We start from the raw sequence: 53,863 nt of genomic DNA, 5'->3' as shown, positions 1-53,863 counted from the left end.
CACAATAACTTCTGGTGCGTAAACACTTACAACTTCCCTTTTTTTCAACTGCAAATTGTGGATAAAACCATCCTTAAAGCCTAAAATGAAAAAGCTGCCTCATTTATTTATGAGACAGCTTCTTTTTTTATTACCTTCAATGCAAACAAGCACCACGATCATGGATATAGTCTTTTTCAGCGCGCAGCCATACGATATTCATTACTTCAACCAGGGTAACCACCAGGAGGAGCACCGTTTCCGTTTCCTGGAAGTGCAGTTAAATGAAGATAATGCCGCCCTGATAAAAGATGAACCCGTGATCTGCGTATTTGTGAATGATAAGGTGAATGCTGCTGTGATCAGCGTGCTTCAGCAAAAAGGCGTACGTCTTATTGCATTGCGCTGCGCCGGGTTTAATAATGTAGATCTCAAGGCTGCAGCAGCAGCCGGTATAAAGGTAGTGCGGGTGCCGGCCTACTCGCCCCATGCGGTGGCGGAGCATGCGGTGGCCTTACTCCTGGGGCTGAACCGGAAAATATATAAATCGTATAACCGTGTACGTGATGGCAACTTTACGCTGAACGGACTGGAAGGTTTTGATCTCTTTGGTAAAACAATCGGCGTGGTAGGGACAGGCAATATCGGTTCAGTGTTTTGCAAGATCATGCTGGGCTTCGGTTGTAAGGTGTATGCCCATGATATTTACGAGAATGAAGAACTGTTGGAATCAGGCGTAAAGTATGTGTCGCTGGATACTATTTTTGCACAGTCGGATGTGATATCGCTGCATTGCCCGCTGATGGAGCGTACACGGCATATGATCAATGCGAATGCTATTGCATCTATGAAGATGGGCGTAGTACTGATCAATACCAGCCGCGGCGGATTAATAGATACGGCTTCGGTAGTGGCAGCGCTTAAAGATGGCCATATCGGCGCACTTGGAATAGATGTGTATGAGCAGGAAGAACACTTGTTTTTTCAGAACTTCTCCGGAAGTATTATCCAGGACGATGTACTATCCAGATTAACTACCTTCCCTAATGTGCTGGTAACTGCCCACCAGGGCTTTTTTACAAAAGAAGCGCTCACACAAATAGCAGAGGTAACGCTGAACAATATACGTAGTTTTGAAAAAGAAGGCATATTGTTAAACGAGGTGAAGTAGCGTAGCGACAATTGTACGCAGACTCAGAATAATAATGAGGACACCTACCATAATCATCAGTGGTTTCCGTTTTATTTTCCGCACCAGGATGGCAGCAAAAGGGGAAGCGATCACACCACCGATTACAAGGCCTACAATTACCTGCCAGCTGGAGATGCCGGTGAAGATCAGGAAGGTGGCAGCGCTGGAAAGGGAAATAAAGAACTCTGCTGCATTTACGGAACCGATGGTATAATGTACGGTACGGCCTTTACTCAGCAAGGTGGAAGTAACAATGGGGCCCCAGCCTCCGCCGCCGATGGCGTCCATAAATCCCCCGGCAAACGCCAATGGTCCGAGTCTTTTTGTTTTGGTTTTTCTTTTATTTTTCTGGATGCCTTTCCGGATAACTATAATACCGAGTATCAGCAGGTATGCGCTGATGAAGGGCTTTATCACATCCCCGTCAATCTTGTCGGATAACAGGTAAGCGCCGGAAATGGCGCCGATCATTCCCGGGATCAACAGGCATAAAAACAGTTTCTTATTTACGTTGCCCAGTTTAAAATGTGCAAACCCTGAAGCGCCGGTGGTAAATACTTCTGCCACATGCACGCTGGCGCTGCTTACTGAAGGCGATACGCCCAGTCCCAGTAGTAAAGAAGAAGAGGTAGCGCCGTATGCCATACCCAATGCGCCGTCTACCAGTTGCGCGCATAATCCCACCACAATATAAAACAGCAGCTCTGTTGTAAAGAGGGAGTGAAAGAACCGGCGTACATTTCCCTGTACGGCATCCGGTACTTCGTAATAATAAAGGGCAATCAGCGCGGTGACTATCAACAACGATACAACCCCTATCTGCCACCATTTGAAGGAGGACTGCGGCTTTTCGGTAACGGTGCCTGCAACGGCTGTTGTACGTGTAGTCATACCAGTTATTTTTAGGTAGTTTTTTAAAAACAGGAATGCAGCGATATCGCTGCATCCCTGTATCTCAGCAACTATTATTTATTATTTCCGCTGGAACACATTGTCGTATGTTAACGCCAGGTAGTATAATCCGCCAATAGTGGGACCTCCCACATACTGGAAGTACTTGGAGTTCAGGATATTGGAAGCGCCCAGTTTAAAGGATGTTTTGATCTTTGGTACACGGTAGGTGATCTGCGCATCTACAGTGTTGTAGGAAGGCACGTCGCCATTACCAAAAAGGTTCTGCCAGTAGAAAGTATTCTGCCAGTGCCATACTACGTTGAAGCCAATATTTTTGTACACATTGCGGTTACCTAGGCTTACGTTGGTGAACCAGTCTGGTGTGTTAAAACCGGGAATCAACGCATCATCTTTGGTTTTATCCTGCGCCAGTTTGTTGTAGTTGGCGTTACCGCTGATGGTGTAGCTTTTATACAGGTCATAAGTAACTGCTACAGCGAAACCGTAGTTGTTTACGGTGGATTTACTGTTGGTCCATACGCGGTAGCGATCCTGTAAAGACTTATCCAGCATCTGGTTCAGCACTGTTTGATCGGGATTGTTAACGTTACCTGTTTTAGGCACTACTGCTTCAATCTGGCCGATGAAATGTTTGTAGGAGCTGTAGTATCCATCTATGTCTACAAAGAGTTTGTTATCGAGCAATACCGCTTTATAACCGGCTTCGAAAGAGGTGATCTGTTCCGGAACGATAGGATCCAGGTTGGCCACTTTCAATACGCCTGCATTTTTTGCGGCGGCAGCATCTTTGGAGATGTGTTCCGCGTTGATGGTTTTATTTACCGCTACACCAAACGCATCTACGGAGCTGGTGAGGAAGGAGTTTTTGAAGTAACCCAGTCCTTCTTCAATGAATGCGAGTCCGCCTACACGTCTTACCTGGCCGTTGTTTACGAAGGAGTACGCTTCAAACAGTGAAGGGAAGCGGAATCCGTTTTGCCAGGAAAGGCGGAAGTTATGTTTGTCTTTGATGCTGTAAACTGCTGCGATGCGTGGGTTTACTTTACCTTCGAACTGTTCGTTTTTATCGTAGCGCAGGGAGCCGGTGAGCTTTAATGCGTCGTTGAAGAATGTTTTGCTGATTTGTGCAAAGCCGCCGTATTTACCGTACCAGATGTGTTTACCGCCTGGTTGGTTGCGTTTGTCGGCGGGGCGGGAGAAATCCACGAAGTTGTTACCGTCCGGGATGATTTCATAGGTGCGGTAATCGGCGCCTACCAGTACATCCGCGAAATGGATGTATTTACGCAGGTTCCAGGTACCTTCTGTGTGGTAGAACCGGCTCTTTTGCAGGAGAGCGGCGCCGCCACTGGTATTTTCAGGGTTCTTGGAAGTAGGGTAAATATCCCAGTCGTTGATACTTTTTATTTTGGCCACCTGTGCATCAAAAGCGGGAGTGCCGGGCGTCCATCTGCCGGCGTCTGCAAAGGCGCGGGCGGCGGCATGTGCGGCTACCAGGTCGGAGCCTGCAGTGAGCGCATTGTTCAGGCCGGAGGTATAATCGGCCAGCCATTTTTTATCTGGTTTGAATGATTTTTCGAGGTTGTCGGCCAGGGGATTCATGTTATAGGAATCGCCGGTATTTTCAATGGAGATGTACGACCTCACGGTGAAGTCGGGGTGTACGAGTTCCAGTTTGCCGTTTTGTACGGTTACGCCTCTGAGGCCGATACGGTTACCACGTTGAAAGAAGCCGTCCATTTCCCCGTAGCGGTAAGACGCGGACAGTTCCAGTTTGTGGGGTAAGCGGAAGTTAAAAGACACGTCGGCTTTTTTATTCTTAACGGTAAAGTCGCCCACGATATCTTTTTCCCAGTAGCCGGTGCGGTGTACATTGTAGGCACGTCCGTCTTTATCGATAACCTGGAGGTTGGAGTTATCGCCATATTTATTCCAGGCATCGTTGGCGATGTTGTTGGCGCCGCTGAGTTGTGGAAAGTCGGGGTTGGCTTTGGATTGCGGGGAAAAGTCGCTGTGGTTATCAGCGTACCAGTCGGTACCCTGCATGTAGCTCAGGTTAATTTTCCAGGCAAACCAGGAAGAGTATTGCTGTGCATAGCGTACAGCCGTTTCCGTGAGTAATTTTGCGCCACCGTCGTCGCCAACGTGGTTCACGGCTACTTTCTGGTATACACTTACGCCCTGGTATTGGAAGGGGTTTTTAGTGATGAGGTTGGACATTCCGTTGATGGCGTTCATGCCATACAGGGCGGAAGATGCGCCGGGTGTAACTTCCACGCTGGAAATATCAAGCTCCGTAGGTCCGATGGCGTTACCCAGTGGCACGCCGAGGGTGGCTGCCTGGTTGTCCACACCATCTACCAGCTGCATAAAGCGGAAGTTGTTGGGAACGTTGAAGCCGCGGGTGTTGAATACTTTGAAGGTAAGGCCGGCGGTGGTCATTTGCACGCCTTTCAGGTTACCGAGGGCGTCGTAGAACGTGGAAGAAGGGGTTTCTTTCAGCGCCCTGATGTCCAGTTTTTCGATGGCAACTGGTGAGCGGAGCAGTTTTTCCTGCTGACGGGAAGCGGACACCACTACTTCATTTACCAATAGTGATTGTGTATATAACTGGATGGCCAGTTTGCTGCTGCTGCTTTTTACTTCAAACTCCTGGGGTTGATAGCCTATGAGCCTGATGACCAGCTTCAGCGGGAATTTAGAATTGGTGGTTACTTCAAAGCGGCCGGTGGTATCTGTTTGAGCGCCGAAGGAAGTGCCTTTGATTTGTACGGAGGCGCCTGGAAGGGCTGCCCCATGATCGTCTGTAATTTTGCCCTGAATGACATAAGAGCCGTTAAGTTGAGCATGTACCAGTGCCGGACTGAATGCCAATATTAAGAACAGGTATTTTGCCAGCATTAAAAACTTTTGCATGTGCTGTAAACATTATTGATTCTGGAATGAGAAAATGATAAGGGGACCTTTTTACGATGTCATGCCGCAACATCGTACTGAAAATGAATGATTTGTAAAATTTATTATCATATAGTCTATAGAATTAGTAGACAAATATAATCCGGGTATTTTTCATTTCAAAGCAAATGGGGTGATTATTTGGAAAAAGGTGTGTCCGGAACTGCGGTGGGAACAGCAGTTGCGTTTGTAACCTCCTCAGCGTGAAAGGCTTGGAAGGCCACATTTTTTTATTGGATGCGTCGCTTTATAACTATGTTTAATATGCGGGGATACTTCTGTGATACTTCTTGGATACTTCTCTGATACTTCCCGGATACTTAGGACTCGTGTATGTGTTATAGTCCCTATATAGTTCCCATACACTCCCTATACACTCATGATACACTCATGATACACTCATGATACACTCCCCATACACTCTCTATACACTGTCACGTCCTGAAATAGGTTTACGCCCCCGGTGAAATAATCCTGATTTTGGTTTACAGGTATCTTAGTATAAATCCAATTTCGGGCATTTTGCGGAAATTTCAGAAGATTTTGGAAGATGAAAGACGGATATTTTGCCGGTCATCTTCCTATGCTTTAAAGTAATAGCATAAAAAAAGCGCTTACCACCGGTGAGCGCTTTCTATATAAATAAGTTGATAATTAAGCTACGGGATCTTTTGCTACAGCATCAGAGTGTTCAACGGCTTTAGGCTGCATGTGTTTTCCGAAGAAGCGTTTCTGGAACAGCAGGATCGTGATTACGCCGGTAGAAATAGCTGCATCGGCTACATTGAATACGGGGCGGAAAAACACGAAGTAGTCGCCGCCTTTAAACGGTACCCATTTAGGCAGGTAGCCTTCGTAGATAGGGAAGTATAACATATCTACCACGCGACCGTGCAGGAAGCTGCCATAACCGCCGCCGGCAGGCATAAACTTCGCTACTTCATACCCTACACTATCGTTAAAAATAAGGCCGTAGAACATACTGTCTATCAGGTTGCCGGCTGCTCCTGCCAGGATCAGGGATCCACAGATCAGCAGGCCGGTGCTGTATTTTTCTTTGATGAGCTTTTTCATGTACACAAAGCCCACCACTACAGCTACCAGGCGGAACATGGTGAGAAGGATCTTCCCGAAGTCGCCTCCGAATTTAAGACCATAGGCCATTCCTTCATTTTCAATAAAATGGATCCGGAACCAATTGGGGAAAATCACAAACTCCTGTTGCATAAACATATGCGTCTTGATCCAGAATTTCAGTGTCTGGTCAATAACCAGGATCAGGATAACGATAAATACTACGTGACGATATTTCAACTGATATTAGAATTTTATCAAAAATAATAGTTTATTTCAAAGTCGAAGCCTGCAATATCATTATTCCTGGAAATATACCCTTTTTACGCGCTGTGAAATTCCTGTTAATATTTCATAGGGAATGGTTCCAGCCCAGGTGGAGAGGTCCTGTACGGACAAATCCTGGCCAAAAACAATAACCTCGTCTCCCTCCGCTACGTCGGGGATATGTGTTACATCGAGCATGAGCATATCCATCGCCACTACACCGGCTACAGGCGCCAGTTTGCCACGAACCAGCATTTTACCAACGCCCATGCCCAGTCTGCGTGGGTAGCCATCGGCATAGCCAATACGCACGGTAGCAGTCACTGCCGGGCCTTTGGCTTCCCATTTGGCGCCATAACCCACGGTATCGCCGGCTTCCAGGCGTTTTAGTTGTGCTACGGTGGTTTTCAGGGTGCTTACATTGCGAAGCTGGTCCTGGATGCCGTTGCTGCTGTCGATGCCGTACATGCCGATACCCAGCCGCACCATATCCAGTTGCAGGTCGGGGTGGCGACTGATGGCGGCGCTGTTGGCAATATGGCGGATTACAGTATAGCCCAATGCTTTCTGCAGTTCATGGCTCATATCATAAAACAGGCGGCCTTGCTGCTGTGTGAAAGCATCCTTTGAAGGATCTTCACTGGCAGCCAGGTGGCTGAAAATGGATTGCACTTTCATTAGCGGGGTGGCGGTGAGTATTTGCGCCAGTTCGGCAATTTCGCTTTTCACGAATCCCAGGCGGTGCATACCGGTATCGAGCTTGATGTGAACGGGGAACTCCGTTTTGCCTGCTGTGGTGATTTCCTCCATAAACTGCAGGAGGATCTGCATGGAATAAATTTCCGGTTCCAGGTTCCAGTGGAGGATGGCGTCGAAACTGGCAGGTTCCGGGTTCATCACCATGATAGGCATGGTAATGCCGGCCCTTCTCAGCTCCACTCCTTCATCGGCGTAGGCTACCGCGAGGTAGTCGACTCCGTGGAACTGGAGGAGATTGGCTATTTCAAAGCTACCGCTGCCATAGGAGAACGCTTTTACCATGGCCATTAATTTGGTGTTTGGTTTTAATAGCGACTGGTACAGCTTTACATTATGGGAAATAGCGGTGAGATTAATTTCCAGGATGGTTTGATGCGCCTTTTGTTCCAGCAGTTTGCCGATGCGTTCAAACTGGAAGATGCGGGAGCCTTTTACCAGGATGGTTTCATTCTGGAAATCATCTGCGTTGAATTGTTGTATGTATTCATCGGTGGTGGTGAGGAACTGTGTTTTCAGGCCTTCTATCTGCTGGAAGCTTTTTTTCTCCCTGCCTATATTTTTACCGATAGCAATTAATTTATTGATGCCTTTCTTTTGCAGGAGGTCTGCAACTTCTTCATACAGGGTGGCGTCGCTTTTGCCACTTTGGAGGATATCGCTGAGGATAACCGTGCGGGTAGCGTGCTGCTGCTGTTGCTGGAGGAAGTCGAGCGCAATGGTTAAAGAGCCGAGGTCCAGGCTGTAGCTGTCGTTAATCACCGAGCAGTTATTGATTCCCTGTTTCAGTTCCAGGCGCATGGCGATATTGCTGAGCTGATCCATCCGTTGCTGGATAACGGCTTGTTCCTTGCCGAGGTACAGCATGAGCGCCAGGCAGTGAATGGCATTTTCGATGGAACCTTCATCTACAAAAGGAATCTGGAAATGCAGGGGTTCCTGTTTGTAAAGGGCATCGATGCGGGTATGGTTATCGTGTTTATCCACACTGGTTACCCGGAGGTCGGCATCGGTTTTCCGTGACCAGGAAAACAATTCCGGTCCGCCTTCCTGGTTTTCTTTTTTGCCTACCTGGTTGTGAAAGGCCAGCACACACTCATTGAGAGCGAGATAGTCTTTGCAGTAAATGAGGATATCGCTTTTAGCGAACAGTACCAGCTTTTCATTTATTTTCTGGCGGATATTTAAGAATCCTTCGCTGTGAGCTTCCCCGATATTGGTGAAGATGCCGATAGTGGGACGGATAATTTTTTCGAGGTTCACCATTTCACCGGGTTGTGAAATGCCGGCTTCAAAGATGGCCAGCTGGTGTTCCGGTTTCATTTGCCATACAGAAAGCGGTACTCCTATCTGGGAGTTATAGCTTTTAGGACTGCGAACAATATTGTAATCTTTTTCCAGCAGCTGGTACAGCCATTCCTTTACAATGGTTTTGCCATTGCTGCCAGTGATGCCAATAACAGGTATATGGAACTGGTGCCGGTGAAAGGCCACCAGTGCGTGCAGCGCCTGCAGGGTGTCTTTTACGAGAATGAAGTTGGCTTTAGGATACTTCTCCAGTGGCACTTGTTCACTCACCACAAAATTGCTCACCCCTTTGCGGTACAATTCTTCAATGTATTGATGCGCGTTGCGCCGCGGGCTAACCAATGGAATAAACAGAGATGTTTCGGGGAAGCTGAGCTTCCTGCTGTCCAATAAAAGATGGTCAATTTCAGAAAATCCGGTCTCTTGCAACAATTCCCCTTTCAAAGTTTTGTTGATGCTGGCTGCGTTATACACGTTTATCAGGTTTGAATAATCACTTAGCTGCTGCAAAATTAATGTCTGCGCTGCTTTTTACTTCACTTCTCCTTCCGGTAATTCTTTTTTCTGATGATAGAGAGAATAGAGGATGGAACCTCCCAGGCATAGCACTATCACTATCAATGATACGTATACCGGTATATGAATATTGTGCTTGTGCAAAAAATACTCTGCCAGCATTTTCAGTCCTATAAAAACCAGGACGATGGCAATACCCTGGGGCAGATAATCAAATTTATCTACCGCTCCCCTCAGTAAAAAGAACAGGGACCTGAGTCCCAAAACCGCAAATATATTAGAGGTATATACTACCATCGGATCCCGTGATATGGCAAATACAGCCGGTATAGAATCTACCGCAAATAAGATATCTGTTACTGCCAGCATCACCACAACCAGTGATAACGTAGTGAGATATGCCTTATTATGTTTACGGATCACAAATTTGCCTTTCGGCTCTTCTGTAGTTACCCGCATGTATTTATTCATAAAACGGTAAATCGCATTTTCTTCCGGTTTAAATTCGTCATCCTCTTTTGTGACAAACATTTTAATGCCGGTATAAATGAGAAAAGCACCGAAGATGTATAATATCCATTCAAATCTTTCTATGAGCTCAATTCCCAGCCAGATAAATAAAGCCCTGAAAATAATGGCCATTAGTATACCTATCAGCAATACCCTGGAATAGTACTCTTCTTTTATTTTAAAAAAACTAAAGATGAGTATAAATACAAAGATATTATCTATCGACAGGGATTTCTCCATCAGGTATGCGCTCAAAAAGCTGATGGCGGGTTCTGCGCCGTCTTCCAGCCACATGAACCCAAAAAAGAGCATAGATAAAACTACCCAGAAAATGCTTTGCCACAGGGCAGTCTTCAGGCTTGTTTTCGTATTTTTCTTACTAAAAAAACCAAGGTCAAATACTACTGCCAGGATGATCACAATAAAAAATACCAGATATGTTACTTCTGTTTTTCCCACGTGATTTGCATTTTATGAGCAGCAAAGATAGGAAAACGGCAGCTAGGTTTCCGGTTTAAGGTTGCCATTTCCAGGAAGCGGCCACTGTTGTATGCCCTGAAAGCCAGTGTCTTACAGCACTTCAGCCTATTCAGCAAATTTACGTTGCCGTATAAACTGGAATACCATGGCAAATAGCAAAACCAGCCCAACGGGTACGAGGAAACAGATGACCTGCCATTTGGTTTTTTCCTGCCGGATTTTTTCTCCATCCAGCAAACGCAGTGTCAGCTCCTTGTTCCGGGCTTCCATGATACCGCTGTTGCCGCTGAGATACTCCAGGCAGTTGAGAAAAAACTCTTTATTGGCAAAGGCAAAGCCCGGGTTAAATTCGTTGATGCCCATTTGCAGCGGGCCTTCCTTGCGGGATACGGCATTGGAAATTACATCGCCATCACTTACCACAATCATTTTGTTGATAGTATCGGATGATTCCCTGAAAGGTTGCCCGGATGCGTGAAACAGCTGGTTTACCGCATCAGGATTTTCGCGGTTGCGGAACAGGGAAGTAAATTTCCCTTCCAGCAAAACGGCTGTGGGCAGGTATTTCTGGCGGTATTCGCGCGGATTGGGCTGTGTTTTTACGATGTCCCAGCTTACCTGTGCCGGCAGGCGCGTGGTACGGCTGTTCCTGGAAGTGGTGAGCAGTATGGTTTTGCGGATGGCGTCGTTTTTTATAGTGTCGATAGAACTTACGAAGCGGCTCAGCACCATATCCAGATTTTTTACGATAGGATGCGCTTTGGTAGGCATCAGCATGGGGAAGTATGGGAACGGCATCGGCTGTATCTGCGGCCGGTTGCCCACATTGCCTACTACCAGCGGCACTACATCGCTTTGCAGGTCCAGTACCAGGTCCTGGTTAATGCGCACGCCGTAGCGGAACAGGAGGTCTTCCAGGTTCAGCCCGCGATCCATGGCAAAAAATTCCGGGTGTTCGTGTAAACTGTCCATGGTGGCGCTGGATTCATCCAGGAACCACAGCACTTTGCCGCCGTTCATTACATACTGGTCTATTTTAAATTTATCTGCATCAGAGAAAGCGCCTGCCGGTTTGGCAAAGAGGATTACATTAAAATCGCGGGGTATGTAGGAAGCGGCCTGCAGGGTGAGGGTATCCAGGCCGTAGCTGTTTTGAAGGGTACTCAGGGCGTCGTATACTTCGGCGCCAAGTGATTCTCCATGCCCAAGCATGTACCCGATGAGTGGTTTTTCCTTTTCCTGCAATTTATGGATGGCATAGGCAAACTGGTATTCCAGCAACGCTTCCGAGCTGTTCATGGTTTGCATGGGATCCTGCCCGCCCTGGTTTTTCAGGAGATTCACCCCTACCGTTTTGCCTTTGTAATGCACCAGTGCACCGGGGAAGATCAGCTTTTCAGCGAAGCCGTCGTTGGCTTCCTGCTGCACTTTCATATTAAACGGCATGATGCCCTGTGCGGTGAGTTCACCGAGGAATTTCATGCGTGCGGAGTCCGTCAGCCCCTGTCCGGGATTGATAAATGTAAACCGGAGGTTTTGTTTACCGTATTCGCGGAACTCTTCCAGCAGTTCGGAAGTGGATTGTGCCAGCTGACGGAAGCTGGCGGGGTAATCGCCTTTGAGGAATACCTCAATTTCCACCGGGCTGTCCAGTTTGCGGAGCATTTGCCGGGTGCTGGCGGTGAGCGTGTATCTTTTTTCTGCTGTCAGGTCCCATCTGCCATGAAAATAAGCTGCTGCTATATTAATGCCCGTGAGTACCAGTATAACTGCTATTGCACGTTGTATGTATTTCTTTCGTGTAGCCATGTTGTTTAGTAAGGACGGTCATTAACCGTTTTGCCAGAGTTTTCTTTGCAGGGATAATTTAGTGAGATAGAGCATCAGGCCTATGATGCTGATAAAATAAACGATATCGCGGCTATCTATTACACCACGACTGATGGAGGCGTAATGGAATTTAATCCCAGCCATTTGCAGGTAGTAGTCGGCTCCGCCGCTGAACGCCGGTATTTTGCTGACGGCATCGAATCCGTTATAAAGTATAAAGCAGGTAAACAGTGCAATGAGAAAGGCGATCATGGCATTGTTGGTTAAAGAAGAAGACCAGATACCGGTAGCGGTGAATGTTGCCCCCAGCAGTAAAAGTCCGATATAAGAGCCAATGATACCGCCGGTATCAAGCAGCTGGTTATCTACACTCAATTGTTTTATAGCAAAATAATAAACGATGGTAGGAAGCAGGGAGATGGCTACAATGAGCAGGCTGCCCCAGAATTTACCCATTACAATCTGCCAGCCGGTGAGTGGTTTGGTGCTCAGCAATTCCATGGTACCGGTTTTAAATTCATCTGCAAAGCAGCGCATGGTAATGGCCGGTATGAGCAAGAGGTAAATAAGCGGCGCCAGATTGAACAGCGGATCCAGGTTGGCATACCCGGTGTCCAGTAAACTGGTTTCCGGGAAAACGAACAACATTAATCCATTCGCCAGTAAAAACAGTATGATGGCTACATAGCCGGTAACACTGCTGAAAAACTGGTTAATCTCTTTCTTAAAGATGGCTAGCATGAACAGTTTGTAAGGATTAGGATATTAGTAAAGATACAAATATAGGGTAAACGCTATTACCTTTCCGGCTATTGTATGGGAGGTTTTTAAGGGGCTTTATACGGGGAGTATGTACGGAGTATCTACGGCGTTGACCCGGGGGAAAGGTGGACTTAGAGGTCCACGCCATCTTTATACATTTCCCATATGGGGCTGATGGTTCTTAGTTGGGCAACGGCGTCTGTAATGGTTTGGATGGTAAAATCTATTTGTTCATTGGTGGTAAACCTTCCCAGTCCAAAGCGGAGGGAGGCGTGTGCGAGGTCGTCGCTGAGGCCCATTGCTTTCAGCACGTAACTGGGTTCCAGGGAGGCGGAGGTACAGGCTGATCCGGAGGAAAGCGCGATTTTTTTATTGAAGCCCATCATGAGGGTTTCGCTTTCCACGTATTTAAATGACAGGTTGCAGGTATGTGGCAGGCGCTGACCGGGGGCGCCATTTAAATATGTTTGCTCTATTTCCAGCAAAGCCTTTTCCAGCCTGTTTCTCATGGGAAGGATGCGTTGTGTGTCGGCCGCCATTTCTTCCATACATAGTTCGCAGGCTTTTCCCAGTCCTACGATGCCGGGCACATTCAGGGTGCCGGAGCGCATACCTCTTTCGTGGCCGCCTCCGTCGATCTGTGCGGTGAGCTTTACGCGGGGGGAACGTCTGCGCACATATAAGGCGCCTGTTCCTTTAGGACCGTACATTTTATGGGCGCTGAGGGTAAGCAGGTCTATACCATCGTCGTTTACGTCTACCGGAATTTTCCCTGCTGCCTGGGTGGCATCTGTCATAAATAATACGCCATGCTTTCTGGCAATATCGCTGATGGCGCGTATGGGGTTGATGACACCGGTTTCATTATTGGCATACATCAGGCTGATCAGGATAGTTTGGGGCGTAATAGCCGCTTCCAGTTCGTTGAGGTCTATAAGTCCTTCGTGGTTTACCGGAAGCCAGGTTACCTGTGCGCCCTGTTTTTCGAGGTGTTTGCAGGTGTCAATGACGGCTTTATGTTCGGTGACGGCAGTAATAATATGATTGCCTTTGCCGGCGTATGTTTCATACACTCCTTTAATGGCAAGGTTAACGGCTTCTGTGGCGCCGGAAGTAAAGACAATTTCTTTAGGTGTTGCCCCAATCAGTTTGGCTACCTGTTCACGGGCATTGTCTACTGCTTCCTCGGCAGCCCATCCCAGGAGGTGGCTGCGGCTTGCTGCGTTGCCGAATATTTCGGTGAAATAGGGTAACATGGCCGCTACTACCCTGGGATCGCAGGGAGTGGTGGCATTGTTATCGAGGTAAACGGGCAGCTGCAGCATAATGTCTTTCTGTTTATATTAAAATCCGGGCCTAACAAATTTACAACATAAGTTCTATTTTTACCGGGTTAAGCATATTCCGGAAAGCGGTACGGATACCGGATTTGTACCACTATTAATATTTATAAACATGCTCAGGGTAGAACATATAGGCATTGCCGTTAATAAATTATCTGTGTCCATTCCGCTTTTTGAAAAGCTGCTGAACACGCCATGTTACAAGCAGGAGGAGGTGGACAGCGAGCAGGTGCAGACCGCCTTTTTCCGGCAGGGCGAAACCAAAATAGAATTGCTGGAAGCCACAGGGCCGGACAGCGCTATTGCAAAGTTCCTGGATAAGAAAGGAGAAGGCATGCATCACATCGCCTTTGAGGTACCGGATATTTATGCGGAAATGAAACGGTTACAGGAAGAAGGGTTTGTTTTATTACAGGAAACACCAAAAAAGGGGGCTGATAATAAGCTGATCTGTTTCCTGCATCCTAAGCACAGCAACGGGGTTTTGATAGAAATTTGCCAGGATATCAAGTAAGCATTTACTTATATATTTAAAATTTAAATAATAATATTTTTTTTAATTTTTTTTCCATTTTAGCAATCCAAAGGAATTTATCCTCCGTAAGTAATAGAGAGATACCCCGGAAAGAAGGGCCCAAAATGTTAAGACCAAAATTTTTTCACGAATTTTTGAACAAATACATTTTCCATTACGTTATCTCTTATATACAAAATAGAAAAAACATCAATACTCAAAATATTACAAGACTTAGGCTTTATAGATTCTAACAGTTTAAGTTTTAAAGATTACTCTAAAGTTGGCATAGGTTATGAACACCTGCGGGTTTTTTAGCTTGCAGGTCTTTTTTTTAAGCCACTTCTCACAAATAGAGGGATTAATTTCAAAAAATATTAACGCACTATTACTCCGATAAATTGTATCCCTGGCGGATTTTGTCTTGGCTCAGGATTACGCTGATTTTAAGGATTACCTGGATTTTTACTTTTGGATTTTATAAAGGATTAAGGGAGATAAAAGCGGATGTATTCGCTTTTATCTCCCTTAATTATTTTTAAGAAAATCTAAAAATCAAAAAAAAATCCAAAAGTAAAAATCCAGGTAATCCTTAAAATCAGCGTAATCCTGAGCCAAGACAAAATCCGCGTTAATTAAACATATACCTGATACCAAGCTGTCCCTGCCATCTGGAAATAGTGCCGGTATTGTCTCTGAATGAACTGGTGAGCGGAATCTGGTTCGCTGCATCCAGGTAAGGGAAGGAGTAGGCTGCGGTAGCAGTAGCGGTGCCGGAAGCGTCTTTGTATTGTCCTTCGTATTTCAGGAAAGAGGGCAGGTTCGGAATTTTGGAAATACCCCAGCGCTTATTCAGGAAGTTACCAAAGTTGATGATATCGAAACTGATACGCAGCGTGTGTTTGGTTTTCTCTTTGCCGCTGAATACGAAGATGTCCTGTGTAATATTCAGGTCCATGCGTTTGGCGAAAGGTAATACTACAGCGTTGCGTTCTGCATATTCTCCACGGTGACCGCTCAGGTAGTTATCCTGTTTGATAAAATTATCGAGCTGATTCCAGATGATATCTGCGGTGCGTTTATCTGCATTGGTAGCGGGGTTGTAGGTTTTGTCGCCATAACCAACCGGCACCAGTTTAATATCGTTCCTGGTTTTTGGAATGTAGATCAGGTCGTTGTTACCACCGGAAGCATCGTTGTTTACGTCGCCGTTGTAAGTATAGGAAGTGTTGCTGTAAAGTCCGTTTATACTTGGAGCGGCTTCATACACAACACCAACAGAAGTAGCGAAATGTTTCGCCCAGGTAAAGCGGTAGGTAGCGGCTGCGATGATACGGTGGGGCATGTAGTAATTGGAGTAGCCCAGAGCATTGGCATTAGGATCGCCGGCAACGGGGCGATCGCGCCAGTTGCTTTGTGCGATGCTGCCGCCATCATTTACACTGCGAGATTTACTGTAAGTATAGGCTGCACTCAGGTAAAGATTAGGCAGGTTTTTCTGCAGCTGGATGGTGGCAAAATACGAATAGCCCTTGTTGGTATTGCGCATCAGGATGGCATCGCTGATATTAGGATTACTCAGGCTGTTGCCTGCGTATATTTTGGAAGAATTATAGCGTGTGCGGTGATCGGGGGTGCTATCCAGTTGAAACCCTGCAGTAGGAAGGTTTACGTTCTGGAAATATACCGCATTGATATCTTTGGAATAGTTGAATTCCAGGGTACCGATTACGCCCCATGGTAACTGTCGGTCAACAGCCAGTGTTGCTTTTAATACCTGCGGATATTTAAAGTTTTTATCGGTAACGGCTATATTATATTGGGAAGATAACCGTCCTTCTGTACCAGCTTTGTAAGTATTCGGATCAGCACTGAACGGGTAAGGAATGGTGGGCGCAGTGGCACTTGTTTGCGCTACAAACGATCCAAACTGTACGCCGTTGTTACCTGCCTGGTTGCTCAGCCATACAGCTGGCGGCGGACCGGCAAATAAACCTGCTCCACCACGGAGCTGCGTTTTTCCGTCATGTGTAACGTCCCAGTTAAATCCAATTCTTGGCGACAGGAGCGGTGTTGTTTTTGGCGCCTGGCCTACATCTACCTTTACTCCATCCCTGAAAGTCAAAGCAGTGAGAGAATCATTTTTAGAGAATGTACTGCCTATAACTGGTACGTCTATACGTAATCCGTAGGTGAAGGTAAAGAAGTTGGTAACACTCCACTTATCCTGGATAAACGCGCCCAGTTCCAGCATGTTGATTTTTGCGTATGGAAAGGATCCGTCTTTGGTAGTTGCATAAGACACTGCATAACGGGAAGCCGTTGCCAGGTTGCTGTTGGCGCTGGCATAAAAATCCGTGAGTGTATTAAAGCGGTAGTTGCCATTGTAGTTTGGAGCGAAGCCATTGAGGAACGTTTTATAATAGTTTTGTGTTCCTATCGTGATTTCATGTTTTCCCTTGTACATGGTGAAGATATCAGACAGCTGGTATACATCGGTATTGAGCTTGTTATTATAGGTGAACGGCTCATATCCGAAGGCGGTATAGCTGGCGCCCTGGCCGTTCATGATATCCACGAGGGGAAAATTACTTTGTGACAAAGCATTTCTGAAATCGCGCATGGCGGAGTAGCCGATCTGCAGTTTATTGGAAGCGCGGTTGCCGATGCGGGTATTCAGTTCCGCAATAAAAATGTTGAAGTTATTGTTGATGGTATAGCCGCTTCCGCTGAAAGGAAGACCGGTAGCACTGGGCTGGCGGCCACTTCCAACAGCACCGCCGCCGGGAGCGCCACTGTTGCTGGCAGGAATATCTTTAAATGATTTCAGGTAACTGTATTTAAATGTAAAGGTGTTATGCTCATTCACGTTCCAGTCGACCTTCAGTGTTACTTTATCACTTTGCGTGCGGTAGGTATAATTCTGGTAATCGCCGGGATCATATCCGTATTTGCTGATCAGGAATTGTTTAAGTGCATCCAGTGTATCTGCTACTGCCTGTGATACGTTGCCACCGGCTACTCCGCCGGGTTTGTTGGCTACGAGGCTGGTAGCGGGTGCTTTAATCCTTTCCTGTTCTGCACTTACGAAGAAGAACAATTTGTTGGGGATGATGGCGCCGCCCACATTGAAGCCGCGCAGGTTATAGTTAAAGTCGGGTTTGGGAACAGTGGCGTTGCCTACTTTCAACCCCTGTAATCCGGGTGTTTGAATGTAGGTATACACGGCTCCTTTGAACGTGTTGGTACCGCTTTTGGTAACGCTGTTGATACCGGCGCCGGAAAAGCCGCCCTGTCTTACGTCATAGGGAGATACGTTTACCTGGATCTGTTCGAGCGCTTCCAGGCTGATAGGCTGGGATGCTGTTTGGGAGCCGAGTGTGGGCTGCAAACCAAATGAGTTGTTGAAGTTGGCGCCGTCGACGGTGATGTTATTCAGCTGATTGCTTCTGCCGCCGATATTCAGGCCGTTGGCAGAAGGTGTAAGTTTGGTGAAGTCCTGCATAGACCTGCTGATCGTTGGCAGGCGGTCCATCTGGGAGCGGGTAATTACTTCCTGGCTGCCGGTGCGGGCCCTGTTAATCACTTTGTTCTGGGTTACAGAAGTGACCACTATTTCTGTGAGGGTGCTGGTACTGGATTGCAGGTTGATGTCTGATTTGAAATCCTGTCCCAGCGACAGGAAAATGTTGTCGCGTTTCTCGTCTTTAAAGCCAATATAAGAAACAGATAAGGTATAAGGGCCACCAACGCGGAGGTTGGGTAAATTATAACGGCCGTCTTTCCGGGAAACGGTGTTATATTTTGTGCCGGTGGGCACATGGGTAGCAGTAATGCTTGCACCGGGAACAGGCCCTTCTTTACTTACAATAATACCGGCTATATCGGCGGTTGTTTCCTGGGCAAACAGGGCAGCAGGGATCAATAGTACGCAGCAAAGCATACTAATAAGGTAATGCCAGATTTTTTTGTGCATTGCGATTCAGATTTTGGTAAAGTTCAAATGACAGATTGAAGTATTAAAAATAATACAATTATGAAATCGTTAACAAATATTTTGAACGCTTTGGGTCTGCCTGCTGAATCGCCCCTGGTTATCAGGCCAGCACTTTCTCCATACCGGTGCTCCGGGAGCCTTTGATAAGTATATGTGTATCCTGGTACTGTTGCTGCTGTAGCCATTTTCCGGCTTCGGTGGCATTTTCGAGGAAGATGTACGGGTGGGTTACTTTTTTAAAGTCGCCGCCAACCAGTACCACTGCCTCCCAGTGTGTGCGTTCCAGTAAGTTTACCAGGTCCTGGTGTTCTTTAACGCTATCTGTTCCAAGTTCCATCATGGCGCCGAGCAGCAGCACTTTTTTATCAGCCTGGATGCCGGCAAAGTTTTCAATAGCGGCTCTCATGCTGGAGGGGTTGGCATTATAGGCATCCATGATAATGGTATTGCTGCCTTTTTTTATTACCTGTGAGCGGTTGTTGGAAGGGGTATAATGTGCAATGGCCGGTGCAATCGCTGATTCCGGCACGTTAAAGTGGCTGGCTACCGCTACTGCGGCCATTACATTGGGGAAATTATAAGCGCCTGTCAGTTGTGTTTGTATAAATCCTACCTGGCTGCTGCCCCGTACTTCCACGGCCAGGAAGGCGCTGTCGGCGATGGCTTCGCCTACGTAATCGGCTTCGCTGCTGCCATAGGTAATTATTTCCGGGATGCCGTGCGCCATTTCAAGCAGGTAACCATAATCGTTGCATACGAATACGGTGCCATTGTTGGCGCGTAAAAAATCATACAGTTCCCCTTTTGCTTTTTTAACGCCTTCTTCGCTGCCAAAGCCTTCCAGGTGTGCTTTCCCGATATTGGTAATGATGCCGTGGGTAGGCAACGCAATTTCGCAATAACCGGCTATTTCCCGTTGGTGGTTAGCGCCCATTTCCACTACGGCTATTTCTACGCCCGGGAGTATACTTAAAATAGTAAGAGGTACGCCGATGTGGTTATTGAGATTGCCAATGGTGGCATATGTTTTTAATCCGGCAGACAATGCTGCATTGATCAGTTCTTTCGTAGTGGTTTTACCGTTAGTACCGGTGATGGCCAGGAACGGGATATTTAATTGTTTGCGGTGATGTAAAGCCAGTTGCTGTAAAGCGGTGAGGGCATCGTCTACCAGCATCATTTTATCCGGTACGGTAAAATAAGCTGCTTCATCTACCACGGCAAAGGCGGCGCCCATTTCCAGCGCCCGGGCGGCAAATTCGTTACCATTGAAATTGCCTCCTTTCAGCGCAAAGAAAATATCATTGGCTTTCAGTTTACGGGTATCTGTTTGTACGGAGCGATGCTGCTCATAGATGCTGTATAGTTGTTCAATATTCACGGTCAGATCTTATTTGGTACAAAAATAAGTGGTTAATCATGTAATATAGCAGAATTTTATCTGCCTGTGAAGCAACCAATTCTCTCATCATCCCGTACTTACTATCTACAATCAAATTTGAAAGACCAATGACAAGGAACAAGCTTTTTTTAATGGCATGCCTGCTGCTGGCTGCCTGTAAAAATGAACAGGCCCCTGCGCCGGTAAGTGGCGGGGTAGACTGTGATGCAGCCCATATCACAACAGCCACCGTTTTTGCGATCATACAAGCTAACTGTACCAGCCGTGGCTGTCATCCGGGCGGCAACTCGCCCGCTCTGGCAGATTTTTCCACCGCTGCTAAATTGAAAACGTTTATTAATGCCAACCGTACTGTTTTTGAGGCCCGTGTAACCGGTCCGCAGGCAGATATGCCACAATCAATGTCTTTTCCCGCACTCAGCCAGGGTTTAAAAGACTCTATCGCCTGCTGGATCGCAAAAGGACTTCCGGATCAATAACCTAAAAAAGATAAACATGAAATACTTATTGCTTTTTGCAGTTGCCCTGCTACCGGTTGTTACTGCATCTGCACAGGATGTTTACTCCTGCAAAAATACCCGTTTATCATTTTTTTCGTCTTCTCCATTGGAGGATATAGAAGCTAAAACAGATAAAGGCGCTTCTGCACTCAACACAAAAACGAAGGAAGTTTTTTTTAAAGTACCTATCAGTTCTTTCCAGTTTAAAAAGAAGCTGATGCAGGAGCATTTTAACGAAAATTACCTCGAAAGTGATAAATACCCGTTTGCAGAATTCAAGGGAAAGATCAATGAATCACCGGAATTCAGCAAAGACGGCACTTACCCGGTAACGATTACGGGCACACTGAATATTCACGGGGTAGAAAAGAGCTACACCGCCAAAGGCACTATTACTGCACAGGGCACAACGCTTACCGCTGTATCCACCTTTAATGTTCGTGTAGCCGATCACGGTATCAAGATACCTTCCCTGGTAGTGCAAAATGTAGCAGAAGTAGTAGCCGTTACGGTTAATGCAGTTTATACACCTTACAGTAAATAACAACATCAATCCATGAAGTATATATCAACCATTTTATTATGCTGTGTGCTCTCTGTATGTGCGCATGCACAGAGCCTCGACAAGCTTTTTGATTCTACGGCCACCGGTCATACCAAAGTGCGGGATACCTATAAAAGTACCCGCATTGTACAGGGGCAGTCGACCGAAATGCTGCGCAGGCACGAACTGGATTTCCGTGTTACCCACCGTTTCGGCGATGCCGGTGGTGAGTTTGGCGGTACCAAAACGTTTTTCGGTACAGATAATTCAACCGATATCCGCATTGCTTTTGAATATGGGGTGAGCGACGACCTCATGGTGGGTATCAGCCGGACTAAGGGCAGCGGGGATTTGCAGCAGTTGTACGAAGGACTGGTGAAGTACCGTTTTTTACAGCAAACAACTGATAACCATATCCCGTTATCGCTGGCCGTATTTGGTAACGCCGTTATCAGCGGGATGCCTTCTGCCACGGATAAAACCTCGGCGGCTTATTTTGAAGACGGGGCCGACCGGCTTATGTATGTGGCCCAGGCTATTGTATCTAGGAAATTTGGCGACAAGTTATCACTTACCCTGTCGCCTACTTACGTGCACCGTAACCACGTGGCATACATGGACATGAATAATATGTTTGCCCTGGGAGCGGCCGGCAGGCTGAAGCTCAGCAAAAGGATGGGACTTCTGGCAGAATACTATTATCCGTTCCGTTCCCAGGAAAGCAAAGACTATTTCAAATCTGCGAAGGGCATCTCTTTTTACAACCCGCTGGCCGTCGGACTGGAAATAGAAACCGGGGGTCACGTATTCAGCATTACTTTCACCAACTCCACTGCCATACAGGAAAGTCAGTTTATTCCTGAAACCACTACTTCCTGGTTACAGGGCCAATTCCGTTGGGGTTTCAATATTTCCCGTAGATTTACGTTATTCGGGAAGAAAGATTGGAAAAAATAAAATGCCGCATACGTGAAAATTCATGGTTAGCCAAAACAGCCGCCCGCTTCATGCGGGTGCAGTCTGTAGCCATGGTCCTGGGCCGCACCATCCACTTGCATGGGGCGTCCCGGGAACGCTTTTTAGCGGATACAGCCTGGATGCGGCATGAAGCTTGTCATATCAAACAATACCAGCATCTGGGCTTTTTTGGATTTTTATGGAGATATTTGTCCGAATACCTGCGGAGGGGCTACTATAATAACGCTTTAGAGGTGGCCGCCAGGGCTTCAGAGGAAGATCCTGCTATACTGGATGATATTGAAATAGTCTAAAGAATCGTTAAAGTCAGAAAATTTCCAGCCACTGGTTTTATTTTTCTTATTTTTACGTTAAAGGTTGATTTTATGGTTAAGAAGGTAACAGAGGGCATCACCATCAGCGTGGAAACATTCTACCAGCCGGATTATTCAAATCCTATTGGAAGCGAATTCATGTTTGCTTACCGTATTACCATTGAGAACAACAACATTTTCCCTATCAAACTGCTTCGCCGTCACTGGTACATTATTGATTCCAATGGCACACACCGTGAAGTAGAAGGAGAAGGTGTTGTAGGTGTTCAACCACTGCTGGCGCCAGGTGAAACTTATCAGTACGTCTCGGGATCCAATTTACGGACTGAGATCGGCAAGATGTACGGTACTTATCAAATGGAAAACCAGCTGGACAAGAAAATACTGGAAGTGAAAATTCCTGAGTTCCAGATGGTCGTTCCCTTTAAACTGAATTAATACCCGTTTTCGTTTAGCCTGTAATCCTTTCTCAGGGCCTGTACTTCGAGGCTTTGAAGATCTCCGTCACTTCTTTTGACTCCATTAATTGCTGCAAGGTCACATCCTTGTGTTCACTCATATACTTTTTTATGATCTGCCAGCCCACAAAATTGGCAATTTTGCCTGGGGCGCCCTCGGGCATTCCCTGTGTAGACGGGCCATCGCCAATAAAATGATTGATCTGCTGCCAGTCGCTGGAATATACCAGGTTATTCTGCACAAAAAACTGCCAGATCATGCGCTCGTTTTCCCGGCACCAGTCCAGCTGGCTTTTCGTATATCCCAGCTTGATAGTATCCGGTGTTTCCGGTAATACTTTGTCCAGGAAATATTGTTGCTTACCGGCCTCCATCATCTGTTCCAGCAGGTTCCCGTTTTTACGCGCAGGGGGATACAACTGTTGCTGGATTACCTGCATACAGTTGGTGGTAATGTATTGAGGGGCAAACCGGTGCACCATATAATCCGGGTAATCGGGGATCTGTGCGTAGGGTGGAAAATCTTCTCCCATGTACATATCCAAACCAATGCCCAGGATAGAATCCACTGTGATAGCGCCATAGTTGGCGATACCCGAAATAAAAGTGACTACTCTGGGCGGACGGAAAGAAGGTATATAGTATTTGATATAGCGGAAACACTGTTCCAGTTCTGGTTTCAGTGTGGAATGACTGCCGTATTTGGCAGATACTGCTTTTTCCAGCTGGCGGAAATCGGGTGTGGTTAAAAACAGGTGCAGTTGTTGCTGTACCGCTGCGTTGCTGTCGGAATACGCGCCCAGGTTAAGGATATCCGTAATATACAGGGGCAGGAATACCGGGTATGCTTCATGCAGCTTTGCCAGTCCGGGTTGTATATTATTGGTATCAATAGTAAACAGGGCGGAGTCGAAACGCGATAAACTAACGTTCATGGCTATATGACTAACGTCCGGCGCTTTATTACCGGAATTACAGGCTGCGGTACCCAGCAGGGCTGCCACGCAACTTATCAGCAGGGTATATTTATTAATGTAACTTTGCATCATTCTTAAAACTCATCTAAGGTAAAATTATTATTTACCTTGTATTATAAAAAATTACGAATTAGCATCATCTATGAAGAAGATCATCTTTTTACTGGCGATAATGGGAGTGGCGAAAGCAGGTATGGCGCAATATGGCGGTAATTCTTTCAGGGAAAAAGTAAAGCTTGGATTTACCGTGAGCCCGATGGTTTCCATCCTGAAGCCACAGGAATCGGGCGTAAACAGGAACAGTGCCAAAGCAGGCCTGAACTTCGGACTGATGGCCGATTTTAAGCTGAACGAACAAGGTACTTATGCATTTTCGTCGGGGTTCCAGGTATTACTGGCCGGCAGCAAGCTGAAATATGATGCAGGTAAGGGTTTAGGCGATTATAAAGCCAATCCTGCTGAGTATAATATGAAGCTTTCCTATATAGAAATACCGCTGGCATTGAAGCTGAAAACCTTGCCGGATGAAGGTGGTATCGGTTTCTGGGGACAGTTTGGCACCTACCTGGATTTTCCTATCACCGGCCGCGCAGATGTAGTGTCGATGGGGCAAACCTATGATAAGGTGAATATCTTACCCCAAATGAACCGTATCAACATAGGCATGTTATTAGGAGCGGGCATAGAATATCCGCTGGGCGCCAATCTTACTGGTATGGCAGGCATTACCTACCAGAACGGTTTTGTGGACGTAACCCGTAACGGCAAATGGGACGACGGAAGGGTGAATATGAATAGCTTTGCTCTCCGGCTTGGTGTATTTTTCTAGTTTTCCCTCTTTTTTAATTGAATATTTTTACCATGAATATTATACTGGCACAGCAGAATTATCATATTGGCAATTTTGAAAAGAATACGGCAAAGATCATCGACGGCATCCATGCGGCAAAGGCGCAGGGCGCCGACCTGGTAGTGTTTTCCGAGTTATGTGTATGTGGTTATCCTCCGCGTGATTTTCTTGAATTTGAAGATTTTATTGCACAATGCTATCATGCGATAGATGTTATAAAAGCACATACCAAAGATATCGCCGTGCTGGTGGGCGGTCCGGCCCGCAACCCGCAACGGGAGGGCAAAGACCTGTTTAACGCCGCCTGGTTTTTATATGAAGGCGAAGTAAAACAGGTGGTGCATAAAACGCTGCTGCCTACCTATGATGTGTTTGATGAATACCGTTATTTTGAACCGTCTATTGAATGGAATATCATCCCGTTTAAAGGCAAAAAGCTGGCTGTTACCATTTGTGAAGATATCTGGAACCTGGGAGATAATCCCCTGTACCGTGTTTGCCCGATGGACCAGCTAATTGCACAGGAACCGGATGTGATGATTAACCTCTCCGCTTCTCCGTTTGATTATGATCATGATGAAGACCGCAAAGAAATTATTCTCGCCAATGTATTGAAATATAAGATCCCGATGTATTACTGCAATACCGTGGGTTCCCAAACGGAAATTGTATTTGACGGAGGCTCCCTTATTTATGATGCGCAGGGTAATGTAGTGAAAGAGCTGCCTTACTTTGAAGAAGCGATGGGCGGCATGGAGTTGGAAAAGCTGGTTGGCAGCCACTTGCCACCAGTGAAACCTGTTGATTTTACGCCGCTCACCGAGCTGGTGTTTGACCATAATATTGATCGCATCTATGATGCCCTGGTGTTGGGAATTAAAGATTATTTTGGTAAGATGGGCTTTACAAAGGCCATCCTCGGCTCTTCAGGCGGAATCGACAGTGCCGTTACACTGGCTATTGCCTGCGATGCGTTGGGTAAGGAAAATGTACGGGCTATTCTGATGCCTTCTCCCTACTCTACCAGTCACTCTGTAGATGATGCCGTAGCGCTATCCGAAAACCTGGATAACCCGCATGATGTTATCCGTATCAACAACATTTACGAAACGTTCTTAACCACGCTGGAGCCTTATTTCAAAGGATTGCCATTTAATGTGGCAGAAGAAAATATGCAGTCGCGCATACGGGGTAACCTGCTGATGGGCTTATCCAACAAGTTTGGTTATATCCTGCTGAATACATCCAATAAGAGTGAGCTGTCTACCGGTTATGGTACGTTATATGGAGATATGGCGGGCGGATTGAGCGTTTTGGGAGATGTGTATAAGATGCAGGTATATTCACTGGCAAGATATATTAACCGGGAGAAAGAGATCATACCGGCCAATATTATTGACAAAGCGCCTTCTGCGGAGCTACGGCCGGATCAGAAGGACAGCGACAGTTTACCGGACTACGCGATCCTCGACAGGATACTTTATCAGTACATAGAGCGCCGTCAGGGACCGCGCGAAATAGTTGCTCAGGGCTTCGATGCTGCATTGGTTTCGCGGGCCTTAAAGATGGTAAATACCAATGAATACAAGAGAAATCAATTCTGCCCTATTATACGGGTATCCTCCAAAGCCTTTGGTGTAGGCCGCAGAGTGCCCATTGTCGGGAAGTACCTGAGTTAAGCTATTTTAATATATTTGCTAAAATTTGATCATACAACATGTTACAAGTACCGTTTATACGTCAAAATAAAGAGTTGGTATTGGAGCGCCTGGCATTTAAGAATTTCAAGGAGCTGGAAGTAGTAGAAGAAGTGCTGGCGCTGGATGACAAGCGCAAGAAGTTAACCCTCGAATACGATGAAACACAGGCCCAGGTGAACAGTTTATCCAAAGAAATCGGTAAACTGATGGCCCAGGGGAAAAAGGAAGAAGGAGAAGCGCAGCGTGCTGCTGTAGCGGCTTTGAAAGACCGCCTCGGCCCTGTGAATGAAGAGCTGAATGCCACCGAAAAAGCATTGCAGGATGCCCTGGTGAAACTTCCTAACCTGCCCGCTGCGATGGTGCCCGCCGGTAAAACGCCGGAAGAAAACGTGGAAATCCGCAAGGGTGGAAAAATTCCTGACCTGTATGCAGGCGCCGTTCCACACTGGGACCTGGCCAAACAGTACGACCTCATTGACTTTGAGCTGGGTAACAAAATTACCGGCAGTGGTTTTCCTGTCTTCAAAAATAGGGGCGCCCGCTTACAACGCGCGCTGATCCAATACTTCCTGGATTATAATACCCTCAACGGCTATACTGAATATGCGCCGCCATACCTGGTGAACGAAGCATCTGCCTATGGCACCGGCCAGCTGCCGGATAAAGAAGGCCAGATGTATCATGCAACGGCGGATAACTATTATCTCATTCCCACTGCAGAAGTACCGGTGACTAATATTTACCGCGATGAGATCATAAAAGATACCGACCTGCCAGTGAAGATGACGGCGTATACGCCTTGTTTCCGCCGTGAAGCCGGTTCCTATGGTAAAGATGTACGTGGTTTGAACCGTGTTCACCAGTTTGATAAAGTAGAAATTGTGCAACTGGTACATCCCGATAAATCTTATGAGGCACTGGATGAAATGGTAGCGCACGTAGAAGCGTTGCTGAACCAGCTGGAGCTGCCTTACCGCATTCTTCGTTTATGCGCCGGTGATATGGGCTTTACTTCTGCTATTACCTACGATTTCGAAGTATACAGCGCTGCCCAGCAGAAATGGCTGGAAGTAAGCTCTGTGAGCAACTTTGAAGCTTACCAAACCCACCGCATGAAAATACGGTTCAAAGAAAACAATGGTAAGCCGCAGCTGCTGCACTCTTTGAACGGAAGTTCCCTGGCATTGCCGCGTATCATGGCCTGCCTGCTGGAAAACAACCAAACCGCGGAAGGCATACAGATACCAACCGTGCTGCAAACCTATTTCGGCAGCCACAAGATATAAGCCATTACGGATAATCTTTAACGGATGACGGATTCGCAGGGAGATTGTAAACGGAGTAATGCCCGCTAACAATTGCCTGAAATCCGTCATTCGTCGTTTGGAATTCGTAATTTCCACCGGTATTCTATTATGAAACATTTCCTGCCCACCGGCGACGAACTCATCATTCGCCCTCCCGAACATAATGATGCAGCAGCGCTGCTGGCCAGTTTCCAGCGCCTGACCCGGGAAATGGATTACCTGCTCTTTACCCGCAGTGAATCCATGGAGCTGGACATTGCGTCTGAAGAGGATTATATCCAGTCTTACACCGATAATCCTAACCAGCTCCTGCTGGTAGCCGTTGTAAAGGACCAGATCATTGGCTCTATCAACGTAAACCACACCGGTTTGCATAAAAAAGCGCATACCGCGGAAATAGGCATTGCGGTGGAAAAGCAATGGAACAATATGGGTATCGGCCGGCGCCTGCTCACCGCCATGCTGCGGTGGACTGAATCGCGCCCCGCACTGCGCCTGATTTACCTGCATGTTTTTTCCACCAATGAAAAAGCCATGCAGCTGTACCGCAATTTCGGCTTCATGGAATGTGGCCGCCTGCCCAATGGCATTAGGCAGAAAGACGGCAGTTATGTAGACCTGGTAACCATGTACCTGGAATTAAAACGCTGACAAGCTGCCTGCAACACCCCGGAGGTGTAGGAAATCCTTCTCCCAAAAAACACCGGAAAACTTCTCCCGAATACAATTAATTTTAGTGTCTAAATGAAGCAGTATGGACAGATATGACAGGCAAACAAGACTGGAAGGATTTGGCTCCGCAAAACAGGCATTACTGCAACAGGCAAAAGTGCTGGTAATCGGCGCCGGTGGCCTCGGTGTACCCGTGTTGCAATATCTTACCTCCATGGGAGTCGGGAAAATAGGTATTGTGGAGCATGATGTTGTTTCCATCACCAACCTGCAACGACAGGTATTATATACTACCGCCGACCAGGGGAAATCCAAGGTAGAACAGGCCGTAAAACGGCTGCAGCAGCTGAACCCGGAGATAACCCACGTGATACATGACACCTGGCTCACTACAGATAATGCATTGGCGCTTTTCCGGGAATACGACGTCATTGTGGATGGTTCAGATAATTTCGGCACCCGCTACCTGGTGAACGACGCCTGTGTAATTACCGGCAAACCACTGGTATACGGCGCCATCTATAAATACGAAGGCCAACTGAGCGTATTTAACTACCAGGAGGGCGCCACCTATCGCTGTATTTTCCCGGAGGCGCCGGAAAGCGGCGAAATGCTGAACTGCAACGACATAGGCGTGCTGGGCGTTTTGCCAGGTATCATCGGCTGTTATATGGCCAATGAAACAGTGAAAGTAATTACCGGTATCGGCACACCGCTGCGCAACCAACTGATGACCATTGACACCCTGAACAATACCCATCTTACCTTTAATATCACCCCGGTAGCAGCCAACCGGGAAATCACGGCCCTGCAGGCAAACTACCAGCAAACTGTTTGTGAACTGGAAGGGGTACAATCTTTATCTGTGCAGCAATTAAACGACTGGTTGCAGCGGGATACCCGTTTCATGCTGCTGGATGTGCGGGAAGATGATGAATGGGAGATCTGCCGTATTCCGCAATCCGTGCATATCCCGATGGGGCGTGTATTACAGCAGGTGTCAGCTATCCCTGATGATGTGCCGGTAGCGGTGCTTTGTCATCACGGCATGCGAAGTCGCGCTGTGGCACAACGTTTAACGGAACTAGGCTTTAACCGTATATACAATGTGGAAGGCGGTATTCATGCCTGGGCCAGTGTTATTGATCACCAGATGCAAACCTATTAACCGTGATCCCTGAACTTTGTATCCTCTTTTTTATAGTGGCATTGGCCTACTCTGCTGCAGGTTTTGGCGGCGGTTCCAGCTACCTGGCTATTTTGTCGTTGCCTTTCTGGGCAGTAGATTTTCAGCTGATGAAGTCTACTGCTTTGCTGTGTAATGTAGCAGTGGTGACCGGCGGCGTTTATCATTTTTACAAAAGCGGCCACCTGCCTTTAAAAAAAGCGTGGCAGTTGTCGCTGGTAAGCGTGCCGCTGGCTTTTGCGGGTAGTTACTTACCTATGAAGCAGGCTACCTTTTTCCTGTTGCTGGGACTTGCGCTTACGCTGGCGGCGGTGCTGATGTGCTACCGTTTGTTTTTTGAGAAAGAAGAGCCGATTATCCCTGCCAATAAAGGGAATGGTGTAGCGTATGGGATTATTGGCGGCGGTATTGGGTTGCTCTCCGGTATGACGGGAATCGGCGGCGGCATCTATCTTTCGCCCGTGCTGCGTTTGGGCAAATACGACACCGCCAAAAATATTGCCGGCTTGAGCAGTTTTTTTATTCTCGTAAATTCTATTGCCGGTTTATGCGGTCAGGCGGCAAAGCATGCCATTGTGTTTGATGTGAAGTTTGCAGGGCCTTTGCTGCTGGCGGTTATTGCCGGCGGACAGATTGGTGCGCGGCTGAGTGCGAGAGTGTTGAATCCCAGGTGGGTGGCTGGTGCTACGGCGTTGCTGATCCTGTATGCGGGTGTGCAGATGTTGCTGAAGTAAATAATAGTTAACCACCTATTACGGACATGCTTTCCATATTTTTTTCGGTATGATGCTGTTCTGCTTCGAAGCCATTGGCAAAACGTGCATGGATGGCTGATTGTATGGCCGGCAGCAGAAGGTGTTGCTGCAGTTCATCTCTCATCATCTCTTTTACGTTTAACACATCGTTGCCATACAAACATGTTTTCATACTACCGGTAGCGGATATACGAAGACGGTTACAGGTGCCGCAAAAAGTGCGGCTATAAGCGGGAATTACGCCGATATTGCCTTTATGGCCGGGGATGTGATAATTGAGAGAAGTGGAATGTGGCGCATCCGCTATTTTTTGCAGCGTATAATTCTCGCCTATTACAGACAAAATTTTATGATAGTTCCATACGATACCTGAAAACGTATGTCCCTGCCCGTTAAAGGGCATTTCTTCTATAAACCTTACGGACAGTGCATTATCACGTGTAAGTGCGGTGAAGGCATTTAGTTCATCGGTATTCACGTTTTCCATTACCACGGCGTTGATCTTCACCTGCATGTTGTGTTGCAGCAGGCTTTGCAGGGTGTCCATTACTGCGGAAAACCGGTTGCGCCGGGTGATTTGCAGGAAGCGGTCGGCTTGCAGCGTATCCAGGCTCAGGTTGATATGCGTGATGCCAAGTTGCTGCAAAGCAGGGATATATGCCTGTGTTAAGACGCCATTGGTGGTGATAGCTATTTCGCTGATACCTGGAATGGCTTTTATTTTTTCCAGGAGGGTCATCAGGCCCGGCCGGAGAAAAGGTTCACCACCGGTGATTCTTATTTTAGAGATACCGGCGGTTGCGAGAGTTTGCAGCAGCCGTAAAATTTCATCGTCCGTAAGTAATGCCTTGCGTTGCACAAAATGCATATTTTCCGGCATACAGTAAGTGCAACGGAGGTTACACCGGTCTGTTACCGACAAGCGTACGTAGTCTATGATACGATGATGTGCATCTGTTAGCATTTATCAGCAGTTTTTCCCCGCCATCGGATTATCGAATGACTGGCTTTCGTCCTCATTTCTGTCTGTAAGACATTTAAAATCTTTCTCCACCAGGATAGTCAGTGATGATCCATCGGCGTTGGGCAGGATCAGTTCAAAACCTACCTGGTCGGGTGCGTACCAGGCAGCAAGACGGGGAAGCGGGAGCAGCAGGTGTACACCATCGTGTTCCATCTTTATGATGGGGTCGGAAATATCTTTTCCCCGGAGGCAGAAATGGAGGGTACCGGCGCCTATATGCGTAATTGATTCCACTTTTCCTGTTGTTTCCAGGAGTTCCACATCCGCTTTATCCAGGCGATATCTTATGCTGTTGCCTCTTAACCGTATTTTCATAAATTGATTTTCTGCCGTATTAAAATTACTACTTTATCGGGCTATATTGTAGTTTTAACTAACAATTTACAATGTATGGGCATATTATTGTTTGGAGCAGCAAAGGATATTGCTGGTGTGCCGGTACTGGAAAAGCCGGAACATATTACAGATGTAGCCACTTTGAAAGCCTGGTTGTATGAGGTATATCCGTCGTTGCAGCAGCTCCGTTCCGTGATGATAGCGGTAAACCGGACGTATGCTGCTGATACACAGGAGATAAGCGGCCAGGATGAAATTGCGGTGATCCCGCCGGTAAGCGGAGGTTGAGTATAGTTTCAGTTTTAGTATTTAAGAGATGGAAATATTAATAGATATTAAAGATACCATTACCGTGGAGGAAGCGCTGGCCTTCATCCAGGCGCCGGAATGCGGCGGAGAGGTAATTTTTGCCGGTACTGTGCGTAATCACACCAAACAACGGCCGGTATTAAAATTATTTTACGAATGTTATGAGGCGATGGCTATTTCTGAAATGCAGAAAATAGCGGCGCAGGTAGCGGAAAAATGGGATGTACAGCGCCTGGCCATGCTGCATGCCGTTGGGGATAAGTATCCCGGCGACCTCGCAGTGGTAATAGCAGTGGCTTCTGCTCACCGGGGCATAGCGTTCGACGCCTGTGAATTTGCGATAGACACCCTCAAAGAAACGGTACCTATCTGGAAAAAGGAGTTTTTTGCAGATGGTGAAATTGTGTAGTCCTGCAATGATTGAATAATATCCCGTTGCTTATTTCTCCAGGTCCTTCAATGCTTCCGCCTTTTCTTCGGGCGTGTTGGCATTAAACTGTTCTGCTGCATATGGATTTTTAAGAAGCGCGATGCTGTTACTCAGCATAGTTTTCCGCGGGCAGTTTTTCCCGGCGGTTACATTTTCCAACAGCGCAATTAAACCAGCTGGTTCCCATATGGCAATGAGTGGTTCCGGCAAATCGTTGACCGGACTCACAAAAGTGGTAGCCGCTTTGGTGACGTCACGTTGGGTGATAAGCAGCTCCAGGCTTTGTTTACTGAGCAGGGGCAGGTCAACGGCAAGCACCAGCCAGGCTGCTTCCGGTTGCAGCGCGTGTGCGCTCAGCAATCCGGCGGATGGCCCGCCAAAAGGCACCGAATCCGGTACCAGGTTAGGGTAACCGGCAAAATGTTCCTGCTGATCGCCACGGCAGGAAATGTATACTTCCGGCAGCAACGATTGCAGTAAAGTAACCAGGTATTGCCATTGAGGCATCCCATGATAGTTAATGCTGCTTTTATCTTCCTGCATGCGGGTGCTGAAGCCGCCGCAGAGCACCAGTCCTTTCAGTGGCGCTTTATTACCGGTTATAGTCATGTTTGCCGCCTGTTTTGCTGATGAGTTTTGTTTCCCGGATAACCATATCCTGGGTAAGCGCTTTGCACATATCGTAAATGGTAAGTGCAGCTACGCTGGCGCCGGTGAGGGCTTCCATTTCCACGCCTGTTTTACCGTTGGTTTTTACGGTGCAGCGGATAATGGCTTCTTCTCCTTCGAGGTGAATCTGTACATCGCAGCCATCCAGCAGTAAGGTATGACAAAGCGGGATGAGTTCCGGTGTTTTTTTCGCGGCCATAATACCGGCGATGATAGCGGTTTGAAACACGCCACCTTTGCGGGTTTGGATGTCCTGTCCCTGGAACTGGTCGCGTATCACCTGCGGGAGATAAACACGGCTCTCGGCAACGGCTATACGATAAGTATCCAGTTTGCCGCTGATATCGACCATTGCAGGCTGGCCGCTCTCGTTCAGATGTGAAAAAGCATTACTTGATTCATTGGACATAAAAGCATAAATTTAAACAAGTTCACCTGATACAAAAGTAATTCAAAATGATGTTGACTGTTGCTGCTGCATTTGAGGCTGTGATGCAAACTGTGCGGGACCTCGGTACGGAAACGGTACCGTTTGAATCCGCTGCCGGCCGTATTTTGCGGGAGCCTGTACTGGCCGACAGGCCCTTTCCGCCATTTGACCGTGTAACGATGGACGGTATTGCTGTTAACTACGACAGCTTTGCCCGCGGGCAGCATATTTTTGGCGTGGAAGATGTACAGGCTGCAGGCACTCCGCAGCTGCAGCTTTCCAATACTGCCAATTGTATAGAAGTGATGACCGGCGCCATTTTACCGGAAATGACAGATACCGTTGTTCAGTATGAACACCTTACACCTTCGGAACACGAAGGGTTCCGGCGTTTTACTATTCAGGGCGCCGTGAAGAAGGGACAGAATATTCATAAAAAAGGTTCAGATGTGGATGCCGGCACGGTGCTGATTAAACCCGGTACCCGTATTGGCCCGGCTGAAGCCGGTGTGCTGGCCACAGTGGGCCAGACCACGGTGGAAGTAAGCAAGCGCCCGCGTGTGGTGGTAATTGCTACAGGAGATGAATTGGTAGCGGTACACGAAACGCCGGAACCTCACCAGGTACGCATTTCCAATGTATACAGCCTGTTGGCCTCACTGGCAGAAATGGGTGTTCCTGCCCGTTATGTACACCTCCTGGACGATGAAGCAGCCATGAAAGACCAGCTCCAGCCACTGCTGGACGAAACCGATATTTGGATCAGCTCCGGTGCGGTAAGTGCAGGCATGTTTGACTACCTGCCTGCTGTGCTGCAACAGCTGGGAATGCAACAGGTATTTCACAAAGTACAGCAGCGGCCGGGCAAGCCGTTCCTGTTTGGTACTTTTAATGACGGTCCCGTTGTGTTTGCCTTACCCGGCAACCCCGTATCGGGCTTTATGTGTTTTTACAGGTACATTCACGCGTGGATACAATCAGCTATGGGAGCGGCCTTACCGGAGCCTTGCTATGCACAGCTATCGGAGAAAGTTATTTTTGACGCCGCATTGGAATATTATTTGCCGGTAAAGCTGCAATCACAACCCAATGGCGTGCTGCTGGCCATACCGCAGCCCTACCAGGGTTCGGGCGATCTGGCCAGTTTGCTTAAAGCAGATGCTTTTCTCACCCTGCCATTGGAAGAAAGTGTTTTTGAGAAAGGAAGCAGTTACCAGGTGTGGAGGTTCCGTTAACAACCGTTCCCGGTAATTATTTCTGTGAGAAGCCTTTCATTGGTTAAACCCGTTCTGCATTTGATAGTCTCATCATAAATTAATGCTTATGGCTGAAGTTGCCCGTAAAATTCAGATGCAACATCTCGCCTGGCGCGCTGGCTTTGGAGAAACCCTCCCCGTGATCTCTCACTGGGAAAGCAAAAGGCGGGAAAAAATTGTGAATAAGATACTTATCGGCCCTGCAAGAGCGTCAGTTACTTCTGTGGATGTAGTAGCCGCAGATGATCTTCCGGATTACCGGAAGCAGAAAACGATGACGCCGGAGGAAAAGAAAAGTGTGCGGCAAATGAATGACCAGGGCATTAAAGACCTGAATGTATCCTGGGTAAATGCCATGGTGCAGAGCGAGCATCCTCTCCGCGAAAAAATGAGTCTTTTCTGGCATGGGCATTTCGCCTGCCGTACGCAAAATGTATTATTTAATCAGCAGTTGTTGTCGGTAGTGCGTGAAAATGCACTCGGCAATTTTGGAGATCTGCTTGGTGCGGTATCTAAAAGCCCGGCTATGCTGCAATTTCTTAATAATCAGCAGAACCGTAAACAACATCCCAACGAAAATTTTGCCCGCGAAGTGATGGAACTGTTCACGATGGGAAGAGGCAACTATTCCGAACAGGATGTGAAAGAAGCGGCAAGAGCCTTTACCGGATGGGGCTTTGATGAAACAGGCACTTTTGTTTTCCGGCAAAAACAGCATGACGACGGTGTGAAAAATTTCCTGGGCAAACAGGGAAATTTTAATGGAGATGATGTACTGAAAATACTTTTGGAGCAACGGCATACCGCCAGGTTCATTACCGCAAAAATATACCAGTATTTTGTGTCTGAAACCCCTGATGAAGCACGTATTACCGCGCTGTCGGAAAAGTTTTACCAGTCGGGTTACAACATCAAATCCCTGATGCGGGAAATATTTATGGCCGACTGGTTTTACAGTCCGGATATCATTGGCAACCGGATAAAATCGCCCGTGGAATTGCTGGCAGGCATCCGCAGAACTATCCCCATGACGTTTGAAAAGGAAGAAGTGATGTTGTTGTTTCAGCGGGTATTGGGTCAGTTGCTTTTTTATCCGCCCAATGTTGCCGGCTGGCCTGGCGGGCGGAACTGGATCGACAGCTCCAGCCTGATGTTCCGGCTACGTGTGCCACAGGTAATATTATACTCGCAGGCGTTTAATGTGAAGCCTAAAGAGCTGACTCCTGAAATGGGCGAAGGTGCTAACTATAAAATGACGCTGCAGATCAATGATTTCCTGAAGCGGCAATTCGCAAAGAAGGTGAACGCAAATATAAATTGGGACCCTTACGTGGCTGGTTACGAAAAGGTGCCAAGAGAGCGGCTTGCCGATGAAATTGCCGGTGTTTTATTACAGCAGCCCGGTAATATAAGCCGCCAGCTGCTGGAAAAATATGCTGATAGCAGCAGCCGCGAAAACTATATTAAAACGGTAACAATTGATGTGATGAGTACACCGGAATATCAATTGTGTTAACTACTAACCGCTAAAAGTTATGCTATGCTGATTCTCAACAGGCGTCGTTTTTTACAGGTGGGTTCACTGGCTTCTGCCGCGGTGATGATGCCGAAATTCCTGAAAGCCCTGGAAAGAGGGCATCTGGCGCCCCCGGGCAACAAAGTGCTGGTGATCATCCAGCTATCCGGCGGTAACGACGGATTGAATACAGTTATTCCCTATCGCAACGATATTTATTATAAGGCGCGCCCGGCGCTGGGCATAAAAAGGGAGGCAGCCCTTTCCCTGAATGACGACCTGGGAATACACCCTGCACTGAAAGGATTGAAGACCCTGTATGATGACGGCGCGCTGGGTATTCTCAATAACGTAGGCTATCCTAACCCCGACCGCTCGCATTTCCGGTCCATGGATATCTGGCATTCCGCGAGCCAGTCGAACGAGTACTGGTCGGATGGCTGGATAGGCCGTTATCTCGACGCCCAATGCAAGGGATGCGATAAACCAACACAGGCGCTGGAAATAGATGATACCTTGAGCCTGGCGCTGAAAGGCGACAGCGACAAGGGCCTTGCCATGACAGACCCTGCAAGGCTTTACGGCACCAGTAATGATAAATATTTTGCAGAGCTTTTAAAGCAACATACTCCTGATAACGATCATCATAATAATGCGGATTACCTGTATAAAACGATGGGTGAAACCATTTCTTCCGCAGCCTATATCCAGCAACAGTTTAAAACATATAAATCTTCTGCCCCCTATCCCAATACAGAGCTGGGAAGGAACCTGCGCACCATTGCCAACCTGGTGATGTCGGATATCAATACCAAAGTATATTATGTGTCGCATGGCAGTTTTGATACCCATGTAAACCAGCAGGACCAGCAAGCCCGTTTATTTGGCCAGCTGAGCGATGCGTTAACAGTATTTACAGATGACCTGAAAGCGAATCATCGTTTTGAAGATGTGGTAGTAATGACTTTCTCTGAATTTGGAAGAAGAGTAAGTCAGAACGCCAGTGGAGGTACTGATCATGGCACCGCGAATAATATGTTCCTGGTGGGCGGCAGTTTAAAGCAACCCGGACTTATCAATGATGGTCCAGACCTGCTTAACCTGAAAGACGGGGACCTGCAATACCAGGTTGACTTCAAAAGCGTATACGCCACGCTGCTATCCAACTGGCTGGGCGCTGATGACAAGGCGGTGCTGAAGGCAACGTACCCGCATTTGTCGTTTGTGTAGCGCCTTCGGCGCTTTTAAATTATCTTGGAGCAGGATTACGCTGATTTTACTGATTGGCTTGATTTTTACTTTTGGATTTTTAGATTTTTCTTAATAATAATTAAGGGAGATAAAAGCGAATATCCGCTTATATCTCCCTTAATCCTTTATAAAATCCAAAAGTAAAAATCAAGCCAATCAGTAAAATCAGCGTAATCCTGCTCCAAGACAATTTAAAATCGCCGAAGGCGATCCCTCCGCCTACTGGCCCTGTTGACTAATCATCGCTCTGAACGCGCCGTTTTTAACAACGCGTGTTCCGCCAGCGCCGCTGGCGTCTTTGAGTGTTCCGGAAAAGGTTCCTTCTACGTTGAGGTTGTCTATATGCGTGATGGTGATTTGAAAATCAGTGCTTCCTGCAGAGGTGAGGTTGGTGTAGTAAGTGCTGTTGAGGGCAATCAGTAAACCGTTTCCTTTCTGGGTAGCGGGATATACGCCTGGTTTGAAGGGCATGGATGCGGTAGCTAAGCTAAAGGTGATCACATCCCCGTTATAGCTCTGGCCGGTGATTTCCATAGTAGGATAATCATTGTCCGGGTTTTCATCCGTAAGATTTGGCAGGGTGATAATGCCTTTTGGATTTTCTGAAAGATAAACCCGGTCGTCCAGCTTCAATGATATAAATCTGCGTTGGCGGCTATCATCTTTATCCTTGCCGCAGGAGATGCCCAGTAAAACAATGGCGCTGAGCATTGCGGTAACTAATATGCGCATAGGTTATATTATAATCAGTTTTAATTAATCCCGGCTAAATTAAACATTTAAAAAATAAAAACGGATGCCGGTAATGGATTGTTACACCCTGTTACCGGCATCGGTATTGATCTTGAAAAGTTGGATCTAGGCTTTGCGGGCGGTGCGGTACAGGTACCAGCCCATAAACGCAAAAAAGGCGCATCCTATTATGTAGTACCCACCCGGCCCGAGGATATTTGTGAGCAGCTGTTGGCTATTGAGTTTGGCAAGAATGACGGCCGACCAGTCGAAACCTGCGAGGATGGCGATGATCACGCCGGCAACGGCGCCCCCTGCCACAAGACCTGTAGCAAAAAGGTTGCCTTTGCCCAGTTCTTCTTCCTCCGGAGATAATTTTTTATTGGCTTTCTTTTGTTTGTGATCAACCACACCACGGATAGCGCCGCCAACAAAGATGGGCAATGTAGTGGACAATGGAAGATACGCGCCTACTGCGAAGGAGAGCGAATTAATATTACATAGTTCCATCGTTATCGCCAGAAACACACCCACCAATACAAATTGCCAGTCGAGGTTAAATGAAAGGATACCTTTCGCCAGTGTAGCCATGAGCGTGCCTTGCGGGGCAGGATAGTATGCGCTGCCGATTGCGTGTTCAGTAACCCCGTGCGCAATCATATCTGCCGTAGGCTTATCCAGGAACTTCACTGTTAAACCTATCACCACAGACGATACAATGGCGCCAATGAACAGTGCTATTTGCTGGTACATGGGCGTTGCGCCTACGATGTAGCCTGATTTCAGGTCCTGGGAAGTACCGCCGGCATTGGCCGCTGCAATGCAGATCATACCGCCTACCACCAGGGCCATTGGTTCATATAATTTGCCGGTCCAGCCTACTGCGATGAATACCAGGCAGGTGCCCATCAGTGTGGCGATGGTCATACCGGAAATAGGATTATTGGAAGAGCCGATGAGGCCCACAATGCGGCTGGATACGGTAACGAAGAAGGCGCCGAACACCACTACCAGCAGACCTACCAGTAATTTTTTGCCGATAGAATCACCTGGAAGCTGTGGTAAGAAAGCCATCAGCAGGATGAGGGCAAGGCTGCCGAACAGCACTACTTTCAAACTGAGGTCTCTTTCTGTTCTGGGTACATTTCCTTTCTCGTCTGTATTGCCCGAGCCATCTTTGATAGCGCCGATACTTCCTTTGAAAGAAGAAATGATAGTAGGGATGGTTTTCAGCAGGGTGATGAAACCGCCTGCTGCTACTGCTCCGGCACCGATTTGTCTTACGTATGCATAATAAACAGCGGAAGAATAATCTGCAAAAGTATGGGTGAGCGGGTTCCAGTCGCCCTGCCCGCCCGGTGTTTGCAAATTAGCGAGGTAGCCTATTTTGACCAGCTGGGTGGCGATCACATCTGCCGGCAGCAATGATGCGAGCAAAGGAATGAGTGCCAGCCACGACAGTACGCCGCCGGCTACCAGTACTCCGGCAATGCGTGGTCCGATGATATAACCAACGCCCATATACTCCGGGGTGATATCGGCGCTGAGTTTGGCGGAAGGGAAAAATTTACTGGCCTGTTTGGTCATGTATTCCGGTGTTTCGGCAATCACATGCAGAATCTTTTGAAGGATGGCATAGGCAAAAGCAAAGCCCAGCCCGTAGAAGGCGGTTTTGGCAAAGTCGCCGCCTTTCTCTCCTGCTATCAGCACATCACCGCAGGCGGTGCCTTCAGGATAAGGCAGGGTTTTATGTTCTTTTACGATCAGTGATTTTCTCAGCGGGATCATCATCAGCGTACCGAGGATACCACCGAAGATGGCCAGGATGAGGATGGTAAAGTAATTAAAGAACTGTGTGCCGCCGCCGTCACTGAGGAACAGGAATCCCGGCAGGGTGAATACCACGCCTGCAGCGATGGATTCGCCGGCAGACCCGGTCGTTTGGATGATGTTGTTTTCGAGAATGGTGGTCTTGAAAAATTTTCTCCCTAAGGTAATAGCGATAACGGCAATAGGAATGGAAGCAGAAACGGTAAGACCTGCTTTCAGCGCCAGGTACACGGTGGCAGCACCGAAGATGATACCAAAGACACAGCCCAGCAAAATGGATTTCAGCGTAAATTCTTTCATTTGTACGCCGGGTGAAACAAAGGGTTTGAAGTTGTTATCGGACATAAGATCGTTTATGGATTTACAGGTAGAGATGTTATAAGCAATGAATTTACTTTTAAAAAAGGAAAGGAGGAAAGTTATCAGCTTCCCTCCTTTCCTTTTTATAATAAGGTTGACTTACCTGATACCGTGCATCCATTTTTTCAGGAAGCTGGTAGACAGGAACAGCAGCACCGCTGCGGCGCCTGGCAGGATTACAAACACCATGAAAAACTCATAGAGGTTGTGGATGGTGAAGCCTGCGAAGGTTGGGTAATGTGTAGCCAGTTTAAGTTCCTGTAATTTATCCATTTGCTGTGCGGTAGCGGTGATGGTACCATCCAGGATAGCTTTCAGGTCAATACCGTTATCAGTAGCGAGTTTGTATTTATCCAGGGTTGGAGGCAGCAATGCGCCCAGGGTGCCGGCCAGTGCGTAACCGGCGGCATTGGCGAGGAACCAAACTCCCATGAGCAGGGAGGAGAAACGGTGAGGCGCCAGTTTGGATACCAGTGACAAACCTATCGGAGACAGGCATAATTCGCCGAGGGTATGGAAAAGATACATCAGGATCAACCAGCTTACGCCCAGTTTCTCATTAGGTCCGAGATTTTTCATTTGTATGGCGATGATAAAAAATCCGAGCGCCAGTAATGCCAATCCAAGTGATTGTTTCATCGGGGAGATCGGCTCCAGGTTGCGTTGCTGTAATTTGAGCCATAACCAGCTGAAGGGCAATGCAAATACGATGATGAAAATAGAGTTGGCGTTTTGAACGAAGGAAGGAGGCATATCCCAGCCGAAGAGGCGGCGATCTGTCTGGTAATCAGCTACAAAGGTAAGGGAGGAACCGGCTTGTTCGAAGCAGGCCCAGAAGAAGATCACGAAAAAGGCCACGAAGTAGATAACGGTGATCTGTTGTCTTTCTACCTTGGTAATAGATTTATCGGTAAGGATCAGTACAGCGAGGCTGATACCGGCTGCATATATAAAAGGATACACCCATGATTTGATGGGGTTGGGATCGAGCGACAGGTAGTGGATGCCGAAGAACAGTACCACCATTAACACCAGTACACCGAGGATAGCGCTGGTTGTAAATTTGGCTTTATCGGCTTCGCCGGTTACGGCAGAAACTTTGGAGAAATCCGGTTTGGCGCCGATGGCTTCACCGGTTGGTTTTACCACGTATTTATCTTTCAGGAAGAAGAACAGGATGGTTCCGGTGAACATGGCTATACTGGCGGCGAGGAAGCCCCATTTGAAAGCGCTGACCATTCTCACGCCGTCTACTTTTACGTCGCCGAGGATAGGGCAAATGAGCATTCCGAGGAAGGCGCCCATGTTGATACCCATATAAAAGATGGTGAAAGCGGAATCGAGGCGGCCGTCGTTTTTCGGATACAGCTGGCCCACCATAGAAGAGATGTTGGGTTTAAAGAAGCCGTTACCAAAGATGATGATGAAAAGGGCGAGCCAAACGATGGTTTTGGCTGTTTCCACATTGGAGGCATAGATGGTGGCGCTGAGGACCATAAGGAGCTGGCCAACGCCCATTATAAAACCGCCTAATATGATACAGTTCCTGTTACCGAGGTACCTGTCGGATATGTATCCTCCCAGCATGGGGGTGAGATAACATAAGCCGAGAAAGCCCCCGTAAATGATAGAGGAATCTGCTTCAGAGAAAGCCAGTGCATTTACCAGGAAGAGCGTAAGTAACGCCCGCATACCATAAAAATTAAACCGTTCCCACATTTCCGTGGCAAATAATACTGAGAGCCCTTTAGGGTGGCCCTTCTCAGAGGCAATAGGGGACTCTTGTGCAACAGTAGTTTGCATCATAAATTGGTTAGTTTTAGCAATAGTTGTTTCAGATTTCGTGAACCTTTAAATATGGCAAGTTAAATAAAATCGTTAATCTGCGTAAAAAAATGGTATAAATGCTCATTTTTTGCGGTTTTTTGATCTTTCTTTGCACTTTCTTTCGCATCTGCATTTATTAGGCAATTCATATGAACATACTATTACTTGGAAGTGGTGGCCGGGAACACGCACTGGCCCTTAAAATGTCACAAAGCACTCTTTGCGGTCAACTATTTATAGCACCGGGTAATGCTGGTACCGCTCAATGCGGCACGAACGTTAACATGGGTGTAAGTGAATTTGATAAGATAAAGACCTTTTGCCTGGATAATGCGATAGACCTGGTATTGCCCGGATCTGAAGAGGCCCTGGTAAACGGGATCTATGATTTCTTTCAGAAAGATGAACTGTTACAGCATATCCCGGTACTGGGTCCTTCAAAGGAAGGCGCCCAGCTGGAAGGCAGTAAGGCTTATGCCAAGCTGTTTATGCAGCGGAACAATATACCTACTGCTGCTTACCGTGAATTCAGTGAAAAGAATTATGAGGAAGGGCTGGCCTATCTTCAGCAGCACTCCTTACCAATTGTATTGAAGGCCGATGGCCTGGCGGCTGGTAAGGGTGTGGTGATAGCAACTTCTTATGAAGAGGCGGCCGAGGAGTTTGAGCAGATGATCAAGTCGGCCAAGTTTGGCGATGCCAGTAAAACGGTAGTCGTGGAGCAGTTCCTGACGGGTATTGAGTTGTCTGTATTTGCGATCACCGATGGTCATACCTATAAGATATTACCGGAAGCAAAGGATTATAAAAGGATTGGAGAAGGTGACCTTGGGTTGAATACCGGTGGTATGGGTGCGGTATCGCCGGTGCCGTTTGCCGATGCAGCGTTTATGAAAAAAGTGGAGGATGAAGTGATCCGGCCCACGATAGCAGGCCTTTCCAGGGAAGGTATTGTGTATCATGGCTTTGTGTTTTTTGGCCTGATTAATGTAGAGGGTTCGCCCTTTGTAATTGAATACAACTGCCGTATGGGCGATCCGGAAACGGAAGTTGTGATGCCACGTTTGAAGAATGATGCGTTGGAACTGTTTACTGCAGTAATGACCGGCAAACTGAGCGGGCAAACGATTTACGCCGACGAGCGTGCCGCTGCTACGGTGATGCTGGTATCAAAAGGATATCCCGAAGCATACGAAAAGAATAAGGTGATCCATGGAATTCCGGCGCCTACCCGCGACCAGATCGTGTTTCATGCCGGTACACGGCAGGAAGGCGATGAGGTGCTGACCAACGGCGGCCGGGTATTAGCCATTACTTCACTGGCGTCTGACCTGTCGATGGCACTGGCTCATTCTGTACAAACAGCGGAGCAGATTGCATTTGATGGTAAGGTATACCGCAGGGATATCGGGTACGAATTTGTTTAGACGTTAGCCGGAGTTAATTTACAGTAGGGAGGACTGGTACAGGACAATTGAAAAGCGGGACTTGTAAAGGCACAATTTTAGGCAGTAGGAACAATTAAAACGGGGTTATCCCGTTCATCTGGTCGGAGCATAAAGAGAGCAGTTACTATGCCGTTTGTACAACAAATAACTTTTTTTAATATTTAGCTGTATTATTGCAAGAATATCCATTTTTTGCATCGTATATTCGTTGGAATTATTCATTTTTGCATTCTAATTTTTGACCGTATCAACAATGGGATTTTTTAATTTTTTAACGCAGGAAATCGCGATTGATCTTGGTACAGCGAACACGCTGATAATTCATAATGACCAGGTGGTAGTGGACGAGCCTTCCATTGTAGCGATAGAACGGGCTAGTGGCAAAATTGTGGCAGTTGGAAAAAAGGCCATGATGATGCACGAAAAAACACACGAATATCTTCGTACTATACGTCCCCTGAAAGATGGCGTGATAGCGGATTTTAATGCCGCTGAAGGAATGCTCAGGGAACTCATAAAAATGGTTTACCCCAAAAAGCCCTTGTTTGCACCAAGCTGGCGGATGGTGATCTGTATTCCTTCCAGCATTACGGAAGTGGAAAAGAGAGCTGTACGCGACTCTGCTGAACAGGCCGGCGCAAAGGAAGTATACTTGTTGCACGAGCCAATGGCAGCTGCCCTGGGTATCGGCATTGATGTAGAAGAGCCTGTAGGTAATATGATCATTGACATAGGCGGTGGTACTACCGGTATTTCGGTAATAGCACTGGCGGGTATTGTTTGCGACCAGAGTATCCGTATCGCCGGTGACGAGTTCACGGCTGATATCATGGAAGCCCTGCGCCGCTATCATAGCCTCCTGATCGGTGAAAGAACTGCTGAACAGATTAAGATCCACATCGGATCAGCCCTGAAAGAACTGGATAACCCACCAGATGATATTCCTGTTAACGGACGGGATCTGGTAACCGGCATCCCCAAGCAAATCATGGTATCTTACCAGGAAATTGCGGAAGCCCTTGATAAATCTATCTTTAAAATCGAAGAAGCCATCCTGAAAGCGCTGGAAACAACGCCTCCTGAGCTGGCCTCAGATATTTACCGCAGGGGTTTATACCTGACCGGTGGCGGTGCATTGCTGCGCGGACTGGATAAACGTCTTACCCAAAAAATCAAATTGCCGGTGCATGTAGCAGACGATCCGTTACGCGCAGTGGTAAGAGGTACCGGTATTGCCTTAAAGCATGTAGGTAAGTATCCGTTCCTGATGCAATAAAACTATTTGTGATCCGGATATTTTGTTATTCATCCCATTGGGAGGGAATTACAGGGTATCCGGATAACCAAATCCTAAAATAGTGCGCGCTTGTGCGAAATCTAATCATTTTCTTTAGGCGATATTTTAACTTCTTCTTATTTCTGCTGCTGGAAGTGATTTGTATGGTATTGGTATTCCAGCATAACAACTTTCAGCGAGCCGCCTACCTCAGTTCCGCAAATGATATCAGCGGTAAATTATATGACAAGTATAATAATGTACAGTATTACTTTCACCTGAAGTCGACCAACGACAGCTTGGTGAATGAAAACATGCGCCTGCACAACCTGCTCCGTACCAGCTACGACAGTATGATAACCACCAACGGGATCAAAACCGACACCATCCGGCAATACAGTGATGATACCGCCCACCGCGTTGTTGGCACGCAGATCCGCCGGTACGAGTACTTCTCCGCCAAAGTGATCAACAACTCCATTAACAAACCCGTCAACTATATTACTATTCACCGCGGCAGCCTGCAGGGGATCCGTCCTAATATGGGCGTTATCAGCAGCAGCGGCGTGGTGGGTGTGGTGAGAAGTGTGAGCGACAACTACTCCGTGGTATTGTCGATGCTCTCTAAATCCAATTCTGTATCCATCAGCGCCCGCCTGGGCCAGGGAAAAGAAATGGGTTCCGTGCACTGGGATGGTGAAGACGCCGGCTATGCCCTGCTGAAAGACGTGCCGAAAAGCGCCAAAATTCATAAAGGTGATACCGTGGTGACCAGCGGCTTCTCTGCCCTGTTCCCTGAAAATATTCCGATCGGCTATGTAGAAAGCATTGCCGTAGGAGACAAAGCCAGCACCTCGTTTACTATCCGGTTGAAATTGGCTACCAATTTCTTCAACCTGCAATATGTATACGTGATAGAAAACCTGTTGAAAGAAGAACAACAAAGATTGGAAGATTCAACGTATAAGTTGATTAAATGAGTATACTGTTAAGAAATATAATCCGCTTCGTGCTCCTGCTGCTGATTCAGGTGTTTGTGCTCAATGAAATATTGTTGCACCAGCTGGTGAGCCCCTATCTTTATATGCTGTTTATCCTTGCGCTGCCTTTTAATCTGCCACGCCCCGGGCTGATGCTCCTGGGATTGCTGATGGGGCTTTCCCTGGATATGTTTATGAATACGCCGGGTATGCATGCTGCCGCCTGTGTGTTCATTGCTTATCTGCGTCCGTTTATTATCAATATCCTGTCACCACAGGGAGGTTTTGAAACTACCCAGAAAACGCCTTCGATGACCAGTATGGGTGTGTCCCAGTTTCTCATCTATGCCGCTATCCTGGTATTCCTGCACCATGCACTTTTCTTTACGTTGGAAGTGTTTGGTATGGGCAACCCGTTATACCTGGTGATGAAGATCGTCTCTTCAACATTGGCCAGTCTTTTCCTGATTGTGCTGTATGAATTGCTGTTCTTCTCGAAGAAATAGTTTCTGCTTTTTAACGTAGGTTTGTAACTTAAAATAATTCCGTCCTTAATAGCATGTCAGTATTCAATCAGCCCAGGAAGAGAGTAATACAGATGATTATACTTGGGATGGTAATACTGATCATCACCAGGTTATTCTTTCTGCAGGTAGTGGAAAAGAAATACGCCAAGCTGGCGGATGCCAATGCCGTGCTTCGTAAAGTCATTTATCCAAGCCGGGGTATCATCTACGACCGGCAGAACCGCAGCATCCTCGGCAACGACGTATTATACGACCTCGTAGTAACCCCTGCCAGTGTAAAAAGCATCGATACAGGCTATCTCTGTAATATTTTAAAAATAGATAAGGAAGAATTCAGGAAACGGATCGTTACCGCCATTATCAAAAATGGCCGGGTAAGACAATCAGTTTTCGCTCCCCTGCTGGCGCCGGAAGTATTCGGGCAGCTACAGGAAAGCATGTATCTCTTCCAGCCGGGATTTGAACTGGTACCCAGGCAAATCCGCTCCTACCCTTATTCGGCCGCAGCTAATATACTCGGGTATATAGCGGAAATATCCCCGGCCATGTTAAAGGATACTGGTACTTACGCCTCTTATAGCTCCGGCGACTATCTTGGATTCACGGGGCTGGAAAAGACCTATGAAACCGTATTGATGGGGCAACGAGGTATACAATACCTGGTTAAAGATAACCTGAACAGACCGCAGGGAGCTTATGAAAACGGGGAGTTTGACAGTGCGGCAGTAGCCGGCAGAAACCTGCGGCTTTCCCTGGACATTGAATTACAGGTACTCGGTGAAAAATTAATGAAAGGCAAATCGGGCAGTATTGTGGCCATCGATCCGCAAACAGGCGGTATCCTGGCCATGGTAAGCGGTCCGAGCTTCGATCCTAACCTGCTCACAGGTTCGTATCGAAGCGCCAATTTCAGCAAACTTTATACAGATACCACCAAGCCACTGTTTAACCGTGCCATCCAGGCTACCTATCCGCCGGGCTCCACGTTTAAACCCATGATCGCACTGGTAGGACTCGATGAAGGCGTAATTACCCCCAGCTTCGGATACCCCTGTGGCGGCGCTTACTACGGCTGCTCAAGACCTATCAAATGCGAACACCACGATGCTGGTCACGCGGCTAATCTCCGCCTGGCACTATCGCATTCCTGTAACTCCTATTTTTCGCATGTATACCGTTTGAGTGTGGATGCAGGTAAGTTTGGGGGGATCAAGGTAGGCGGTATGCAGAAGTGGGCCGACTATATGAACAACTTTGGCTTCGGGCATAAGATAGGGGTGGATATTCCCAGTGAAGGCCGCGGACTGGTACCGGATAAAAAATATTACGATGCCCGGTACAAAGGCAGCTGGAACTCGTGTACATCCGTATTCCTGGGAATCGGTCAGGGTGAATTGCTGCTAACGCCGCTGCAAATGGCCAATGCCATGTGTATTGTGGCTAACCGCGGCTCCTACTATATCCCGCATTTTGTAGCCAGCATTGATAACGATAACACCCATCTCCTGGATAAATACAAACAAAAGCACGATGTAGCGCATATCTCTGATACGGCCTACAGCGCGGTTATTCATGGTATGACAGACGTGGTGGAAAGTGGTACCGGGCGTATTGCGCAGATTGAAGGTATTACCGTTGGCGGTAAAACCGGTACAGCAGAAAACTATGGTATTGTAAACGGTGTAAGAACAAAACTGAAGAACCACGCGGTGTTTGTGGCTTTTGCTCCTGCTGAAAAAGCACGTATAGCCATTGCCGTGATAGTGGAAAACTCCGGTTTTGGTGCCAAGTATGCAGCGCCTATTGCCAGTTTGATGATGGAGAAATACCTGAAAGACAGTATCTCCACCAAACGTCAGCCGCTGTTGAAATCAGTAATGGAAACAGTAACAATAGATCAGGCCATGCTGGCTAAATCGCATTTGGATTCATTGAATCAGAATGCTGTTATTAAGAAGAACAAGCCTTAACCAATCATCGAATAAACCGATTAATCAATAATGAACCGCTCGCAAGCCAAACTGACACAAGGGATTGACTGGCCAATAGTTGGCCTGTACCTGGCATTGGTGATCATAGGCATCATGTCCATTTTTGCTGCGGAATACCGGGGTGATGATAACGTGTGGCAGGATATCCTTCATCCAAGTAAAAACTATTCGAGACAGCTGATCTGGTTTGGTGTGTCCATTGTACTGGCTGCAGTAATATGGCTTACAGACAGTAAATTTTTTACGGCTACGGCCAACCTGATGTACGCAGGCGGGCTGTTGCTGCTATTGCTGGTGCTTGGGATCGGTAAAGATGTGAAGGGATCGCATTCCTGGCTGGTGATTGGTGGATTCCAGTTTCAGCCGGCGGAGCTGACCAAGCTTTGTACCAACCTGGCGCTCGCCAAATACCTGTCGTCACAGGAAACTGATTTTACGAAACTACGATCCAGACTGATTGCCGCTGCATTGGCCCTGATACCTGCCGGTATCATCATTTTGCAGGACGAAACAGGATTGGCCCTGGTATATTTTTCCTTTTTCCTGGTGATGTTCCGCGAAGGATTGCCCGGCGTACTGCTGGTAATCGCCTTTTCAGGAATTGTACTCGTGTTGTCGGCCCTGTTGGTGGACCGAACGATACTCTTCATTATTTTTACGGTCATCACCGCGCTGGTCATCTACTTTATGCGGCGCGAAATAAAACGAAAGCGATCGAAGCTCGCGCTGATCCTGGGGGTATACGCCTTCTGCGGACTATTTGTGATGTTCATCGTTCCCTTTGTATTTACCAAAGTACTGAAGGACTACCAGGTACGCCGTATCGAAGTAATGCTGGGTAAGGAAAACGATCCGAAGGCTACTTACAATACCAGGCAGAGTATGATTGCCATTGGCTCCGGTGGCTTCTGGGGAAAAGGATACCTGAAAGGCACCCAAACCCGTTACGATTTTGTGCCTGAACAAAGCACCGACTTTATCTTCTGTACTGTGGGAGAAGATTTCGGCTTCTTCGGAAGCGTGATTTTCCTGGGTATATATGTAGCCCTTCTTTTCCGGATCATTTTTGTGGCGGAGCGACAGCGATCGACCTTTACGCGAGTCTATGCCTATGGGGTAGCCAGTATCATTTTTTTCCACCTGGCTATTAATATCGCGATGACGATCGGGCTTGCGCCGGTGATCGGGATTCCCCTGCCCCTGGTGAGCTATGGCGGTTCTTCCCTGATGACCTTTACCATGCTGATATTTATACTGTTGCGGCTGGATGCCGACCGGCAGATGGTGTTAAGATAGTATCTTTGCAAAATGGCACGTATTATTCCATTATCAGAAGGGTCATTTACCGTAGACGGGACCAAGAAATTTTTTCCTTTTAAGCTGGGGACAGACAGCATGCAGGATCGCCCGCATGGTTCGTTGCTGGTTGAAATACAGCCGTTCCTTGTAATCACGGACCGCGATTATATTTTATTTGATACCGGGCTGGGCTTTCGTAACCCCGATGGCGTACTGCAAATCCATCAGCACCTGATAGACAATGGCATCAACCCAATGGAAATCACCAAAGTGTTGATGAGCCATTTACATAAAGATCATTCCGGCGGCGTTTCTTCAGAAGATCCTATCACGGGAGAACGCACGCTCAATTTCCCCGGGGCTACGTATTATGTAAACAACGAGGAAATGCTTTACGCCGTGGAGCACTCCGGCAAATCTTATCTCTCTGAAGATATTATGTTATTACAACAGCGGGATAACGTGGTGTTTACAACCGGTAACGGGACTATCGACGGGTATATTCATTACGAAGTGACCGGTGGTCACTGTCCTTATCACCAGGTATTTCTGGTAGATGATGGAGCAGATAAAATATTTTTCGGGGGAGATGTGGCGCCACAGATATCCCAGATGAGAAGCCGGTTTGCAGCCAAATATGATTACGATGGCAAGCGCAGTATGGAGCTCCGCCAGGAGTTCCTGGAGCGCGGCAAACAGGAAGGCTGGACATTCCTTTTTTATCATGATACCAAAGAACCTTTTGCTAAGTTTTAAGCGGAGGTTGTCTTACTCAGGATTACACTGATTTTGCTGATTACCGGAATTTTTTGGATTTTATGAGATGTCAAGATGTATACGCCGTTTGACAGCTTGTCACTTACAGGACAGCATACCAATAAAACATGGGAGCAACAGGGCCGGAACTGGGCATCGTATAGCGTTTACCGCGATCAGGCCACGCATGAGTTGTATATTCCGCAAACGGTGCTTAACCTGGTAGTACAGGGAGAGAAAAGAATGTACGACGGCAGGCAGGTACATTACCTGCGCAGCGGGGATGCGATGGTGATTCCGGCCGGAAGCCTGCTTTGCTCAGAGATATTGCAGCCACAGCGGCAATACGGAAGTATAAACCTCGTGATCCCGGATGAAATGATCCTGGACTTGCTTAAAAAGCCGGGAAATAAAGCTCATACAGTTGGCCGGGCATTAACTACACTGCCGGTAAACAGCCATTGGCACGACTTCTCACAATCGCTGTTGCGCCACTTTGCAGACGATACCCTTACCACACCTGATTATTACAACATACTTTCACACGCGCTTCACCTTATTTCCGGTGAGGAGGCAATAAGTGCCATGCTTGCCAAAGCGGCCATGTACCCGCTTCCGGAGGTGATGGAGAAGCTCAGTACCGGGATTGCGGAGGTGCGGCTGTTGGAAGACGTGGCCGCTATGGGGCATATGAGTACGGCCACATTGAAACGCCGTTTCCGGGATATCTATCATAGTTCCCCCATGCATTGGGTGCTGGAGAAGCGGCTGCAGATGGCGGGTTTCCTGCTGCGCACCACAGAACAGCCGATCGCGGAAATAGCTTACAGTACGGGTTTTGAAGATGTGACCCATTTTTACCGGCAGTTTCGCCGCTGTTTTAAAGTAACGCCATTGCAGTGGCGTAAAATGGAAACTGATCTTTTCTGCAAATAGTTGTGCCGGCGGATGGCTTACATTGTGAAAAAAAACGACAATGGAAAGTTTGACCAAAATTGGTGAAGCCTGGCTACAGGCCTGGAATTCCCACAACCTCAACGAGATCATGTCGCATTACGATGCGGATGTTATTTTCTATTCCCCGTTAATTAAAAGAATCAACAATGATCCTACCGGTTGTATCCGGGGGAAAGAGAACCTGAAGGCTTACTTTACCCGTGGGCTGGAAGCCTATCCTGATCTGCATTTTGAGTTATACCATATCCTGGAAGGGGTGAATTCTATTGTGCTTTATTATAAAAGCATCAATGATAAATTAAGTACGGAGATGATGGTGATTAATGAAAAGGGGCTGGTGAGTGAAGTAAGGGCACATTATAAATAATAGAGTAAGGGGGAATTGCGGGGTAGTTCCCCGTAATTCTTTTATGGTCGTCTTCTTGGGCCTCCGCCCATCCTGTTCATGCGTTGGGTATTGAGGTGGTTTACCATGATGGTCCGGAATTCTCTTTCGCTTTTAAACACCATGCCTGCTTTTCTACCGGGGAGTACACGCTGAAATTCTGTACTGTAGCGTGATTTGATGTCCAGCATCCGTTTTTCGTATTTCAGTTCCTTGTCCATATTTTTCCGGGCGGCATCATCGGCGTTGTCGGTGGCTAATTTTTCCTGGTCTCTTTTCTGGTGGCGTTCTGCGATCAGTTGTTCCACTTCGTGGGTATAATTATTATAAACCGGCCAGAATTTCTGGGCTTCTTCCGGGGTGAGGTTTAATTTCTGGGCCAGGTATTGGACCTGTATGGCTTTTATTTTTTCGGCGGCACTTTCCGACGGGTTTTGCTGGGCCTTACTCACGCCGGCATGGGTGAGGAGCACAAACATTGTAATCCATATAAAGTAAAGATGTTTCATCATTTATTTTCAGGTAACACTTCCTTTGATAAATCGGTCTTTTGCAGGTAATTTTCGATGGCTTCCAGTGGAACTGCTTCTTTCAGCTGACTTTGCACCGGGGTTATTTCCGCGGAACTGGCGAAGAAAGCTTCATTATCAAAGGGATCAGTGTGGGTTTGCAGGTAATTAACGATATCCTGGTCATTCAGGTCTTCCAGTTGTTTTTCTATAGCATTATGATGGTTGTTGTTGTTGATCACGAACAGCAGGGCGCTGCTACCGATGAAAGCGGTAAGACAGGCGGCTACGGTCCATTTCAACCAGGTGGCGGTCCGGTTCCGGTGGGCTACCCGCAGTGGAATAACGGGGCTGGAACTGGCCCGCAGGGACTCAAAATAACCGGTGGGTACTGTAAATGGCGTCTGTTTGGGTATTGCCGCGAGGAAGGGCGAAATGGCTTCCAGTTCCGTGTGAACGGAGGTGAGGGAGCTGGTTCCTTCTTCCGTTTGGATCCGTTGCAGGATGGCCTGTGGTAATCCTTCGAAGTAGCCGGCAGGAATAGTTGGCGGCTGGTTTGGAACAGCGGCTGTTCCGGAACGCAGATCTTCCAGTTGAATTTGCAGCAGGATAGCGGCGGGCAGGTGTTCAAAATAGCCTGCTGGTACCGTAAATGGTACTTCTGCCGGCCAGTTGGTGCCTGGCGCTATTTGCATTAATTCATTTGTTATGTAGGTCTGCCTGTTCATATTTGCTGTTTTTTAGACAGTAAACGGTATTAATAGTTTAATGTGATTTTAATCTTTTGGCAAAATTCTTTAAAAATTACTTAAAATAAATATTTGTAAAATTTATGGTCAGCCATTGCGGATAAACTCTTCGATCTTCTTAACAGCATGGTGATAAGAGGCTTTCAGGGCGCCTTCCGAGGTTTCCAGCACTTTGCTCATTTCCTCGTAGGGCATTTCATCATAGTAGCGCAGGTTAAATACGATCCTTTGTTTATCGGGTAAACTGAGGATAGCGCGCTGCAGTTTCCACTCCAGTTTATTGGGATCAAACTGCGGATCTGCCCTGAGTTTGTTGCTTAGGCCGTTTTCCACATCAGACAATGAAACCGACGTTTTCCGTTTTTGCTGCTCGAGGAAAGTGAGGCTTTCGTTGGTGGCTATTTTATACAGCCAGGTATACAACTGGGCATCTTCCCGGAAGTTTTCCAGGTTTTTCCACACCTTAATAAAAACGTTTTGCAGCACATCATTGGCATCGTCGTGATCCATTACCATCCTGCGGATATGCCAGTAGAGCCTTTCCTGGTACTTTTGGATAATAAGGGTAAACCCTTTTTCCTTTGTATCAGGTATACGGTATAATGCCAAGAGTGATTTATCGTCCTGTGAAACGGCCATAGGTTAAATGGTTCTTAACAGGTTTTATTTCATTGAATATAAATAAAAACCTGTTCATAAGACGCGGAGATTGGAGCGAAGTTTAATGCGCGGATTTTGTCTTGGCTCAGGATTACGCTGATTTTAAGGATTACCTGGATTTTTACTTTTGGATTTTTTTAGATTTTTTAGATTTTCTTAAAATAATAACTAAGGGAGATAAAAGCGAATATATGTACTGCTCCCCAAAGTTTAGACTTTTTTGATTAGGCGGCTTGAGTTCGATATTGTATTGGACTCAAGCCATTTAGTTTTAATTTGATTCTATCGTTATTATAATATTCTATATATTCTCGA

49 protein-coding genes are annotated in these 53,863 nt (G+C 47.2%); 27 read left to right on the top strand and 22 right to left on the bottom strand.

The features are described from left to right. The first annotated feature begins 160 nt into the window (after positions 1 to 160). The gene (locus tag ACLHR0_RS31580; RefSeq protein WP_436491690.1) at positions 161 to 1,150 is read left to right on the top strand and encodes a 2-hydroxyacid dehydrogenase; all 990 of its coding nucleotides are present in this window, start codon (positions 161 to 163) and stop codon (positions 1,148 to 1,150) included. Here the strand turns inward: ACLHR0_RS31580 and ACLHR0_RS31575 are convergent. The 8 genes from ACLHR0_RS31575 to ACLHR0_RS31540 form a co-directional block, all read right to left on the bottom strand. Then, complete coding sequence (locus tag ACLHR0_RS31575; RefSeq protein WP_436491689.1) at positions 1,133 to 2,062, bottom strand: sulfite exporter TauE/SafE family protein; 930 nt, start codon at positions 2,060 to 2,062, stop codon at positions 1,133 to 1,135. The genes ACLHR0_RS31580 and ACLHR0_RS31575 overlap by 18 nt on opposite strands. An 81-nt stretch (positions 2,063 to 2,143) precedes the next feature. After that, entirely contained in the window at positions 2,144 to 5,002 is a 2,859-nt protein-coding gene (locus ACLHR0_RS31570) for a TonB-dependent receptor (protein ID WP_429044030.1), read from the bottom strand. 693 nt (positions 5,003 to 5,695) lie between these two features. Beyond that, positions 5,696 to 6,355: a lipoprotein signal peptidase gene (locus ACLHR0_RS31565; RefSeq protein ID WP_436491688.1), complete on the bottom strand. Its 660-nt coding sequence runs from the start codon at positions 6,353 to 6,355 to the stop codon at positions 5,696 to 5,698. Positions 6,356 to 6,415: 60 nt separating this feature from the next. Then, positions 6,416 to 8,920, bottom strand: a complete 2,505-nt coding sequence (locus ACLHR0_RS31560; protein ID WP_436491687.1) for a bifunctional UDP-N-acetylmuramoyl-tripeptide:D-alanyl-D-alanine ligase/alanine racemase — start codon at positions 8,918 to 8,920, stop codon at positions 6,416 to 6,418. Positions 8,921 to 8,977: 57 nt separating this feature from the next. Then, positions 8,978 to 9,931, bottom strand: coding sequence for a TerC/Alx family metal homeostasis membrane protein (locus ACLHR0_RS31555; RefSeq protein ID WP_429044038.1), 954 nt, complete (start codon positions 9,929 to 9,931; stop codon positions 8,978 to 8,980). Between the two features lie 126 nt (positions 9,932 to 10,057). Beyond that, the gene (gene gldG, locus ACLHR0_RS31550; RefSeq protein WP_436491686.1) at positions 10,058 to 11,761 is read right to left on the bottom strand and encodes a gliding motility-associated ABC transporter substrate-binding protein GldG; all 1,704 of its coding nucleotides are present in this window, start codon (positions 11,759 to 11,761) and stop codon (positions 10,058 to 10,060) included. A 21-nt stretch (positions 11,762 to 11,782) separates the two neighbouring features. Then, complete coding sequence (gene gldF, locus ACLHR0_RS31545) at positions 11,783 to 12,523, bottom strand: gliding motility-associated ABC transporter permease subunit GldF (RefSeq protein ID WP_079469736.1); 741 nt, start codon at positions 12,521 to 12,523, stop codon at positions 11,783 to 11,785. 152 nt (positions 12,524 to 12,675) lie between these two features. Next, a complete protein-coding gene (locus tag ACLHR0_RS31540; RefSeq protein WP_436491685.1) occupies positions 12,676 to 13,869 on the bottom strand; it encodes an IscS subfamily cysteine desulfurase in 1,194 nt (397 codons plus the stop codon). A gap of 130 nt (positions 13,870 to 13,999) precedes the next feature. On the opposite strand from ACLHR0_RS31540, the gene mce reads away from it, so the two are divergent. Then, positions 14,000 to 14,401 (top strand): methylmalonyl-CoA epimerase, encoded by a 402-nt coding sequence (mce, locus tag ACLHR0_RS31535; protein WP_370911176.1) that lies wholly within the window; start codon positions 14,000 to 14,002, stop codon positions 14,399 to 14,401. Between the two features lie 631 nt (positions 14,402 to 15,032). Here mce and ACLHR0_RS31530 read toward each other — a convergent pair. Together ACLHR0_RS31530 and ACLHR0_RS31525 are read right to left on the bottom strand one after the other, a co-directional pair. Beyond that, on the bottom strand, positions 15,033 to 18,377 hold the full coding sequence (locus ACLHR0_RS31530) for a TonB-dependent receptor (protein ID WP_436491684.1): 3,345 nt from the start codon (positions 18,375 to 18,377) through the stop codon (positions 15,033 to 15,035). A 121-nt stretch (positions 18,378 to 18,498) separates the two neighbouring features. After that, positions 18,499 to 19,779, bottom strand: a complete 1,281-nt coding sequence (locus ACLHR0_RS31525) for a UDP-N-acetylmuramoyl-tripeptide--D-alanyl-D-alanine ligase (RefSeq protein WP_436491683.1) — start codon at positions 19,777 to 19,779, stop codon at positions 18,499 to 18,501. Between the two features lie 128 nt (positions 19,780 to 19,907). On the opposite strand from ACLHR0_RS31525, the gene ACLHR0_RS31520 reads away from it, so the two are divergent. From ACLHR0_RS31520 to apaG, 5 genes are all read left to right on the top strand, one after another. Continuing rightward, positions 19,908 to 20,279: a hypothetical protein gene (locus ACLHR0_RS31520; protein ID WP_370911173.1), complete on the top strand. Its 372-nt coding sequence runs from the start codon at positions 19,908 to 19,910 to the stop codon at positions 20,277 to 20,279. 16 nt (positions 20,280 to 20,295) lie between these two features. After that, positions 20,296 to 20,844 (top strand): YceI family protein, encoded by a 549-nt coding sequence (locus tag ACLHR0_RS31515; protein ID WP_429044054.1) that lies wholly within the window; start codon positions 20,296 to 20,298, stop codon positions 20,842 to 20,844. Between the two features lie 12 nt (positions 20,845 to 20,856). Further along, positions 20,857 to 21,801: a DUF5777 family beta-barrel protein gene (locus ACLHR0_RS31510; protein ID WP_436491682.1), complete on the top strand. Its 945-nt coding sequence runs from the start codon at positions 20,857 to 20,859 to the stop codon at positions 21,799 to 21,801. Between the two features lie 50 nt (positions 21,802 to 21,851). Next, entirely contained in the window at positions 21,852 to 22,115 is a 264-nt protein-coding gene (locus ACLHR0_RS31505; protein ID WP_429044057.1) for a DUF4157 domain-containing protein, read from the top strand. A gap of 72 nt (positions 22,116 to 22,187) precedes the next feature. After that, complete coding sequence (gene apaG, locus ACLHR0_RS31500; protein WP_079469727.1) at positions 22,188 to 22,574, top strand: Co2+/Mg2+ efflux protein ApaG; 387 nt, start codon at positions 22,188 to 22,190, stop codon at positions 22,572 to 22,574. Positions 22,575 to 22,605: 31 nt separating this feature from the next. On the opposite strand, the gene ACLHR0_RS31495 is transcribed toward apaG, so the two are convergent. Then, entirely contained in the window at positions 22,606 to 23,643 is a 1,038-nt protein-coding gene (locus tag ACLHR0_RS31495) for a hypothetical protein (RefSeq protein ID WP_429044061.1), read from the bottom strand. Positions 23,644 to 23,713: 70 nt separating this feature from the next. Here ACLHR0_RS31495 and ACLHR0_RS31490 point away from each other — a divergent pair, with 70 nt between their 5' ends. The 6 genes from ACLHR0_RS31490 (at position 23,714) to ACLHR0_RS31465 (ending at position 30,020) form a co-directional block, all read left to right on the top strand. Further along, complete coding sequence (locus ACLHR0_RS31490; RefSeq protein WP_429061944.1) at positions 23,714 to 24,400, top strand: porin family protein; 687 nt, start codon at positions 23,714 to 23,716, stop codon at positions 24,398 to 24,400. 32 nt (positions 24,401 to 24,432) lie between these two features. After that, on the top strand, positions 24,433 to 26,100 hold the full coding sequence (locus ACLHR0_RS31485; protein WP_436491681.1) for an NAD+ synthase: 1,668 nt from the start codon (positions 24,433 to 24,435) through the stop codon (positions 26,098 to 26,100). 38 nt (positions 26,101 to 26,138) lie between these two features. Then, a complete protein-coding gene (gene serS / locus ACLHR0_RS31480) occupies positions 26,139 to 27,407 on the top strand; it encodes a serine--tRNA ligase (protein ID WP_370911166.1) in 1,269 nt (422 codons plus the stop codon). A gap of 129 nt (positions 27,408 to 27,536) precedes the next feature. Continuing rightward, positions 27,537 to 28,079, top strand: coding sequence for an N-acetyltransferase family protein (locus ACLHR0_RS31475; RefSeq protein ID WP_436491680.1), 543 nt, complete (start codon positions 27,537 to 27,539; stop codon positions 28,077 to 28,079). A gap of 103 nt (positions 28,080 to 28,182) precedes the next feature. Then, entirely contained in the window at positions 28,183 to 29,268 is a 1,086-nt protein-coding gene (locus ACLHR0_RS31470; RefSeq protein WP_436491679.1) for a ThiF family adenylyltransferase, read from the top strand. 2 nt (positions 29,269 to 29,270) lie between these two features. Next, entirely contained in the window at positions 29,271 to 30,020 is a 750-nt protein-coding gene (locus tag ACLHR0_RS31465) for a sulfite exporter TauE/SafE family protein (RefSeq protein ID WP_436491678.1), read from the top strand. 7 nt (positions 30,021 to 30,027) lie between these two features. On the opposite strand, the gene moaA is transcribed toward ACLHR0_RS31465, so the two are convergent. Both moaA and ACLHR0_RS31455 read right to left on the bottom strand, forming a co-directional pair. Continuing rightward, on the bottom strand, positions 30,028 to 31,005 hold the full coding sequence (gene moaA, locus ACLHR0_RS31460) for a GTP 3',8-cyclase MoaA (RefSeq protein WP_436491677.1): 978 nt from the start codon (positions 31,003 to 31,005) through the stop codon (positions 30,028 to 30,030). A gap of 3 nt (positions 31,006 to 31,008) precedes the next feature. Next, on the bottom strand, positions 31,009 to 31,380 hold the full coding sequence (locus ACLHR0_RS31455) for a DUF7009 family protein (RefSeq protein ID WP_436491676.1): 372 nt from the start codon (positions 31,378 to 31,380) through the stop codon (positions 31,009 to 31,011). Positions 31,381 to 31,455: 75 nt separating this feature from the next. On the opposite strand from ACLHR0_RS31455, the gene moaD reads away from it, so the two are divergent. Both moaD and ACLHR0_RS31445 read left to right on the top strand, forming a co-directional pair. Then, positions 31,456 to 31,689 (top strand): molybdopterin converting factor subunit 1, encoded by a 234-nt coding sequence (gene moaD, locus ACLHR0_RS31450; protein ID WP_370911160.1) that lies wholly within the window; start codon positions 31,456 to 31,458, stop codon positions 31,687 to 31,689. 28 nt (positions 31,690 to 31,717) lie between these two features. Further along, the gene (locus ACLHR0_RS31445; protein ID WP_370911159.1) at positions 31,718 to 32,119 is read left to right on the top strand and encodes a molybdenum cofactor biosynthesis protein MoaE; all 402 of its coding nucleotides are present in this window, start codon (positions 31,718 to 31,720) and stop codon (positions 32,117 to 32,119) included. A gap of 30 nt (positions 32,120 to 32,149) precedes the next feature. Here the strand turns inward: ACLHR0_RS31445 and ACLHR0_RS31440 are convergent, their stop codons facing one another. Then, a complete protein-coding gene (locus ACLHR0_RS31440) occupies positions 32,150 to 32,749 on the bottom strand; it encodes an NTP transferase domain-containing protein (RefSeq protein WP_429061934.1) in 600 nt (199 codons plus the stop codon). Then, a complete protein-coding gene (moaC, locus tag ACLHR0_RS31435) occupies positions 32,733 to 33,218 on the bottom strand; it encodes a cyclic pyranopterin monophosphate synthase MoaC (protein ID WP_436491675.1) in 486 nt (161 codons plus the stop codon). Before moaC ends, ACLHR0_RS31440 begins: the two co-directional genes overlap by 17 nt. Before the next feature lie 47 nt (positions 33,219 to 33,265). Here moaC and ACLHR0_RS31430 point away from each other — a divergent pair, with 47 nt between their 5' ends. The 3 genes from ACLHR0_RS31430 to ACLHR0_RS31420 all read left to right on the top strand — a co-directional run bounded on the left by ACLHR0_RS31430 (position 33,266) and on the right by ACLHR0_RS31420 (position 37,241). Continuing rightward, entirely contained in the window at positions 33,266 to 34,474 is a 1,209-nt protein-coding gene (locus ACLHR0_RS31430; protein WP_436491674.1) for a molybdopterin molybdotransferase MoeA, read from the top strand. 88 nt (positions 34,475 to 34,562) lie between these two features. Next, positions 34,563 to 36,011: a DUF1800 domain-containing protein gene (locus ACLHR0_RS31425; protein WP_436491673.1), complete on the top strand. Its 1,449-nt coding sequence runs from the start codon at positions 34,563 to 34,565 to the stop codon at positions 36,009 to 36,011. A 24-nt stretch (positions 36,012 to 36,035) separates the two neighbouring features. Beyond that, the gene (locus ACLHR0_RS31420) at positions 36,036 to 37,241 is read left to right on the top strand and encodes a DUF1501 domain-containing protein (RefSeq protein WP_436491672.1); all 1,206 of its coding nucleotides are present in this window, start codon (positions 36,036 to 36,038) and stop codon (positions 37,239 to 37,241) included. Positions 37,242 to 37,481: 240 nt separating this feature from the next. On the opposite strand, the gene ACLHR0_RS31415 is transcribed toward ACLHR0_RS31420, so the two are convergent. The 3 genes from ACLHR0_RS31415 to ACLHR0_RS31405 all read right to left on the bottom strand — a co-directional run bounded on the left by ACLHR0_RS31415 (position 37,482) and on the right by ACLHR0_RS31405 (position 41,990). Continuing rightward, on the bottom strand, positions 37,482 to 37,994 hold the full coding sequence (locus ACLHR0_RS31415; RefSeq protein ID WP_436491671.1) for a hypothetical protein: 513 nt from the start codon (positions 37,992 to 37,994) through the stop codon (positions 37,482 to 37,484). Between the two features lie 126 nt (positions 37,995 to 38,120). Further along, positions 38,121 to 40,169: an OPT family oligopeptide transporter gene (locus ACLHR0_RS31410; RefSeq protein ID WP_429044101.1), complete on the bottom strand. Its 2,049-nt coding sequence runs from the start codon at positions 40,167 to 40,169 to the stop codon at positions 38,121 to 38,123. A gap of 114 nt (positions 40,170 to 40,283) precedes the next feature. Further along, complete coding sequence (locus ACLHR0_RS31405; protein ID WP_436491670.1) at positions 40,284 to 41,990, bottom strand: peptide MFS transporter; 1,707 nt, start codon at positions 41,988 to 41,990, stop codon at positions 40,284 to 40,286. Positions 41,991 to 42,160: 170 nt separating this feature from the next. On the opposite strand from ACLHR0_RS31405, the gene purD reads away from it, so the two are divergent. The 9 genes from purD (at position 42,161) to ACLHR0_RS31360 (ending at position 51,612) form a co-directional block, all read left to right on the top strand. Next, complete coding sequence (gene purD, locus ACLHR0_RS31400; RefSeq protein ID WP_436491669.1) at positions 42,161 to 43,438, top strand: phosphoribosylamine--glycine ligase; 1,278 nt, start codon at positions 42,161 to 42,163, stop codon at positions 43,436 to 43,438. 274 nt (positions 43,439 to 43,712) lie between these two features. Continuing rightward, on the top strand, positions 43,713 to 44,735 hold the full coding sequence (locus ACLHR0_RS31395; RefSeq protein WP_079469708.1) for a rod shape-determining protein: 1,023 nt from the start codon (positions 43,713 to 43,715) through the stop codon (positions 44,733 to 44,735). Between the two features lie 92 nt (positions 44,736 to 44,827). Next, positions 44,828 to 45,715: a rod shape-determining protein MreC gene (mreC, locus tag ACLHR0_RS31390; RefSeq protein ID WP_429044109.1), complete on the top strand. Its 888-nt coding sequence runs from the start codon at positions 44,828 to 44,830 to the stop codon at positions 45,713 to 45,715. Then, complete coding sequence (gene mreD / locus ACLHR0_RS31385) at positions 45,712 to 46,221, top strand: rod shape-determining protein MreD (protein WP_370911148.1); 510 nt, start codon at positions 45,712 to 45,714, stop codon at positions 46,219 to 46,221. The genes mreC and mreD overlap by 4 nt, the downstream gene beginning before the upstream one ends. Positions 46,222 to 46,274: 53 nt before the next feature. Further along, positions 46,275 to 48,212 (top strand): penicillin-binding protein 2, encoded by a 1,938-nt coding sequence (gene mrdA / locus ACLHR0_RS31380; protein ID WP_429044111.1) that lies wholly within the window; start codon positions 46,275 to 46,277, stop codon positions 48,210 to 48,212. Positions 48,213 to 48,242: 30 nt separating this feature from the next. Next, a complete protein-coding gene (rodA, locus tag ACLHR0_RS31375; RefSeq protein WP_079469704.1) occupies positions 48,243 to 49,529 on the top strand; it encodes a rod shape-determining protein RodA in 1,287 nt (428 codons plus the stop codon). Positions 49,530 to 49,541: 12 nt separating this feature from the next. Continuing rightward, positions 49,542 to 50,288: an MBL fold metallo-hydrolase gene (locus tag ACLHR0_RS31370; RefSeq protein WP_370911146.1), complete on the top strand. Its 747-nt coding sequence runs from the start codon at positions 49,542 to 49,544 to the stop codon at positions 50,286 to 50,288. A 75-nt stretch (positions 50,289 to 50,363) separates the two neighbouring features. Beyond that, positions 50,364 to 51,224 carry a helix-turn-helix domain-containing protein gene (locus ACLHR0_RS31365; protein WP_436491668.1) on the top strand — a complete coding sequence of 287 codons (861 nt, stop codon included), beginning with the start codon at positions 50,364 to 50,366 and terminating at the stop codon, positions 51,222 to 51,224. A 40-nt stretch (positions 51,225 to 51,264) separates the two neighbouring features. Next, on the top strand, positions 51,265 to 51,612 hold the full coding sequence (locus tag ACLHR0_RS31360; RefSeq protein WP_429044119.1) for a nuclear transport factor 2 family protein: 348 nt from the start codon (positions 51,265 to 51,267) through the stop codon (positions 51,610 to 51,612). A 41-nt stretch (positions 51,613 to 51,653) separates the two neighbouring features. Here the strand turns inward: ACLHR0_RS31360 and ACLHR0_RS31355 are convergent, their stop codons facing one another. From ACLHR0_RS31355 to ACLHR0_RS31340, 4 genes are all read right to left on the bottom strand, one after another. Continuing rightward, positions 51,654 to 52,142 (bottom strand): hypothetical protein, encoded by a 489-nt coding sequence (locus tag ACLHR0_RS31355; protein ID WP_429044120.1) that lies wholly within the window; start codon positions 52,140 to 52,142, stop codon positions 51,654 to 51,656. Then, complete coding sequence (locus ACLHR0_RS31350) at positions 52,139 to 52,867, bottom strand: hypothetical protein (RefSeq protein WP_436491667.1); 729 nt, start codon at positions 52,865 to 52,867, stop codon at positions 52,139 to 52,141. Before ACLHR0_RS31350 ends, ACLHR0_RS31355 begins: the two co-directional genes overlap by 4 nt. A 108-nt stretch (positions 52,868 to 52,975) precedes the next feature. After that, positions 52,976 to 53,527, bottom strand: coding sequence for an RNA polymerase sigma factor (locus tag ACLHR0_RS31345; RefSeq protein ID WP_370911141.1), 552 nt, complete (start codon positions 53,525 to 53,527; stop codon positions 52,976 to 52,978). 245 nt (positions 53,528 to 53,772) lie between these two features. Continuing rightward, a partial coding sequence (locus ACLHR0_RS31340; protein ID WP_436491133.1) for an IS3 family transposase occupies positions 53,773 to 53,863 on the bottom strand: 91 nt, incomplete at its 5' end.

The organism is Chitinophaga sp. ARDCPP14, from assembly GCF_051362515.1.
Lineage (GTDB): Bacteria > Bacteroidota > Bacteroidia > Chitinophagales > Chitinophagaceae > Chitinophaga.
The sequence above is the reverse complement of the archived record's forward strand: the minus strand, read 5'-3'. Positions and strand labels throughout refer to the sequence as shown.

What these genes read in the sequence shown, in the direction of transcription:
- ACLHR0_RS31510 (WP_436491682.1), top strand. Translation starts at nt 20,857, where the DNA reads ATGAAGTATATATCAACCATTTTATTATGCTGTGTGCTCTCTGTATGT.
- moaC (WP_436491675.1), bottom strand. Translation starts at nt 33,218, where the DNA reads ATGTCCAATGAATCAAGTAATGCTTTTTCACATCTGAACGAGAGCGGC.
- ACLHR0_RS31420 (WP_436491672.1), top strand. Translation starts at nt 36,036, where the DNA reads ATGCTGATTCTCAACAGGCGTCGTTTTTTACAGGTGGGTTCACTGGCT.
- ACLHR0_RS31530 (WP_436491684.1), bottom strand. Translation starts at nt 18,377, where the DNA reads ATGCACAAAAAAATCTGGCATTACCTTATTAGTATGCTTTGCTGCGTA.
- ACLHR0_RS31570 (WP_429044030.1), bottom strand. Translation starts at nt 5,002, where the DNA reads ATGCAAAAGTTTTTAATGCTGGCAAAATACCTGTTCTTAATATTGGCA.
- ACLHR0_RS31485 (WP_436491681.1), top strand. Translation starts at nt 24,433, where the DNA reads ATGAATATTATACTGGCACAGCAGAATTATCATATTGGCAATTTTGAA.
- ACLHR0_RS31440 (WP_429061934.1), bottom strand. Translation starts at nt 32,749, where the DNA reads ATGACTATAACCGGTAATAAAGCGCCACTGAAAGGACTGGTGCTCTGC.
- ACLHR0_RS31455 (WP_436491676.1), bottom strand. Translation starts at nt 31,380, where the DNA reads ATGAAAATACGGTTAAGAGGCAACAGCATAAGATATCGCCTGGATAAA.
- ACLHR0_RS31495 (WP_429044061.1), bottom strand. Translation starts at nt 23,643, where the DNA reads ATGATGCAAAGTTACATTAATAAATATACCCTGCTGATAAGTTGCGTG.
- ACLHR0_RS31405 (WP_436491670.1), bottom strand. Translation starts at nt 41,990, where the DNA reads ATGATGCAAACTACTGTTGCACAAGAGTCCCCTATTGCCTCTGAGAAG.
- ACLHR0_RS31515 (WP_429044054.1), top strand. Translation starts at nt 20,296, where the DNA reads ATGAAATACTTATTGCTTTTTGCAGTTGCCCTGCTACCGGTTGTTACT.
- ACLHR0_RS31445 (WP_370911159.1), top strand. Translation starts at nt 31,718, where the DNA reads ATGGAAATATTAATAGATATTAAAGATACCATTACCGTGGAGGAAGCG.
- ACLHR0_RS31490 (WP_429061944.1), top strand. Translation starts at nt 23,714, where the DNA reads ATGAAGAAGATCATCTTTTTACTGGCGATAATGGGAGTGGCGAAAGCA.
- apaG (WP_079469727.1), top strand. Translation starts at nt 22,188, where the DNA reads ATGGTTAAGAAGGTAACAGAGGGCATCACCATCAGCGTGGAAACATTC.
- ACLHR0_RS31350 (WP_436491667.1), bottom strand. Translation starts at nt 52,867, where the DNA reads ATGAACAGGCAGACCTACATAACAAATGAATTAATGCAAATAGCGCCA.
- gldG (WP_436491686.1), bottom strand. Translation starts at nt 11,761, where the DNA reads ATGGCTACACGAAAGAAATACATACAACGTGCAATAGCAGTTATACTG.
- ACLHR0_RS31520 (WP_370911173.1), top strand. Translation starts at nt 19,908, where the DNA reads ATGACAAGGAACAAGCTTTTTTTAATGGCATGCCTGCTGCTGGCTGCC.
- serS (WP_370911166.1), top strand. Translation starts at nt 26,139, where the DNA reads ATGTTACAAGTACCGTTTATACGTCAAAATAAAGAGTTGGTATTGGAG.
- ACLHR0_RS31370 (WP_370911146.1), top strand. Translation starts at nt 49,542, where the DNA reads ATGGCACGTATTATTCCATTATCAGAAGGGTCATTTACCGTAGACGGG.
- ACLHR0_RS31580 (WP_436491690.1), top strand. Translation starts at nt 161, where the DNA reads ATGGATATAGTCTTTTTCAGCGCGCAGCCATACGATATTCATTACTTC.
- ACLHR0_RS31475 (WP_436491680.1), top strand. Translation starts at nt 27,537, where the DNA reads ATGAAACATTTCCTGCCCACCGGCGACGAACTCATCATTCGCCCTCCC.
- ACLHR0_RS31410 (WP_429044101.1), bottom strand. Translation starts at nt 40,169, where the DNA reads ATGTCCGATAACAACTTCAAACCCTTTGTTTCACCCGGCGTACAAATG.
- moaD (WP_370911160.1), top strand. Translation starts at nt 31,456, where the DNA reads ATGGGCATATTATTGTTTGGAGCAGCAAAGGATATTGCTGGTGTGCCG.
- ACLHR0_RS31425 (WP_436491673.1), top strand. Translation starts at nt 34,563, where the DNA reads ATGGCTGAAGTTGCCCGTAAAATTCAGATGCAACATCTCGCCTGGCGC.
- ACLHR0_RS31575 (WP_436491689.1), bottom strand. Translation starts at nt 2,062, where the DNA reads ATGACTACACGTACAACAGCCGTTGCAGGCACCGTTACCGAAAAGCCG.
- moaA (WP_436491677.1), bottom strand. Translation starts at nt 31,005, where the DNA reads ATGCTAACAGATGCACATCATCGTATCATAGACTACGTACGCTTGTCG.
- mreD (WP_370911148.1), top strand. Translation starts at nt 45,712, where the DNA reads ATGAGTATACTGTTAAGAAATATAATCCGCTTCGTGCTCCTGCTGCTG.
- ACLHR0_RS31415 (WP_436491671.1), bottom strand. Translation starts at nt 37,994, where the DNA reads ATGCGCATATTAGTTACCGCAATGCTCAGCGCCATTGTTTTACTGGGC.
- ACLHR0_RS31470 (WP_436491679.1), top strand. Translation starts at nt 28,183, where the DNA reads ATGGACAGATATGACAGGCAAACAAGACTGGAAGGATTTGGCTCCGCA.
- purD (WP_436491669.1), top strand. Translation starts at nt 42,161, where the DNA reads ATGAACATACTATTACTTGGAAGTGGTGGCCGGGAACACGCACTGGCC.
- ACLHR0_RS31355 (WP_429044120.1), bottom strand. Translation starts at nt 52,142, where the DNA reads ATGATGAAACATCTTTACTTTATATGGATTACAATGTTTGTGCTCCTC.
- ACLHR0_RS31360 (WP_429044119.1), top strand. Translation starts at nt 51,265, where the DNA reads ATGGAAAGTTTGACCAAAATTGGTGAAGCCTGGCTACAGGCCTGGAAT.
- ACLHR0_RS31430 (WP_436491674.1), top strand. Translation starts at nt 33,266, where the DNA reads ATGATGTTGACTGTTGCTGCTGCATTTGAGGCTGTGATGCAAACTGTG.
- ACLHR0_RS31345 (WP_370911141.1), bottom strand. Translation starts at nt 53,527, where the DNA reads ATGGCCGTTTCACAGGACGATAAATCACTCTTGGCATTATACCGTATA.
- mce (WP_370911176.1), top strand. Translation starts at nt 14,000, where the DNA reads ATGCTCAGGGTAGAACATATAGGCATTGCCGTTAATAAATTATCTGTG.
- rodA (WP_079469704.1), top strand. Translation starts at nt 48,243, where the DNA reads ATGAACCGCTCGCAAGCCAAACTGACACAAGGGATTGACTGGCCAATA.
- ACLHR0_RS31505 (WP_429044057.1), top strand. Translation starts at nt 21,852, where the DNA reads ATGCGGGTGCAGTCTGTAGCCATGGTCCTGGGCCGCACCATCCACTTG.
- ACLHR0_RS31395 (WP_079469708.1), top strand. Translation starts at nt 43,713, where the DNA reads ATGGGATTTTTTAATTTTTTAACGCAGGAAATCGCGATTGATCTTGGT.
- mrdA (WP_429044111.1), top strand. Translation starts at nt 46,275, where the DNA reads ATGTCAGTATTCAATCAGCCCAGGAAGAGAGTAATACAGATGATTATA.
- ACLHR0_RS31365 (WP_436491668.1), top strand. Translation starts at nt 50,364, where the DNA reads ATGTATACGCCGTTTGACAGCTTGTCACTTACAGGACAGCATACCAAT.
- gldF (WP_079469736.1), bottom strand. Translation starts at nt 12,523, where the DNA reads ATGCTAGCCATCTTTAAGAAAGAGATTAACCAGTTTTTCAGCAGTGTT.
- ACLHR0_RS31540 (WP_436491685.1), bottom strand. Translation starts at nt 13,869, where the DNA reads ATGCTGCAGCTGCCCGTTTACCTCGATAACAATGCCACCACTCCCTGC.